The organism is Microcoleus sp. POL10_C6 (assembly GCF_036701585.1).
Lineage (GTDB): Bacteria > Cyanobacteriota > Cyanobacteriia > Cyanobacteriales > Microcoleaceae > Microcoleus.
On record NZ_JAUBRB010000038.1, the window covers coordinates 1 to 44,300 of the forward strand.

The following is a 44,300-nucleotide window of genomic DNA, read 5'->3' on the forward strand; positions in this document are numbered from 1 at the left end:
CGAATTCAAGTTCGAGCGCCCGAATTCAAGTTCGAGCGGCCGAATTCACATTATAAGTAATTACCCGAACCTGATATGACTTAACATTGTCAGAATAGACATGATATGATATTAGTTACGATCGCACAACCGCAATCAAATTAATTTGTAGTGATGACGCTAGTCCTAGTAGTTTTAGGAGGACTTAAGTCCTCACAACAAAGGTGATAACGGTGATTTTTTGCAGGCATGATAGGATGATACTTGAGATAGAGTGGCGCTGTGAGTGAACAAAGGTGCAATTAGATTAAATAAACTCAATGAACGCAACCAATAAAATTAAATTAAGGTACTAGAATTGTGGAAATTAATCAGCTACTCTTCCTATTGATAGATGTTGTGCTATTGGCGATCGCCCTGATCCTTCTAATTCCCGTTGCAGTTCTATTTCTAGAATGCAGTGCAGCTTTCTTCTCCGACTTCGACCCCACAGCGGAAACTAAAGCACCCCGCCCCAAAGTAGCAGTTTTAATTCCCGCTTACAACGAAGCAGCAGGAATTGCCGCCACCATCTCCACCATATTACCGCAGCTAACACCTCAAGACCGCCTGTTAGTGATTGCTGACAACTGTACGGACGCAACGGCAGAAATCGCCCGTAACTCCGGTGCAAGTGCGATCGAGCGCCAAGACACACAACGCAAGGGCAAAGGATACGCACTGGATTTCGGCTTGCAGTCGATCGAATCAGACCCCCCAGAAGTAGTAATCATGGTTGACGCAGACTGCATCTGTCAGCCAGACTCTATAGAAAAATTAGCCCGGGTTGCAGTTGCTGAACAAAGACCGGTGCAAGCAACTTATCTCATGGAACAGCCACCAAATCCTACTCCGAAAGATTCCATTTCTGCTTTAGCATTTCTTGTGAAAAACTTAGTCCGTCCCAGCGGATTAAAAAAGTTAGGATTCCCATCATTACTAACGGGTACTGGCATGGCTTTTCCCTGGTCGATAATTCGATCGGTTTCCCTAGCTAGCAGCAATATTGTTGAAGATATGCAGATGAGTTTGGATTTGGCGATCGCCGGACACCCAACAGTATTCTGCCCGGAAGCCAACGTCACCGGGTGTTTGCCACAGCAGCAGCAAGCAGCTAAAAGTCAAAGAACCAGATGGGAACACGGTCACATACAGACATTGTTAACTCAAACTCCCCGGCTGACAGCAGCTTCAGTCGAGCAAAAACGTTTTGACTTATTGGCGATCGCCCTCGACTTATCCGTCCCACCCCTATCGCTGTTAGTAGCTATCTGGCTAGCTGCTTTTGCCGCCTCCTTACTAGCAGTAACCATCGGAACATCGCTGATTCCTGCGATATTGTTAGCTGTACAAGGACTGCTAATTTTAGTTTCAATTGTCAGCGCCTGGGCCAAATTCGGGCGTGCCGATATTTCCGGTTCAACCCTTTTATCTGTACCTTTTTACATCCTTTGGAAAATCCCTTTGTATCTAGGTTTTATCCTGAAGCGGCAAACTAAATGGGTGCGGACAGAACGCGATGTTTAGTATTTGTAGAGTGAGTCATTCAGATACTTGACGCAACTCTACAATCTCGTTTCTGCAGCATATTTAATAAACTGGTGCGGACAAAACGCCATGTTTAATCGGAACTTCCCCCAGGGGGTAAGTTCCGATTAAGAAACGCCCAAAGTAAAAACACAAAATAAACACAAAAAATCTGAAGCTGGAAAATTCCAACTTCAGACTTTTACTAACTCCCCGGGTAGGATTTGAACCTACGACCAATCGGTTACACTTATCCCAACGTTTCCGAAGGGGGCGGACTATTTCATCATCCCTACAAATCATGTTTGTGATCTGTCGTCGGATGTCAGGCGCTATGAGATTTATTGGTTAGGCTCCTCATCTCTAGTCTCTGCACCTTTCCGGCTACTTGTGGTTTAAACCACGGCCTTTCGCCAGACTTGGCTCAAGATTGCCGCCACCCGAAGTGCTGCGGTTTCCTTGAATTCACCCGATTTTTCAGTACCCGTTACCGGATAGAGCTGCTATGTCACTAGGGCTTTTGGTTGATGCCAAAGGCTTGCATTCATTACAGCCGACCGCTCTGCCACTGAGCTACCGAGGATTGGGAGTTTTTGTTACCCACATTTACTAACAATAGCTGAACTTACTCGATTTGGCAAGGCCTTTGAGAAACTTTTTTTTTATCAGACAGCGAGCGGGTTTCAGCAGCTAATGCAGCCCCATTCTCAACTTGGCGAGGCGCTGCTGGGATTCTGGATCGAGGGAACTGGCGAGAAAGCGACTGGAATTTTGTTTGCGGGATTTGTGTCGCCGCTCGCTGCGGCGGGCGGTGGATTCTACGTCAGCCGCTAGTTGTTCGGCGGACATCCATTCGGCACCGTAGCCGACTACGGTCAATTGCTGCGCTCGATCTGAGGTGGCGACAATCATGCGGCCTTTGCCTTTGACCGATCGCAACTCATAGCGCAAACTAGCACAAGATTTTTCAATATAAGTATCTGCTGTCTGACCGAAGTCAGTGTAGTGCACTGATAAATTTTTAGTAATAATTTCTTTAACGCCGGGAGTATCTCGATAGTGCGCGTCAAACACCAGCCTGGCCTCAAAATCTTGAACGGCGCTGTAGTTAACTAAAACCTCTATTAACTCGCGGCGAGCGGTTTCGAGTTCATCGCGATCGCGCTTCTCTCGGAGTCGAGGCCAAAGTCCAATTATGTTATAGCCGTCTACAAGTAAAACTGCTTGTGATACATAGAGTGACATGGTTCAAGGCTGAAGAGCTCCAGCACGTATAGGACATTATTTGCATTGTTCATCAAAGCTTTTGTTCAATAATATTACCTATTGATGTGTAATTGCTAGGTTACATCGCAATAATTAAACCCCCCAGACCCAGCTTTACCTGAGTTTTGGGGGGTTAGATTAACGGATAAATTTTCCGGATTATTCGGCCGATTCCAACGATACGGGCGATGGCTTACGCCCCGCTTCGCTACGTACAACTGTCGGCAGGGATATTTTCTCAACAGCAGGAGTACAACCGAGCCACTGCACCGACAACTGGGCAAACTGCTGCGGGGGGCCACTCACGCAAAAACGAGTCGGTAGGGCAGTACCAGGATTCTGCAGCCCCAAAAGCTCCAATTCTCTGGCTGCAGCAGCCACCACCCGTACCGCAGGATCGATCAATGTCACCCCAGCAGGCAAAAGCGAGCGAACCACAGGAGCCAACAACGGATAATGAGTGCAGCCGTAAATCAGCGTATCGATGCGCTGCTGAATCAAAGGAGCCAAATATTCCCTAGCCACCTCACAAGTATAAGGATCGTGAATCCGGTTTTGCTCCACCAGCGGCACAAAAGCCGGACAGCTAACCTGCCACACCAGGCAAGAATCGTCCCTCTCCAAAATCGCATTTCGATAAGCATTGCTAGCAGCCGTAGCAGGAGTTGCGATGACCCCGATCCGCTTGCCTTGCTGCACTGCAGCCTGCGCCCCCGGCAGAATTACTCCCAGCACCGGGATATCAAATTCAGCCTGCACCATCTCCATCGCCAAAGCAGAACTGGTGTTGCAAGCCATAATGACCATTTTCACATCCTGTTCCACCAACCAGGCCATAATTTCGCGGACAAACTCCACAATTTCTGACGGCGTGCGAGTGCCGTAAGGCAGCCTCGCCGTATCTCCAAAATAAAGTATCGATTCGTTGGGCAATTGTCGGTACAACTGGGTCAAAACAGTCAAACCGCCCACGCCGCTGTCAAAAATACCGATTCTTTGTTGTCCAGAGTCTGTTGTCATTTGTTAATAGTTAGTTATCTGTTGGCAGTTGTCAGGAAAGCTGTTGTCAGTTGACATGAAAGCAATTGGCAGTTGTCCGATGCCCGATGCCCGATGCCCGATGCCCGATGCCCGATGCCCGATGCCCACTGCCTATTATCTTTGTTGAAGATAAAACACAATGCCGCGAGCGATCGAAGCCGCCATTTGACTGCGGTAAGCTGGGTCAGAAAGCCTAGCAGCATCCTCAGCACCCGTCACAAAACCCACCTCCAGCAAAACAGAAGGCATAGAAGTCTTCCTCAAAACATAAAATCGCGCCTGCCGCACTCGGCGGTCACTCGCCCCCGTCCCCTCCAAAATACTGGCGTGAATCACCCTCGCCAAATCTTGGCCGTTATTGAAATAATAAGTCTCAATCCCACTGATATCGGGCCGACTCATATTAATCGCATTAGCGTGAATGCTGACAAACAAACTAGCATTCACCCGGTCCGCCAAAGAAACTCGGGGTTCCAGGTCGATTTCCCTGTCGTCAGTCCGAGTCATCACCGCCTGGACTCCTTGCTGTTCCAGCAGCCTCGCCACCTGAAGCGAGATATCCAAAACAATCTCCTTTTCCTGAATGCCCTGAATCCCGACTGCCCCCGGATCGCGGCCACCGTGACCAGGATCGATCACTACTACGGCGCGGCGGTTTGAAGCTTGGGGCAACTCATCGGTTCCGAAAGTCCTTCTCGGCAAAGGCTGCTGCTGGCTGGGAGTGCGAGTGAAAGGCTGCTGCGCGCTAGCATTTGATCGCAACTGCAAAGACAGCAACTGCGGGTTTGGTCTCGTCACCCTACCTACCTCTACCCCCGATCGCGGCTGCACCCAAATCACCACAGTCTCCGCATCTTCTTGGCTGGCTGTAAACGATACAGGACTGTTGGCATCGAGCTGAGGAATTTCCCCCGTTAGGACACCAGAAGCGATCCTGATCCAGTAAGATCTCGACCCCTGGTCCCAGCCGCTGGTATAGGAGACTTGGCGGTCAGTTCTCACCACCAGTTGCGTGCCGTTACTGGCCAAATCAATTGACTGAACTCTCGCTAAATTTCCTTGAGCTTGTCTAGCCGGAGGATCTACAGTCAGGCGGCGGGGAACCGAGGGCTGTCGTACTACACTTCCAGGCAATAGCACAACCCCGCCCAAATTGCTCACTGACGCCCGCCACTGAGTATTAGGACTCTTCATCCGCAAAGTCACGCGGGTAACGGGCGGGTCTGTTGGCAGTTGCCGGACTTCAATCTTGTCAACCCCGTGCTGACCGTTCGTTTGAGGCTGTTGGCTGCTTAGGCTTGGAGCTAAACTCGCTCCCTCAATATCGAGGGTGGCAATGTCCCCAGCCCGACTTTGTTGAAAATTAATTTGGGGGCGACCGCCCTCCGTGCGGACTAAAAAACCGTCCGCCGTCACCTGAACGTTCTGAACTACAGTCGCCTCGGCCGACTGGGCTTGGGGTGCTGAAGATTCAACCGATAACCTTTCTCCCCCCGGCTCTGAAATCGGATTTTGAGTTTCTCCCCGCACCGGCGTTGGCAAATCCACTGTCCACTCGCTCGGAGAAATCCCCCGGAATTTTACTTGCTGAGGGTCTATACTAAACCCGTCTCTGATCTCGACCACAATTCTGGTCGTATCGTTGTCAAACTGCCCTACCCGCACCGATTCGATCGCCCCTGAGAGCGGTCTGCTGACCGATGGACGACCCAGACTCGTCCCCGGCAAGTCGATTACCAACCGCATCGGGTTGAAAATCAGTTGAGCCTTGGGTTGTACTCCCCCGTCTGTTGTAATGTAAAGCCGGTTCTCTGAAGCATCAAACCGCCAAGATTGCAGTCTAGCTGCTTCGGCGGCTCCGGCGAGCAAAAATACACTTAAGAAACTCGGTAGTAGCCAGTGGAATTTCACGACAGTTTTTTCCTCGTTTGCGTTACTGCCAAAAGCTGGAAGGGCGCTGCTTGCCCTCAGAGGCTTTCAGCAGTTAGCCGCCAGCAGACCGGGGGCACGGGAGCCCTCAGTTGTTGGCTAAATTGACTTTTTTATGCGTTAACAGGCTCCCAAATGCCAGATACGGGCATTTTTGAACTTTCCCGTATACTTGGGGGCGATCGGTTATAAGCAGACTGAAAGATTGTTGGCACAAGGGAAGGTATTTATTTTTAGGAGCAAGAAACAAGGTGTTTCTTGAAGCTAGAAGATACAAGTTAGAAGGTACAAGTTAGAAGGTAGAATTTTACCGTTCTTCCAGGGAGGGGTTTCATAGCTCTTTAATGTTGGCGAAGCTCGTTACGGCAAGGGTTATAATCCGCTTTACACTTGCGTTTTGTTCTAACTTTTCCTAAACTACCTCAATAACTTAACAACTTACCTCGGTAACAATCCGGATTTCCAAGATTGAGGTAACTTTTCAAGGTCACCAAATGTTAGTCCCTGACAAACTGACATATTCTTTGAAAAAAGCTTTTTTGCTACTTTTTTGCTAAGAGATTGACAGTTAAATACAACTACATATCGCCCCTGCTCTCTTTTTTTCTGGATTTTTTTAATCAGTGGTTTTCGGTGCTGCTTGACACTTAGTGGGGCGATCGTAATCGCGCCCGCCAATTTTACACTATGATAGCTAGTCCATGTTTTCAGCAGTAACGGGAGAGTTTTGTGTGTTACTTGGGTCGGCAATGCTTTGTACTTTCGACTCTTTTTGAGTGAACGATCGACACCCAGAGCATTGGTTGGTTGACCTGAGAAAAAGTTTTGACCGTAGATATAATAGTTATCGCAGTTGTAAAGTTTGTTGGACAGCAAAGACAATCGATCGGCTTCTGGGTAAAACCTGTGATTTGGTTTAATGACTTGCCTTTCGACTAACTGCATAACTTGGATGTGTACTACCAGTTAGAGAAGATACACTATCTTGGTGATTGTGTCAATCTCTGACCGAAAGCATCCAGGATACAAGCCCTCGGATTCATTCCTTCGCAGACTCAGGACCCAGAAATAAAAAACCTGTATCCGATAAAGAAGCCCTCGAATTGATCCGTGGGGTCAATGCTTCAATTCTAAAATCTAAAATCTAAAATCTAAAATCGATTGACCTTCTAAAAAAATGGCAATCAATAACAGTAGATACATGACATCACAGAAAGACGGAGACTTACTTTCCTGCAGGAGTCGTCCACAGCAAACCAGTGGTTTAGGTTAGCTCAAGCCTGTAGATAGCCGCTGGGGAGTCAATCTCGAAGATCAAATCGACTGACTCTCAAGATAGGGAAGTTTTGTACTATAGCAACTGCCCTGACGGTGAGGACGTTCTTAATTTTTGAAACCTAAGCGGTCGATTGCGCCTTCTTGCAGGACTTCTTTTTACCCGCTTTGCTTCGCCCCTAGAGCTTTCAACATCTGCTATACAATACCACCGGTGCGATCGAGTTATAGCAAATTTATTTTTAATCGGGATCGACACCTGCAAGTTATTTTTTTCCCTAGTAATCCACGGCCCCATGTCTACTCAACAGTGCTGAAATTCGCTCTCGCCCCTAGGTGCAAAATTCCGGCTCATCCAGTTCAAAATTGCTTGATTTACTTGTTCCGGGCATTCATCCTGGGGACAGTGGCCCGCATTGTCTAATTCAACTAGCTCTACATAATTGGGGTTGCATTCGACAAATTGGTGGGGTCTGGCGAACCGAGGGGGAATCATCCGGTCTTGTTTGCCCCAAATTAACAGCATCGGGATTGTTAAATTTCGCATCACAATTTTGACACTGGGGCAAAACTGTGAACTGCCTACAGCTTTAAATAAGGCGCAGAAGGCGCGGGCGGCTCCCCGATCGCCCGCTGGCCCTGCTAGAATTTCCACTAATTCGTCGGTAACAGCTTCGGGGTTGGAGTAGGCAAAGCCAACCCAGCGACGGACAAAGGAAGGCTTGCGGGCCAAATAAAACAGAGGCCTGAGTACGATCGGAGAAACAAACAAACTTTCAACCGTTTCGATCGCCGGAAGCAGCCATCCGGGCACCGCCTCGGCTCGCACAGAGGGGTCTGGGAGGCTAATCATCACCGTGCCGGCCACCATGTCCGGGTGAGCCGCGGCTACGGCCAGACAAATTAGTGAGCCGATCGAGTTTCCTGCCAATATTACTGGCTCTCTGATAAAAGTTAGCCAAAAATCATAAACTTGATCAACCCACAGAGACACAGAGTAGTTGACCGGAGCTTTTTGGGAAGCGCCAAATCCTAACAAATCCAAGGCGTAAACCGTTTGGTTTTCGGCGAGTTGGGCGAGATTTTGTCGCCAGTGACCGATCGAAGCTCCAAACCCGTGCAGTAAAATAATCGGCGTTCCCGATGCGCGCGGGGCTATTGGTTTGGCCACAGAATCTTGAAATTCCGGCGCGCCTTGATTTCGTACCCCATCAGGCCGCAAATAAGTGTAGCGAGTTTGCCAACCCCGCCACATCCAGTCTCGTTGAGTTCCCACCCGTTGGTGCCACAGCAGAGAATTTGTCAATTTTGCCTCAACTCGCAACATAAATTTACACTTGCTTATACCTATTCTACAAGGCAAATCAGGCGACTTGGGGGACTTGCCAGACCGGGCGAGATGGGCTAGGAAAAGCGACTTTACCTCATCCTTAAGCTTTTAGCCGGAATTTTTGACGGTTTTGTCATCAATCGGGCAAGGGAGGGGGCGATCGTGTGTGAAGTTAAAATAAAACTAGGCAGAAACTCAGCCAGACTGAGTAGAATAGCAAGTATTGTAAGAATTCATTTACGATCGTCCAAATATTCCCCAAGGCTTTAGCGCAGGGGACACAGGGCGCGGTAGTACGTCCGGTAAGGGTAACACCTTATAAAACAGTTCGATCGTCAATCGTGAAAAATTGACCGATGAAACCTGTAACTATCAAAAAGCTTCGCTATTAAACTACTGCTTGTAAAACCATTCATGCCTGTGATTGAAAGAAGACAAAATCGCAACCTACCCCAGATCAACGAAAATATTCGATACCCCAAAATCCGGGTAATCGATACTGACGGCGCGCAACTAGGGATATTGACGCCTGCAGAAGCGCTGCGCCTGGCAGAAGAAAAAGAACTCGATCTCGTACTTGTCAGCGACAAAGCTGACCCGCCCGTATGCCGGGTAATGGACTATGGGAAGTACAAATTCGAGCAGGAAAAGAAAGCGCGAGAAGCAAAGCGGAAGCAGCACACTGCCGATGTTAAAGAAGTGAAGATGCGCTACAAAATTGAAGAACACGACTACCAAGTGCGCCTCAAACTAGCAGACCGCTTTATCAAATCTGGGGACAAAGTAAAAGCCACGATCATGTTCAGAGGTCGGGAAATCCAACACAGCAACCTAGCAGAGGACTTGCTTAAGCGCATGGCCACAGATTTGCAGGAAATCGCAGAAGTGCAGCAAGCGCCGAAAAAAGAAGGACGCAGTATGATGATGCTGCTGTCGCCGAAAAAAGTATAAATAGATAGTCATTAGTGAGCAGTCATCAGTCATAAACTGGTGACTGATAGCTGATGACTTCTGAAGTTAGTCAGGAATAAGCTACCACACAGGGAAATCAACGCTGCATGGAAAATTTTCAAATCAGCGGTTCGGCGGGAGTAAGACAAGGAGTGCTACGATCGCTCAACCTGCGATCGGAAGAAGTAGAGCGAACCGTACTGATGTTCCTCGTCTACACTCTAACCTCCGTCGGGCTGATCTGGCTGGAACTCAGCACAGTAGGTCTGTTTTTAGACGAGTACGGTGCCGACAAAATGCCTTTTATCTACATAGCCAGCGCCTTTATCGGTTCTGGCTTGGGATTTGTCTACTCGTGGCTGCAAAAAATCCTGCCGCTGAGGCGCACCGTCGTAGTGGTTCTGGGCATGATGTCGGTACCGCTATTTTTGTTTCGATTCGGAATAGGCTACGAAAATACTAAGATAGCTGGCATCAGCATCGCTTTTATTACTATTTTTTTGATGTGGCTGTGGGTGGAAGCTTGCTATGTCCTCAATGACCTTAATACTTCTATCACTTCCAACCAACTGTTTAATATTAGAGAAATCAAGCGCACCTATCCGCTAGTCAGTAGCGGCTATCTAGTAGCTGGAGTAGTCAGCGGATTTTCTCTGCCTGTTTTGCTGTACGTAGTCGGACTCAAAAACGTTACCCTCATATCGGGGCTGATGGTGGCGACAGGCTCGGTGTTGCTCTACTACCTCACGGAAAAATACAGCCAAGCATTCCCGGAAACTGCTCACTGGACGGATGACGACGAAGACGACGACCAAGAAGAATTTACCGCCCGCAAAGTTACAGGCCCACTTCAAAAATACGCCGTACCTCTAGTCAGTTTCTTCATCCTCGCAGAAGTCGTCTACGTGCTGGTAGATTTCCAATTCTACAGCCAGCTAGAATACCAAAACCCGGGGGACGGAGCTAGCTGGATCGCTAGCTTCCTGGGCATTTATGAAGGCATACAAGGCCTGTTTCAAGTGGCGACTCAGTGGTTCGCTTCGAGCCGGTTGGTGGAAAGAATCGGTGTATTCGTGACGGCGATGATTTTGCCGGCGGGCATCGCTATACTAGGGGTGCTGACCATAGGAGCATCTCTGGGCCAGCTAGTATCTGTGTTTATCGGGCTAATATTGCTGAGATTTTTAGACGAACTGCTGCACTACACGCTTTTGGAAACCGTTAGCCCGGTTTTATTTCAACCGATTCCCGACAATATTCGATCGGGCATTCAAACTCTGGTCAACGGTGTGGGCGAACCTTTGTCCTGCGGGGCTACAGGAGTAGGCATCCTGATTATGCTGTGGGTGACAGGCAAGATACTCCCCCAGCAAGACGAAAATGTATTTCACGACCAGCAAAGCTTGATATTTATTGGCGTGATCGTCATATTGGCACTGTTGTGGGTGTTTGTCGTATGGTTGATCCGCTCTCAATACGTGGGTTTGTTGGTCAAAAGTGCGGAGCGGGGGCGCTTGGGCGTTACAGACGTTGACCTCAAAGCTCTCAAGCGCGCAGTGGTGGAAACTCTACAAAAGCCGGGGGGCGAAGATGAAAAGCGCTCTTGCATAGAACTCCTGACGCAAATTGACCCCAAAAATGTCGGAGAAGTTCTGGCTCCCCTCCTCGATTCGCTGTCCCCAGGTTTGCAGCGCCAGAGCTTGGAAACGATGCTGCAACACCCGAACCCCGCATATTTAGAATCAGTCCGCGCACTCTCGCAGCAATCCTTGTCGCCGGAGGTTCTGGCCTTGGCTTTGCGCTACATCTGGCTGACGGAAGCTGAACCGAATATTGAGAGCTTGAGGCCTTACTTGCAGCCGACGGTTGATCCGGTGGTGCGGGGGACGGCGGCTGCTTTAATTATGAGAAGGGGCGATCGCCTGCAAAAGGCAGAGGCTACTAACACGCTGCGGCAAATGCTGACACACAAGCAAGAGCGGGAACGTGTTATGGGGACGCGGGCTCTGGGAGAAGCTGATTATTTGCAAGGACTGCGGCTGCATATCCCCAATCTGTTGCAAGATGAATCTCTGCGAGTGCGCTGCGCTCTGTTAGACGTGATTTCGTCTACTCATTCGGAAGAATATTATCCTTCGCTGCTGCGCGGACTTGGTTACAAATCGACTAGGGAAGCGGCTTTGCAAGCTATAGTCAAACTTCACAACGACGCCATTCCTTTGCTCGTGTATTTGGCTGAGGATATCCACAAGTCGGATTTGGTCAGGTTGCAAGCTTGGACGGCTCTGGGTCAAATTGGGACTCCGGAGGCGATCGACATTTTGGTCAGCAATTTGATGACGGCTTGGGGAACGACGAGGCGCAATATCCTCCGCATCCTGTTGAAAATGCCTTCGGAAGCTGGGATAGAAGGGGTTCTAGACCGCATCGGCCGTAGCGGCTTGGAAACTCTTATCGAACAGGAGTTAATGTTTATCGGTCAAATTTATGCAGGTCTGGTAGATTTGTCTGGGGTAACAAGCTACGGCAATTTCTCAGAGCGAGAGGCTAACAGCGCTCGGAAACCTGGGAACGATACGGCTCAATTGTTGCAGCGGGCTCTGGCGGGGTTGGAAGCTGATGCTAGGGAGCGGTGTTTTTTGCTGATGAAGTTTCTTTATCCGCTGGACACGGTACAAGCCGCTGCTTTCAACATCGCTTCTGGCCAACCTTCTTTGGTTGCTAGGGGATTGGAAATTCTCGATAATACTGTGGATATAGCTAGGAAGCGATCGCTCATCAATTTGTTAGATCAACACTCGGAAAGAGAAAAATTGAGCAACCTCTCGGAATTGATGGTTTACAAACCTCTAGCCCCTAGCGATCGTTTGCGCCGCTTGCTAGAATTGCGCCACTTCCTTTCGGATTGGGCTTTGGCCTGCTGCTTTCACTTGGCGAGGGAAGCGCGCTGGAGTCTTACGGCTCAACAAACTCTCGTCTGTCTGCAACACCCGACGGGTTTTGTCCGCGAAGCAGTGTTAGCCTATTTGAAAATAGCCTCGCCCCGGGCTTTGGTCGAATTGTTGCCCAGGCTGCAAAATGACCCCGATAATTTGGTATCCGCTCAAGTTGAAGAGATGATGGCAGAGTTGGGTGCTGGGGGAAAAAGGTAACATTAGTCAGTTGTCAGTTGGCAGTTGTTATTGTCAGTCAACCGTTAACCGTTAACCGTCAACCGTTTTTATTCCCCTTCTCCTTCCCCTTTTTAAGTTTAAATTAATCACTGCATCTCATTATGTTAACAAGCGTCGAACGCCTATTGTTTGTGAGGGAGGTTCCGATTTTTAAGGAACTGCGGGATGATTTTCTCGTGCGTCTAGCATCGGTAATGGATGAACTTTCGTTTCCTTCCAAGCACAGGATTTTTACGGAAGGACAAGAAGGTCGGTCTCTCTATATTTTGGTATCTGGAACGGTGCGGGTGCATATAGGCGATCGGGATTTGGCACAGTTGAAAGCAGGGGCTTGTTTCGGGGAAATGTCGCTGTTTGATGCAGAACCTCGATCGGCTTCTATTTCTACTCTCGAACAATCCGAGTGTTTGATGCTGACTCAAATGCAGCTATACGATGCGATTGATGAAACGCCGGGAATTGCGGTGAATATTATTCGCTTGCTGTCGCGCCGGATTCGGGAGTTGAATCAAAAGTTGAATGCTAAAGAGGCAATTATGCCTCCTACAGAGACTGTGAGAGTTCCTGAAATGCGATGAAATTGAGGAATTGAGAATTGTGTTTTTAGTCGATCGGTAATTCGGCACAATTTATATTTTGTAAGATGCCAATAGCGCACGATTTCTCTGGCTAGTGTCCGCTATTGGCACCTTACGAATAACCAGGGTAAACGCATCTAAATTAATTTGATAACAAGGTGAATTTGTGCATAACTAAATAGGACTTGCTGAATAATTGATCGCTTTTTGGCGATGGGGAGTGATTGATTATTCAACCAGAGTTAAAGATGAGTTTTTACTGCCTCATTTTGAGTAAAATATAAGCGCAAATTATGTTAAACCCAAAAACAGGCATTGTTTTCCCCGAACCGCATAAAAATCTACAAAAAACCGGGCGCCACCAGGTAGAAAGGTTCATTACTAAAAAAATGATAGCAATAGCTGTACTAGAGGTATTCTCAAGTTTTTTCATTACCAGAGTCAGGCTAAATCTTCGTTTACGCAAGCCCCAAATTTTCCTTCAATTGCCGGACGAATCCTCTCCTCTTCCTTTGCTTGCTTCTTTTTTTCTTTACTCACATTGGCTGGAGATATTTCTAGAGGTGGTTCACTGATTCTAATTCCTTTTTCTTTACACCAAGCTCGGTTTTCTCGCTTTACGATAAATCCGCTCTGCATGAACGGACTTACCGATAATATCCTGTGAAGCTATAATAAGCTTGTACTGATGCTTTCAAGTCTCCTGATTCCTTAAAATTATCCCAGCTCATCCGGTCTAAAAATACATATCCTTCAAATTAAGATTTAATTTAATCGCTGGTATTTATAATTATGAACTTTCTTTAAAGACTAAATTAGATATCGCCTGAGACTTTCGCAAGAGGTCTCATGATACTCTCATCAAAAAAAATGTAACTATAGACAAGCACCAAACCCGAATCTTTATCAGTCATAGCCAATCTCAAATCTCAAATCTCAAATCTCAAATGGCATGACTATCGCCAATAAGGCCGGCCCTTCCAAAAAACTCCCACAGTAACTCCGATTAGTGCAGCTTCCGATAAACTTGCTAATAAAGGAGGGATGGGTAGGAATGACTTTAACACCAAACCCAAGAGCACGCAGAAAACTAAAACCCACAAACTAATTCGGTTGAGCAAAAATTGTTGTTGCCAATACTCTAAAAAGTACACTGCTAAAGCTCCCATTCCCAGTGCACCAACGAAAGGTATCAATGTCCCGAGGGATGGGCCGTAAAGAAGCGTCACGACGTTGCGGATTGGCCGCGATTGCGTGAAACCCCAGGCTAAAAATAACTCCAATCCAACCACGATGCAGTTGACGAGGGCGGCAATTTGCAGCATTTCTCGCCAAGGTAAAAGTTTTAAGCGCCGCAGAAAATTACTCACGATCGGCAGATTAGGTAGGTTGCTTTGATTTTATAACAGTTTTGCCCTGGCGATCGACCTTTGATGACAATTTGTGAAGTAAAATAAAGATATAGAGCAGTCTCTTGACAAATTCACCCAGAGTACCTGCCTATTAGTTGTTGGAACCGTGAAAGGAAAAAAGTTATGGTGGAAAACACTGTCGATTGTGCTGTAGCTTGCGTCAATGGCTGCGTTCTGGGCGACAAGTGCCCGAAGCGGGAATACGCAGAAGCAACGTCCAACTTTATTGAAAATACTTCTCTGGATAAAATGCTAGAAATAGCAGAGGAAGCGGTGAGAAGGAAACGGACGGAACCCCCCAAATGGATAATTCCTGATTTTCCCGAATAGAATTAACATCCACATTAAAAAGCGATCGCCCGTTGCAAAATGGCGATCGCTTTTTGTATTCCCAATGAAATAGCCGATCGTAATCCATATATTTCCTGGGATAGAAGCTTTGAGCTTAAATAGCAATTATGATGCCACTTAATGACACCCATTGGCAATAACTAAAAATAATTCAGCTCAAGTGAAATTCGGACATTTTTAATTTAATTGAGTTCAAAAACAAACAGGAGCAAGTCTCGTGGCACAGCAAAAGGAACGCAAGGCAAAAACAACAATAGATGGTGATAATTTGGGCGAATTGCCTCAAGAAATTACCGAATCTTACGGTACCGGCGTCATCGCTCAACCGGGATTGAGCCAAGACGACATAACAACCCTGCAGGACATCAGTTCGGAATACTCTTCCACCAGTTCCCAAATCGGCAGCGAGGATGGCGATCCTGCTGCGGAACAAGAAAGTGCCACTGGCGAACAATCGGTGGGCGGAACCGCGCCTACTCCCGACCTGGATATTGTTGACGAGCTCGGAGCCGCGGCGGGCATAGAAATGCCAGATGGCGCTATTTTGCACACAACAGATATGCTTGAACATCGAGATGAAAATCGGTGGGAATTAGACCCGAGTTCTGCGGAAGATTATCAGGAACGACCGGATTTTTAGGTCTATGTGGTACAAAAAAAATAGGTAGTATAATAGGAGCGGGTTCACCAGTATCCATACTTCATATCCGAAGTATTTGTAAATCCGCGCCTCCTCACTTTTGCTTTTGCAACACATATCCAACTCCCCGAAAAGTATGCAGTAGGCGTTTTGAGTTACTTGCTTCTAACTTAATCCGTAACGCACGAATATACACTTCAATAATGTTTGACTATCCCATAAAATCGTAACCCCAAACTTTTTCTAAAATTCGGTTACGGGTAACGACTTGACGGGAATTTTGTAGCATAAATTCTAACAAATCAAACTCTTTGGCAGTGAGTTCAATTAGTTGACTGCCTCGATAAACTTCACGGGTTAAACCGTTCAATATTAGGTCTTCAAATTGTAAATTACCCGGGTCATTTGCTTGAGTTTGGCGCCGAGGGGCTTTGACTCTCGCTAGGAGTTCTTCAATACTGAAAGGCTAGTAAAATATAGGCTCAAAGTGATGCAGGGAATTAGTGGCTAACCGGCACTGACTTTACCGCCAGCAGTTTTCATTTCCCTGAGAACAAGGTAATTGTAATTCCTCCCTTGCGTAATTGAGAAAGCTGTACCTCACCCAACTGACAACTGCTATATCTTCTTATTGCTCAACATCTCCGGTGAATTACCCCTCATAAAGTGTGTTTGTAGTCAGGACTTTAGCCCTCTATATGCGGGTGAATAATCACTATTAGTCCTGACTACAAACTTACTGTGCTTAGATCACCGGGTATGATATTATGTATCGCAAAAACCGGGTTGATGAAGCCAACCCTCCTTAACAAAAAGGTGCTGTATGGAATTTAAAGATTTTCTGGCTTTGCTGCATCCTATTTTAGCTGTAGCGATTGTTTTTCCTATGCTTGGTATTGTTCTCAATATGGCGTGGCAAACCATGCAGCGTCGCAAGCAAATTGCGATCGACACCAAGAGCAAAATTCCACCTGTAGTCGGTCCAGAACACGTCAAAGCAGGTCGAATTCTGTCAGGTTCTGTGGTAGGAGTGACGTTGGTGGGTCTAGCCTACCCGATTTTTGAGCATATTTTGAGCAAGGATGTTTGGAGCAAAAACTCGTTTCAGGTCATTTTCATTGTGCTGATGTTTGTTGCAACGATCGCCTCTTTGGTCATGCTATATCGAGCGACACCCGCTTTATGGCGCGGCATATTTGCAACGCTAACAGGTACTGGTTTGGTGATTCTTGGCACTCAAGATGGCGTTTATCGGCGAACCAATGAATGGTATTGGTCTCACTACTACATTGGGATCGCCGCTGCGCTAATTATGGTTTTCTCCCTTGCCATCATTCAAGACATTTACAAAGACCGCTCAAATCGCTGGCGCACTATCCATGTGATATTGAACTCGATCGCTGTGCTGCTCTTTCTGGGACAGGGAATGACCGGAACCAGGGATTTATTAGAAATTCCTTTGAACTGGCAGAAACCCTATATTTATACCTGTGATTTCGCCAATAAGACCTGCCCAAAGTCGTGAGCGATGACCTTATCGATATTCAAGTCTAAAATTAGTAGAAATTAGAGAGGGCGGGACACCCCACAAGGAATTTCATGTATTGTGGAACAGGCATCTTGCCTGTTTTTGAGATTTTATGTATTGTGGAGCAGGCATCTTGCCTGTTCTTGAGACGAGAATGTTGCAATATCTGGGTCACTACCAATCAGTCACCAATCTTAATCATTGCGAGTCAAACCCTGAAGGCTAACTTGCAAAATCGACAAACCCAAAATCAGCAAAAACAAAACCAGCCCGATCGTACAAGCATAGCCAATTTCCAAATCCTTAAAAGCCCGTTCGTAAAGATAATAAACAACAGTCTTAGAACTATTTCGCGGCCCGCCCTGAGTCATAATATAAACTTCTTCAAAAACCTTAGTAGCAGAAATCGCCGAAATCACGGCTACCAAAACTAAATAAGGCTTCATCAGCGGCACAGTAATATCCCAGTGCTTTCCCAAACCATCAGAACCGTCAATAGCAGCCGCCTCATAAAGTTCTGCAGGAATAGCTTGCAGCCCTGCCAAATAAATCACCATGTAATAACCCAATCCTTTCCAGATAGTAACCGCCATGACGCTAAAGATTGCTAACTTCGGATTAGCCAGCCAAGAAACAGGAGGCAAACCCAACAATTCCCCCAACTGATTCAGCAGTCCAGTCTCAGCAAACAGCCACTTCCAAGCAATCCCGGCGACAACCATTGAAATCACCGCCGGCGTGTAGTATGCTGCTCGAAACCAGTTCATCCCCTTAAGTTTTTGGTTGCACAAAATCGCCATTCCCAACGGTAGAACAACCAATACAGGCACAACGCAGGTGAGATACAGCAGCGTATTCGTCAAAGTTTGCCAGAATGTGCGATCGCCCCACAACCTGTTAAAATTCTTCAAACCCACCCACTGCGGCATTTGAGTTAAATCATATTCGTAATTAGTAAAACTCAAATAAAAAGCTTGCACCGCAGGCCACAAAACAGTCAAACTCAAAATAAATAACGCAGGTAGCAAAAACAAATAAGGCGTCAAGGAGCGTCGGGAAAAAGTCACAGACATAGTAATTAGTAATTGGTAACTTTACTCGTTAACAGGCTATGCCTGGGAAGCAGTTATAAAACTCGCATTTGTAGGGTGCTATTCGGCGCACCTGCGCTGAGTCCTTGAAAATATTTCTTGTCCCCCCCTTATTAAGGGGGGTTAGGGGGGAGCTAGACTTTGACCCTACAAATAATAATTATTTAACTCCCGCAAACAAACCCTGCCAGTCTCCGGGAGAACTGCCATTTTCCTCCTCTTTCACCTCAAAAGTAACCTTGCAAGCTTGCGGTTGTTCCAAAGCCTCCACGCACAATTCTGCAATATCTTCCCGACTGACTTTGCCCCTAATATTGTCTCCTTGCTCAAATATTAAAGCTTTGCCTCCCGGTTCTTCAGTTAAAGCGCAAGGTCTGACAATAGTATAAGGTATGCCGCTCGATCGCACACAATCTTCCCCTTTCAACTTCCAAGTCAAAATCCCCCCCAACATATCATTCATCCTGACTGCCGGCGGTTCTTCTTCCAAGTTAATTCCCGGGCGGCCAGGGCGGGTAACTCCTGCCGAACTCACCATCACAAATCGCGGCAAAGTCTGTCCCCCATAAGCTTTAATAGATTCTAACTCCAGTTGAAAAATACCCGGTGTAAATTTCGGGTTGAGCGCGCCGTCATATTCAAACTTGCTCAACATTAACTGAAAAGAAAAAATACTGCTGCCATCAAATTTAGAGCCATCCTTAACAGTTTTCGCGCGGAATACTGGAATTAACTCATCAAAAGGAACGGTGATAGTAATCCAGGTATTGTAAACAGTATCAAACGAATAGCAATAGCCAATTCCATCCCATTTAGCTTCGTTGCGAACAATCAATTTGTAGCGCTTGCCGTCTCCTTTGACGCGCAGGTGGAGGCCGCTAAATCCTGTGAGATTGAGCGGAGGATCAAAGTTGCGGGTACGCACCGAAGCAAAGCCACCCGAGTTGGCAGTAGAAACATTGCCTGTGAATATAGCTGTATTGTCTGTCAGCCGGATCGAACTTTCGCTAGTGCCGCCCATCACGATGTCGTCCAGGGCCCCCCAAGTTTCTTTTAAATCTTGGCTGGGTTTTGTGAAGTCAAAAATTGTTTTGTCGCCTGGTTGAATTAGCTGGCGGCGAACAGCTTGGACTAAATTATTAAGGCCTTTGTATTCGACTATTTCGGGAACATCCACAACTTCCGGCATATAAAATTTGATGCCTTGATAATATTTTTCCCGCGTTGGGGTGTCTCCTTCTATCGGTTGAACTTTAGTGCCGGTACAGCAGATAACTGCTTCCACACCCTCGGTTACTAGCGGTGTTAGCGTCTCTGCCAGAGTGATATCTCCTTCGACTAATTCGACATTATTGCCGAGAATTTCTGTTGCTCTTTTAGCATCTCTGACGAGGCAGCGTACTTTATATCCCCGCTGTTGCAGCCGCTTAACAACTCGTTTCCCGACGCCGCCGGTAGCACCGGCTACCAGTATCAGTTTGGGTTGGTCTTTTTTAGTTTTGCTGCTGCTTCCCAAGAGTTGTTGCAGCCAGCTAATGCTGCCAATGAAGGGAATGACGCCGAAATAAGCCAAGGTTTTGAGAAACCGGCCGGCATCCCATTGGGCGGTCTTTTTTTCAGTCATACTAGCTTCCTCTGAATTGGCTCAAATCTACTTAGCTGCTTTTGTATTTTAATCGAATTTTCGATTTTTGAATTTGGGCGATTCCCTACCATTCGGGATAGCTTCGCTAGCGCGGACTTTGTTTACTTGACAATGGGTGTGGGATGAGTTTGGCTCAAGGGAATCTCAATAATCAACTCGGTTCCCTCTCCGGGGGCAGAAATGCAAGTCAATTTGCCACCGTGTTGTTCTACCGCAATTTCGTGGCTAATCGCCAAACCTATCCCTGCACCTTTGCCTACCTGTTTTGTGGTAAAAAAAGGCTCAAAAATTTTCTGGCGAACTTCTTCTTCCATGCCCCAACCGTTGTCCTTGATCCGAACTGCTACGGCTTTTTCTCCGGGACAAAGTTCAGTCATGATCCGAATTTGTCCGTACTTAACTGGCTCTTCTTTGTCCCCGCCGTGGGACGATAAATTCTTGTTGATAAAGGCCTCTTCGAGAGCATCAACTGCATTTGTCAGCACATTCATAAATACTTGGTTGATTTGAACTGCGTAACACTCAACCAAAGGCAGAGAACCATATTCTTTGATGAGATGAATTGCGGGGCGATCGGGCTTCGGTTTGAGCCGGTTGCTCAAAATCAATAAAGCGCTGTCCAATCCGTCGTGAATGTCAACTGGTTTAATCTCTGCTTCGTCAATTCTAGAGAAGTTTCGCAGCGACTGAACTATCTCGCGGATACGGTTAGCTCCTACTTTCATTGAACCCAGTAACTTCGGTAAGTCTTCAACTATAAACTCTAATTCAACTGCTTCTATTTGTGCTTGAATTTCTGGCGAAGGCGACGGATAGTGCTGCTCGTAAAGCTGCAATAAATTGATCATTTTTTGACTGTATTCATTAGCATAGCTAAGATTGCCGTAGATGAAGTTAATCGGGTTAGTGACTTCATAAGCAACCGCCGCCACCAACTGTCCCAAACTTGACATTCTTTCGCTTTGCACCAATTGAGTTTGCGCCCGCTTCAGCTCGGACATCGCTGTTTTTAAATTAGCAGTTTTTTCCCGTTCTCTGGCGACTGATGCTTCTAGTGCTGTATTTAATTTTTCGAGTTTATCGACTTGGCACAGCACTATATTAATCATTGCTTTTCTCAGTTCCAATGCAGCGTCTATTTCGCATTGTTTCCAAGGCAACGATTTGTACCTGACATTTTCTTTCCACAGCTCGAAGGATTTCCGAGGAGACAGTCGAGGGTTGCCATCTTCATCGGTTTCAACTGGTTTGTTGGGGTTGCCCGCCCAATTCACCGTCTTAATTACTTCCGGGCGAAACCACAAAACGTATATTTTCTGAGTCGGCGATATTGCTATAGCCAAACACCCGCTGGCTGTGTCTTTCAATTCCTCAGCTTCTGGATAGCATTGGGTGAGCGAGTCTGTATAAAAAATTTCTTTATTTAAATGCTTTTGCACCCACTGAGTTAAGTATTTGAGGGATTCTCCGTGAGGTGTGTGCCCTACTTGATAGCAATTGTCTCCAAATACTATTGCGGCTCCCTGCGCGTTGACTGCTTCTAGCAAATTATGCTGACATTTAACTAACACTTGTGACAAGTTGTCGGACGTGGATATGTCTTCAAAAATCTTGGTTTGAATCGATTTTAAGTGTAGTTTGTAGTCGTAGTCTTCGTTGCCTTCTTTTGATTGCAGTTCTAAGGACATTACTTGCCCGATAAATTCGCAGGCGGCGCGCAATTCATAGTTAAGGTGTTTTGGTGTATAGTTGTGGCAAGCAATCAATCCCCACAGTTTTTTGTCTTTGATTAACGAGATTGACATCGAAGCTGCAACGCCCATATTTTGGAGGTATTCTATGTGAATGGGAGAAACGCTTCTCAACACGCTGAAACTCAGGTCTAGGGGCTGGGGGGTAACAGCATTGTTTCCTGAAACAACGGGGACGGGTTGATAATTAATATCTGGGATTAACCTCAGCCAATTTAACGCATACAGTTGTCTGGCTTGTTTGGGAATATCTGAACTAGGGTAGTTTAATCCCAAGAAAGGACTTAGATTTTCTGCTTTGTCTTCAGCGATCACAGCGCCGTTGCCTTCGTGGTCAAATTGATAGAGCATAACTCGATCAAAACCAGATATTTTTCTGACTTCTTCTACAGTTATTTGAGATAATTCTTTGAGAGTTTGGGCGCTTTGAATTTTGCTGACGGTGGCTCTCACTGAATGATAAAAGCTAAAAACAGAAAGATTTTCTGGGTTGGTGGCTAATTCTAATTCGACCATCAATACTTTTTCTACTCGGTGAAGTATGCAGTCAAATTCTAAATATTTACCTGGGTTCTTGACAACAGTGAGTTTAATGGGATTAACGGTTTTTAAGTTTTCATTAAGCAAACAAAGCTTGAGTTTTTTTAATTGAACTCGATTGAATAATAAGCTCAAATTTTTACCGATCGCACTTGCTGCATCAATTCCTAACAAATCTTGCGTATTTTCGCTGACTTGGACTATTTCTAGTTCAGGTTCTCGTACAACAAGTAGCACCCCGTGTGGCTGAATGTGCCCCGATAGGTGAATTGGTTCTCTGTCGCAGTTTGTCAAGTCAACTTCTTCGAGTGCGGGAATTGTGATTTGTTGATCCATTTGCTTTGTCTTCCGCTGTGAAATTTGGAGAGGGTTCTATTGATTTGAGATTTGAGAGCAAATTGGCTTTTCCATAATAATCTCATATTGTTCGATCGCATAATGGCTCGATCCCTTGACGGACACGGAGAATCAATCACCCGATACTCAGCGAATCAAAAATGATTTAGTCGAAAACCAGCCTGCAGTATGTGTTGCTGTTTAAGCCGCCTCAGCGTTCTAGAATTTTTACCGACTTGGCTCTTCTATACTATCCCTTCCCGATGTTAATTATCATAGCAATTGTTGCCATTCTTCAAGTATGTTTAATAATTTCCCAAAACTTTAATATTTGTGGTAAAATTTTGCCTGCTGGAAAAGGGGGAGAGAAATGCGTCTCCAGAGCGACCTACTTACTGAAATATTAAGTTAAGGTAAGGGTGACAAGATCTGAAAGTCAAGTCACGCTAAGCTCTTTAAGTATACCCAACAGGCCCGACAATTAGACTGATGATCGACTTCAATACAGTTACTGAATTTTCTCATACCTACTGCATAGCTATCTGTGCCTTTTTAGTTCCGGCAAACTTGCTGACTACTTTGCATACAGCGATTTTGATAGGACTAAACCGACCTCGAATGCAAATTTGGGCGTCTGTCGCTGTGGCCAGCCTTTGGGCTACAGCAATGATATTTCACGTTTTTACCTGGTTCGCGATCGGGGTAGTAATGCCTCCGACATACATCTTGCTAGTTATGGCAATTACTTGTCTGACAATTAATGTCTGGGCGATCGCTCATCCTGCAAGCATGATGCAATTAATTCGAGTTGCGGTATCAGTTGTTAGGGGATATTTCAGAAGGAAGAAGGATGTAGTTGTCTAAGAGAGACAGATATAGCTATCTAGAACTCAACAAAAAATGGCAGGGGGTAATGTGAAAAAAATCAGGGAAAATATGGGCTTCAGAAGAGTTTGTCGGAAGACAAATCGTGCTTCTGAGGGCTGAGTTTTCAGCGCTTATTCCGGTTCGCGATCGCGACAATCTTCTGCTTCCGGGCCACGGGGATGGATCGTGCAGTTGAGCAGGTAGCCGCCATCGCTTCTGCCGTAATAGTAGCGGCATCCGATGCAAATTGCGGGAGGTTCGATCGCACTTTGGTAAACCGGATAATCCGCAGTCGCCAGCAGCGAAAAGTCCCGCTGCGTCTGAACATTCCCGATAATAGCGCCGGAGAGTTCGACAGCTTGGCGGATGTTTTCGATCCGGGTGTAAGGCGGCAGGTAAATGTCAATACAAAGGCGTAGACCCTGGCTATCCTGATCGTGGCGGGTAATAGTGCCTCCGAGCAAACCGACGCGCGAAGCGATAGTCGAGGAAAATTCGCTCAGGGAGGTGCAGTAACCGGAGAAAACGTGAATATGTTCGTCCGTAGTAGCTCTCACCGTCAGGCGAGTGGGAATTCGCAATCTCAGGTAAGCGTCGAGTTCGTCAAAAACTGGTTCGGCGATTGATAGCATTTGGTTTGCGTCTTCGTGCTTGAGCCCAAAACCCTTAGAAACCTTTGACACAAGGGCTACTAAAATATCAAAAACTTCGCTTAAGAGGGATTGTAGCCTGCTATCAATGGCGATCGGACATTCTCTCAGCAGCTTTAAATAATCCTCCAAACGATGAGCAATGCGCTGAATGCTGCTAAATCCGAGCATAGCTGCTCCCCCTTTAATCGAGTGCGAGGCTCGGATGAGCTGGTGTATTCTTTGGGGATCTGGCACGGTATTTTGCAGATCTTGCAAGCCTGGTTCGATAATTTGGATCTGTTCTGTGGCTTCTTCGATAAAGTAGCCGATGATCCGCTGTAGTTGTTCTGGCAGCATAATTTTATTCTCCTAAAGGCAACCGAGTATTATTAGTCATTACTCAAACCTTTGATAGTCCTGAATCGATATTTCACCGATCAGTTATTGGGATTTTTAAGCCCTAATTTGTTTTATTCTGACTCACGGCAACTGTAGTGGCAATGTCGAAAACTGTTAACTCTTAACTGTTGACAGTAATTTTTTTTGCTCCGACGGTAGCGGTTGCTACCCCCAACAGCAGCACCCCAGCACCTGCGAGTACCGCCGGCCCAGGCACTTCCCCAAACAGCAAATAACCCAACCAACTCGCCCCAACCGGTTCAAACAAGATGGCAAGAGTTACCAGAGTTGGGGAAATCTGCATTACGGCCCAGTTCAAAATGGTGTGGCCGACTAACTGAGGCAAAGCGGCCGTTAACAAAATATAAAAATATACAATGTCGGGGTAATTAGTATAAGTAGTGCCGAAGGCGAAGGGGAGAGGCAGCAGTACGATCGCAGCAACAGTATAGGCGATCGCGATATAGCCACCAATTCCCAGTCCCCGCCGCTGAGCTTCCCGGCCCAGCAGCAAATACAAGCTGACAGCCCAGGAACCAGCCATAGCGAGGAAATCGCCCAGCAGTTGGCTGCTGCCAGCATCCGCTGCGCCCGCACTTCCCACAGCGATCGCCATTCCCCCAGTCAGGGCTATAGTAATGCCAGCGATCGACATTTTGCTGAGTTTTTCCCCGAACCAGAAGCGCGACAACAGCGCTACCCAGACAGGATTAGTGGTGACAAGGGCCGTCGAGGCGGCGATCGAAGTATAAGAAAGTGAGGTAATCCAAAGGGCAAAATGCAGGGCGAGACACAAACCCGCAGCAGCCGCATAGCGCCGAGCTCCCGGTTGCAGGGCGTTCCACTGAATTTTCCGCCAAGCCGGAAGCAGAATTAAAGCAGATAAAGTCAGACGAGAGGCCGCGAGCACCAGACTGAAACCCAAACCGCCCGCCCCTGCTGAAAAGTTAGCCAGCCGAATTAAGATTGAGGAAGTTGAGACGGCTAAAACCCCAATAATTAACACTAGGGCGATCGACCAATTAGGCAGTTGTTTCGGAAGATTCATTTTTTAGGCATTGGGCATTGGGCATTGGGCATTGGGCATTGGGCATTGGGCATTGGGCATCGGGCATCGGGCATCGGGCATTGAGAAAATTTATATAGCAATTTTCACATAATGCTGAACACTTTCTGAAGACTTTCTCTTCCCTTCTCTTCTCCTCTCTTCCTTCGCGTCCTTCGCGTCTTCGTTGTTCGTTAAAAAAAAACCGCTCGCCATTCTTAAAAAATTCCCATATCCAAGAAATATTAATGTATAGTAGGGGCAGGGCGGGTTTATGAAATTGTATATTACGGGCAATTATTGTTTGCGAACCCGCCCTACAAAATTCAACATCAAACAAGTCCGAATCATCTCGTTTCCGGTTGCATCGGTATTATTCAAACAGTTAACAGTCAACAGTTAACAGTCAACAGTCAACACTCATTCCGGTTCAGCCGGAATTGATATTACAATTTATAACTATCTATGGCTCCTACAGTTTTGATTACAGGCGCTTCTCAAGGAAGCGGCAAAGCAACAGCAATTTTATTTGCAAGTAAAGGTTACGATGTAGTGATGGTAGCTCGCCAGCCAGAGAGATTGGCAGCAGCAGTGGCTCAAGTGCAGCGAGAAGGCACTTCCGCTGTAGCTATTCCGGGCGATGTCGGCGACATTCATCAAGTGCGCGCGATCGTCCAAAAAGCCCTAGATACCTGCGGCAACATCGATGTTTTAGTTAACAATGCTGGCATTTGTCTCACGGGGGCGATCGAGCAAACTACCTCCGAAGACTGGCAGCAATTAATGAATACCAATTTTTGGGGATGCGTTAACACAATTCAAGAAATTTTGCCACATTTTTTGCAACGAAAAACAGGGACAATAGTCAATGTTGGTTCCATTGGCGGCAAAATGCCTTTGCCTCAAATGACTGCTTATTGTGCGAGCAAATATGCAGTCACCGGTTTAACAGAAACTTTGCGATTGGAATTAGCGCCTCAAGGTATTCACGTTTGCGCCGTGCATCCGGGCTTGATTAATAGCGATTTTTTAGAAAGAGCTCAATTTCGCGATCGAGACGAACCCGCAGTCGAATTGCGCCGCCAGCAAATGAGCAAAATGCTGAAATCTGAGTGGGCAACTCAGCCAGAAGATATTGCTAAAGCTATCTGGGATGCTGTGAAAAATCAGCGTGCAGAAGTTACCGTCGGCCCTGCTTTTTTGGCATCGGAAGCTTATCGGTTGTTCCCCGGTTTGATGCAGTGGGCAATGGAAAAGGGCAAGTTATAATCCTAAGTGGTAATGGATAATTGGTAATTAGTAAAGTACCCAGGGCGCACCGGAAAAATTATTAGTAACGCGCCTGAGTCCTAGGGGTCCCTCCACTTGAATATATACAACTCAAGAAAGAGAGTGTTAAACCCGGCCCGAACACTATAATGGCAAACAAACCAGGAAACACCACCATGCAAATCAAAGCACTAGCAGCTAAAAAAACAGGGGGATTGCTTGAAGAATACAAATTCGATGTCGAATCTCCAAAAGTACATGAATGTCTGATAAAAGTCTTAACTTGCGGCATTTGTCACTCTGACTTGCACATGATTGACAACGACTGGGGTCAATCAAAATATCCCCTCGTTCCGGGCCACGAAGTTATCGGAGAAGTGGCAGAAATAGGGCCGCAAGTGACTCACTTAAAAGTGGGCGATCGCGTTGGTGTCGGCTGGCAAAGGTCGTCTTGTTTGCAGTGCCGCGACTGCTTGCGCGGTAACGAAAATCTCTGCGATGAAAATCAGGGATTAATTGTTACGGGCCCGGGCGGTTTTGCCGATTATTTGATGGTAGATTCCCGGTTTGCTTTTCCTATTCCCAAAGGCATCGATTCCAAAATAGCGGGGCCGCTGTTGTGCGGCGGAATTACGGTTTACGCCGGTTTGCGGAATGCGGGGATGAGTTCAGGGCAAGAAATTGGCATTCTCGGCATCGGCGGTTTGGGACACATGGCGGTGCAATTTGCGAAAAAATTAGGCAACCGCGTTACAGTTTTTACTACTTCCCAAGATAAGGCAGAATTTGCAGAAAAAATGGGGGCGGACGAAGCTATTGTAGTAGGAAAAGGCGAAATTCCTCAAGCGCCTAGCAGCAAATTAGATATTTTGTTGAGCACTGTTCCTGCTGCTTTAGATTGGGTTCCGTACATTGATTTTCTCGATTCTGACGGGGCGCTTGCTTTTGTGGGAGTTCCCGACGCACCTTTGAGCATTCCCTTGTTTCCGTTGCTGACAAAGCGGCGCCGAATTATGGCTTCGCCGATCGGCGGTCGCGCTATGATTAATGAAATGCTGTCAATTGCAGAGAAGTTTGGGATTGAGCCGATTATCGAAGTTTTTGCGATCGCACAAGCGAATGAAGCAATGCAGAAAGTCCGCGACAATCAAGTGCGCTATCGCGCAGTTTTGACGGTGAGTTAGATAATGCGTAATCGGTAAGGTGCGCCTAGCGCACCCTACTAGAGATATATAAGCAACGACTTAAAGCAAAGAATTAGCATTAATAAAACGACCGTTTAAATCGGCTGGGGTCACATTCAAAACAGTACCCAACAAAGCATTAGTAAAACCAAATCTAATATTAGTAGCTTCTACACGGCCGTTGCCATCGGGATCGAGACTTCGCTGGGAGATGCCACCCTTGGCTAACAAACTCGTTCCACCGGCTATACTTGCAGGATCGATCAGCAGCAGTCTCGGATCGTTCAAGCTATAACTTACCTCTTCCAAGGAGATATTGCTACTGGTAAATGGCACACTAATTCCAATCGAATCGTTAGACTTATCAAAATCCACAATTACCGCGTCAGGAACTTCAATACCAACTACTCTAATTCCCGCTTGATCGACTCGCAAAACAAATACATCGCTACCTGCACCACCTTGGTAAATATCGACATCTCTGTCGCCAATTAAAGTATCATTACCGTCACCGCCCACTAACAAATCAACACCTTGTCCTCCGCGCAGCAAATCATTTCCCGCACCCCCATCAAGGAAATCGCTATTTCTATCTCCTGTCAAGAAATCCTCGCCAAATTCTCCCAAAACATCGTCATCATCTTTGCCACCGTAAATAGAATCACTGCCGACACCACCTAACAGACTGTCTTTACCATCGTTACCGAAAATCCGCTCTGCATCTGACGAGCCCCTGACAGTATCATTGCCGCCCACCATCCAAAGTCCCCCAGGAAAACTAGTAAGTTGTCCTGGTGCAAGTGTAATATTTTCAGGAGAATTGTCTCCTACCAAACGAGGGATGTCTGAATTATCTGGGGTGAGTACCATAATTGTAAACTTTGTGCGATGTGAGCATGGATATTGTGCAATATTCTACAGCTTATTAGGGTGCGCCAGAACACAGTTACTTCCTGACTCGCGATCGAGAAATCGCGGCCACACCCTACTAGACAGCTCGATCGCTCCATCTTGGCACAAGCCTGATGGAAATACCCTAGATTAAAATAAAAGTTAAAATTTGAGCCGATGCCAATTATCTTAGTTGAAGACTTGAGCAAAGTTTATCCGGTAGCGATTAAAGAACCGGGGCTTAAAGGAACAGTGCGACACTTTTTTAGTCGCACTTACCGCAATATCAAAGCAGTTGAGGGCGTTTCTTTCAGTATTGAACCGGGGGAAGTCGTGGGGTTTCTAGGTGCTAACGGTGCGGGCAAAACTACTACGCTGAAAATGCTGACTGGTTTGATTTATCCCTCGGCTGGTACTGTGAGAGTGTGCGATCGTACTCCTTTCCGTCGCGAAGCCGATTTTCTGCAAAAAATAACCTTAGTGATGGGGCAAAAACAGCAGTTAATTTGGGATTTACCCGTGCTTGATTCTCTGGGAATCAATGCCGCTGTCTACGGCATTCCCGATGCAGATTATCGACGGCGAGTCGGAGAATTGACAGAGATGCTGTCACTAGAAGGCAAGCTAAATCAGCCGGTACGAAAGCTTTCTTTAGGCGAACGCATGAAAGCTGAATTGATGGCGGCGCTGCTGCACCAGCCGGAGGTATTATTTTTAGATGAACCGACTTTAGGTTTGGATATAAACGCACAGTTTAGCGTCAGACAATTTCTGCGAGAATATAACGAGCGCTATCAAGCAACGGTGCTGTTGACGAGCCACTACATGGCTGACATTACTGCTTTGTGCAAGCGCGTTTTGTTAATCCATGAAGGGCAATTAGTTTATGATGGCAGTTTGGACGGATTGCTCGACAGGTTTGCACCTTATCGGGAAGTTCAGGTAAAATTAGCTAAACCGCTGGCAAAAGATAGTGCTTTTGCTTACGGAGAGGTAGAATCTATTGAGGGACAATCGGTACGGTTTTTAGTCAAAAGGGAGGAGCTGACGGTGAGTGTGGCGAAGATTTTGGCGGAGTTGGAAGTGATAGATTTGACTGTTACCGATCCGCCAATTGAAGAGGTAATTGGTAGAGTTTTTCGCACTGGAAAAGTGTAATGTTTTTGGCTGGGTTCATTCTCCATAGCAGGCAAGATGCCTGTTGCACTAGAATTATAAAGTAGAACAGGCAAGATGCCCGTTCCACTAGAGATTTAATGTTTTTGTGGAACGGGCTTATAGCCCGTTGCTAACACCTAAAAATTGAACAGGCAAGATGCCTGTTCCACGAGAGTTTCCATGTTTTGTGGAACGGGCTTATAGCCCGTTGCTAACCCCAAAAAACAGGCAATATGCCTGTTCCACTATAAATTCAATGTTTTGTGGAACGGGCTTATAGCCCGTTGCTAACACCTAAAAATTAACTCTAAAATTGATATGAACAGAATTGTGAAAATTGCTAAAACTTTGCTAGTTACCTACTACGCTTATATGCTCGAATACCGGGCGGAATTGTTTTTGTGGGCGCTGTCGGGAGCTTTGCCGTTTATCCTGATGGGTGTTTGGATGCAGGCGGCAGAAACTGGTCAATTTGGGCTGAATTCGCTCGACTTTGCCCGTTATTTTTTAGCAGCTTTCATTGTCAGGCAAACAAATGTAGTTTGGGTGATTTGGGAGTTTGAAAAGGAAGTAGTGCAAGGCAGGCTATCTAATAGATTGTTGCAGCCTCTAGATCCCGTATGGCATCACTTTGCATCTCACGTTTCCGAAAGGTTTGCGAGGCTGCCGTTTGTATTGGGATTAGTGCTGCTGTTTTTTGCACTTTACCCGCAGGCTTTTTGGCTGCCGAGTTTGGGCAGGTTTTTGCTGTTTTTGTTGGTTATCGTCTTGGCTTTTTGCTTGCGGTTCCTGATACAGTATACCTTTGCGCTGTTTGCTTTTTGGCTGGAGAGGGCAAGTGCGATCGAGCAATTCTGGTTTCTAATTTACCTGTTTTTATCGGGACTTATCGCGCCGCTAGAAGTGTTTCCTGCACCCGTGCGCGAAGTAGTTTTGTGGACGCCTTTTCCTTATTTGATTCATTTTCCCGCTTCAATCTTGATCGGATTGCCCGTAGATCTAGGCCGCGGTTTGTTGGTAATGTTGGGTTGGAGTGCGGTGTTTTTTGTGTGGAATCGCTGGCTTTGGCGGCAGGGCTTGAAACAGTATTCAGGCATGGGAGCGTGAATTACCCAGGGCTGATGCTACAGTATTCCTCATATGCGAGAATAGTTATAAATCAAGTGGGCATTCAACTCACTTAATTTGTGCGTTTTCATCCCCTCGCTTCACTCTTACGGTTTCGGGCGCGGGACTTCCCGCTTGTTAGTTAAATAATAATTAAAAATTATAAAAGTTTAGATTCCGTCCTAGTATAATACTAATCCTTTTGTCAAAAAGACTTAGGTGAAGCACCGTATTTACCTCGATCGCACACATCATGCAAAAATGCAATCGCGAGTATTCGACAATTGCATAAACCTCCATTTTTTGTATATATAAGTACAAAAGTTTACAATAAACTCTTATATTAATTAACCCAACGACTGATAAACGGGATAAAAGAGATTCTAATGACAGCCAAAAAAAACCTCATTGTAATCGGCAATGGCATGGTAGGTCACAAGTTCCTGGAGTTAATGGTGAGCTCGGATGCTGCCAAACACTGGAATTTAATTACTTTTTGTGAAGAACCGCGCGTTGCTTACGATCGCGTAAACCTCAGCGGATTTTTCTCTGGCAAAACAGCGGGAGATTTATCTTTAGTTGCACCGGGATTTTACCACACAAATGACATAAAGCTTTACATCGGTGACAAAGCAGTCGCCATTAACCGGGAACAAAAAACAGTCTCTTCAGCCAACGGTTTAGAAGTTCCCTACGACAAAATTGTTCTCGCGACCGGTTCCTATCCATTTGTGCCATCAATTAAAGGCAAAGACGCTACAGGAACTTTTGTTTACCGGACAATTGACGACCTGGAAGCGATGTCCGATTACGCTAAGAATTGCAAAAGTGGTGTAGTAATTGGCGGTGGTTTGTTAGGTCTAGAGTGTGCTAATGCTCTGCAAAATATCGGTCTCAAAACTCACGTTGTTGAGTTTGCCTCGCGGCTGATGCCCGTGCAAGTTGACGATATGGGCGGTGCAATTCTCCGCAGCAAAATAGAAGATTTGGGTGTCTCGGTTCATACCAGCAAATCTACCACAGAAATTGTCAGCGAAGATGGCAAAGTTACTAAAATGCTGTTTGCTGACGGTTCGGAATTGGCAACAGATATGATTGTGTTTTCTGCTGGCATTCGCCCCCGCGACGAAATTGCCAGAAGTTGCGGTATAGAAGTAGGAGAACGCGGTGGCATTGTGATTAATGATAGCTGCCAAACCTCCGATCCTGACATTTATGCGATCGGAGAATGCGCCCTGTATCAAAATCGCATCTACGGCTTAGTTGCGCCTGGGTATACAATGGCAAGCGTAGCAGCAGATATTTTGAGCATTGTAGCGGATGACGGGCAAGATGCCCGTTCCACAAGCACTTTTACAGGTGCGGATATGTCCACTAAACTCAAATTATTGGGGGTGGATGTCGCTAGTTTTGGTGATCCTTTCCCCAAGTCGGGCGATGCTAAAGAAATTGTTGTCACTGACACATTCCAAGGCATTTACAAAAAATTAGTTTTAAATCAAGACGGCAGCCGGATTTTAGGCGGAATTCTCGTGGGAGATGCTTCGGCTTACGGCACTTTGCTGCAATTCATGCAAAATGAAATTGCTCTGCCTCCGCATCCCGAAGATTTGTTAATGCCACCGCGAGAAGGGGGAGCACCGGCCGGCTTTGGAGTAGACAGTTTGCCGGATTCGGCTCAAATTTGTTCTTGCAATAATGTTACCAAAGGGCAGATTTGTGCAGCGATTCGCGATCATAATTTAACCGATGTTGCCAGCGTCAAGAAATGCACTCAAGCTGGTACGGGCTGCGGTGGCTGCGTGCCTTTGGTGACGGATATCTTCAAGTCGGAGATGAAGAAAGCTGGGTTTGCAGTCAAAAATAATCTCTGCGAACATTTTGAATATTCTCGTCAAGAATTGTATCATTTAGTGCGCTCTCAAGAAATTAAAACTTTTGAGGAGTTGATTGAAAGACACGGCAAAGGTAAGGGTTGTGAAATTTGCAAGCCTGCTGTTGGTTCGATGCTGGCTTCTACTTGGAATGACCATATTTTAGAGAAGTCTCACGTCGGTTTGCAAGATACGAACGATTACTTTTTGGCAAACATTCAGCGCGACGGTACTTATTCGGTGGTGCCGCGAATACCGGGGGGAGAAATTACGCCGGATAAGTTGATTGTTTTGGGTGAAGTTGCCAGGGATTTTGGGCTTTATACTAAGATTACTGGGGGGCAACGGATTGATTTGTTTGGAGCTCGCGTGGATCAATTGCCGCATATTTGGCGTCGGTTGATTGATGCGGGATTTGAGTCGGGACACGCTTACGGTAAGGCTCTGCGTACTGTAAAATCTTGTGTTGGTAGCACTTGGTGTCGTTTTGGGGTGCAGGATTCAACGAGTTTGGCGATCGAGGTTGAATTGCGTTATCGTGGTTTGCGATCGCCCCACAAGCTCAAATCTGCTGTCTCTGGTTGCACTCGCGAATGCGCGGAAGCTCAAAGCAAAGATTTTGGGATAATTGCGACAGAGAATGGTTGGAATTTGTACGTGTGCGGCAATGGTGGTATTAAGCCACAACACGCGGTTTTGCTGGCGACGGATATCGATAAGGAAACGCTGATTAAGTATATCGATCGATTCTTGGTTTTCTACATCCGCACCGCCGACAGATTGGAACGCACTGCTACTTGGTTGAACAAGCTTGAGGGCGGGATTGAATACTTGAAACAGGTGATAATTGAGGATTCTCTGGGCATTTGTGCTGAATTAGAAGCGCAGATGGAACATTTAGTGAATACTTATCAATGTGAGTGGAAAACGACGATTGAAGACCCACAAAAGGTGCAGCGGTTCCAGCATTTTGTGAATTCCGATTTGCCCGATCCGAGTATTGTTCGTGTTGCGGAACGGGGACAAACGCGGCCGGCTAACGAACATGAAAAATCTTTGGTTGGAGTTTCGGAATAACCCTTCCCCAGCCCTCCCCTTGCTAAGGGGAGGGAGTAAGATAACCCCTCCCCAGCCCTCCCCTTGCTAAGGGGAGGGAGTAAGATAACCCCTCCCCAGCCCTCCCCTTGCTAAGGGGAGGGAGCAAGATAACCCCTCCCCTTGCTAAGGGGAGGGAGCAAGATTTGATCTTTCAGGCTGTGTCTGGGAATGAATTCCCGGAGGCTAGGCCTGGAAACCTACCTTCCGAGGCCTAGCTAAGGAACGAGATTGAAGTAAACTAACAGGAAAAGAAAATGGTTCAATCATTACAAGTTTCCGATACAGTAACAACTTGGGTAGATGTGTGTTCTCTGGATGCGATCGCCCCTTATACTGGAGTTTGCGCTTTAGTTAAAGGCGAACAAGTGGCGATTTTCCGAGTGGGAAACGGGGATGAAGTTTATGCGCTTAGCAATTACGACCCGTTTAGTAAAGCTTTTGTTTTGTCGCGGGGAATTGTGGGCGATCGCAACGGCACTCTCAAAGTTGCTTCTCCCATTTACAAGCAAAACTTTAGTCTCACTACCGGGCAATGTCTAGATGATGAAACGGTAAAGATTCCTACTTTTGCGGTTCGGGTTGTAGTCGAGCGCGTCCAAGTAGCTGTTAGTTAGATTCAGCGGCTTAATTGTTCGATCGCCATCCGCCACCACCTAACATTCCTGTGGGTGCTGGCGGATTTTGCATTGGGGCCCTCCCGACTCAGTATTTTTCGTCTAAAATAGAGTCGATTGGCTCCATACTCCAGCATCGCTCAAAAAAATCTCAACTAATATCCGAGCTGATGGGAGGATTGTCAATGCAAACAAACTTCAGCGAGCAGGGTATCGGTATGTTGTTAAAAAAACTTGTTTCCGAAAATAATCCCCAGACGGTAGCAGAGTTAATCCATGCCCAACTCAAAATCGGTCAACTGACTTGGGGCGAACTCAACATACAAGTTTTCGGCCAGCACTGGCGGGACGAATCTTTGCACGAAGTCCTCAGAGAAATTGCAGCTAAGCTCGACAAAGAAACAGCGAGCCAAATTATAGAATATCTCACAGAGCAAAACGGTCAACAAGCAAAATTTATTAATTTGTTTTTAGCAGCGCAATGCCTGTTAAAAGTTAAAAATGATGTTAATAAAAAAACCGCCAAAAAACTGTTAAGCGCTTTAAAAAAGTTATCGCAATACGGTACGGGTTTCCTGATTCTTTATCAAAGCGCTCAAGAGTTGCAGGAAACTTATCAAATTCGCAATCGATCGATCGCCGCGATCGCCCAAACTTGGAAAAACGACCCGCAAACCCTTCCCTGGTTGAAAATACTCGCTCACTCCACCGACTGTGGCGAAGTCCGATCCACAGCAGTCGAAGCAATAGCCCGTGGTTGGCCAGACCAGCCAGAAATTTACCTGATGCTCAAAAACCTCGCCAAATCCGATGGAAGCTGGGCAGTGCGATCGACCTGTGTGCGAGAAATGGCTTCTGGTTGGCCCGACACGAACGATACCTTGCCGCTGCTGACTGCCTTGGCTCAGTTTGATCAAAGTCCCGCAGTTCGCACCGCAGCACTCGAACAGTTGGCCTCTAATTGGCCCGATCGCACAGATACCTTGCTGCTGCTGAGAAGCGCCGCCGAATCCGACGAAAATTTGGGAGTACGAGTCTGTGCGTGGCAAGAAATAGCCAGAGGTTGGCACAGCCTTTTAGGCACCGCCTCCCTGCTCAAAAACCTTGCCCAGACAGGAAGTTCTATCCTGCGAACCGTAGCGGTGCGGGAGTTGGCAGCAGGCTGGCCCGCCGCAGCCGACGTTTACCTGCTGCTGAAAACCCTAGCCGAATCCGACAGCAGTAAAGAAGTGCGGACAGCAGCCTTAGAAGAATTGGCCTCGCACTGGCCCGATGAACCAGACATTTACCTGCTGCTGAAGACTAAAGCCGAGTCCGACGCGAGTTCGAGCGTCCGGCGCTCAGCAGTGCAAGCAATTGCCTCTGGCTGGCCTGGGAACCCCGAAACTCTGACTTTTTTGAAAAATATAGCATTGGGCGATCGCGACGCCGACCTGCGAGAAATAGCCCTACAACAGATAGCAGCAGGTTGGCCCGACCACCCAGAAACCCTGCCCCTGCTGCAAAAAATAGCTGATTCCGAGGATTACTGGACTGTGCGGCAAGTAGTAGTGGAGGCTGTCGCCGCACTGGCGTCAGGCAGTCTCGAAGTCTTTGGCTGGTTGCAAAATCTCGCCGGGTCAGACAGACACCTGAACGTCCGAGAAACTGCGGTGGAAGAAATCGCAAAACGCTGGTCTCACCGGGGCGAGACGCTGCCTTTCCTCAAAAGCCGGGTCGAGTTGGAGCATGATTCTCACCTGCTGAGCGTGCTGGTGCGATCGATCGTGCGGGGGTGGCCCGACGCCCCGGAAACCTTGTCTTGGCTGAAAATTCAGCTCGATTCTGGGGAAGCGCTAGTGCGGGAAGCGGCGGTGCTTGAACTCGCTTACAACTGGCCAGACAATCCTGAAACTTGGATGCTGCTGGAGGCTAAAGCAGAGGGCGATGAGAGTCCCGCTGTCAGGCAAATCGCTTTGCAAAACTTAGCGCGCGGGTGGACAAATCAGTCTCAAACTTTCGAGTGGCTCAAAAGTAGAGCTCAAAAAGATGAAGATTCGCAGGTGCGGGCGATCGCCCTGGTAGAGTTAATGCGGGGATGGAAAGACGAGCCGGGAATGTTTGAGTTTTTGCGCGATCGAACTTTGAGCGATCCTGAAAATCAAAACGGTTCTTTTCCTTACAATCCCAGATTTACAGCACTCGAAGCGATTATCGAACATTATCCCGAAAATCCGGGAGTTGTGCCTTTGTTGCGATCGCTTGCAGTTTCCGACGCAGAAGAGCAAGTGCGGGCCTTAGCGGGTCGCCGGCTACGCAGCCAAGACTGGTAAGTAGAAACAATCCTTTAGACACCTCGGAAAATTAATCATGCCTGCTCTTATTTCTGGAGTTTGATGAGGCTCCAACTTTAGACGTTTAGGCATAACTTCTCTTCCTTGCACTCTTAACATTCTTTCAGTATATCATTCCGGCGCAGGCGGAAGAGATATTAACAGTTAACACTAGGACTAACTCAAACGAGTGACACTCAAATGAGTGACACTCGAAAAAGTGACTGTGCATTAACAAATCCCACCAGTTATACCTGAAATATCAAATACCAAAACTTAAATGTTGAGAGGAACCAAATTATGTACACCGAAGAAAGAAGCTTGAACAATGAAACTATGGCTCTCGTCGCCGAAACTACTTCTCAATCAACTCTGGCATTTGCTGAAACCACTGCAGGAAACAAACCCACATTACAAAGGGGTTCAACAGGTCAAGCTGTCAAGGAACTACAACAGCTTCTCTATCATTGGGGTTATTATTCCGGGGCGATTGACGGTATTTTCGGCATCCAAGTTCACAACGGCGTCAAAGGCTATCAACACCGCGTCTTTTTACAAGAAGATGGGATTGTCGGCCCTATCACTTGGCAAGCACTATACTCTGGTGCACCTGTGAATATGCCGGTAGTCATGAAGGGCAGTTCTGGTAATGCTGTTAAAATTGTTCAGAATGTCTTGAAAATGAATGGATACTATTTCGGTTCCATTGACGGATTCTTCGGGGCGATGACAGATGTAGCAGTGCGACAATTGCAACTCAGCAAGGCTTTACCGCAAGATGGAATTGTCGGCTACAAAACTTGGCACGCCCTCAGCAAGTTACGGCACTAATGACGGGTGGGATTCATATAAATTCCGGTTGTACTCAGAAAAGATTGTTGACTGTTGACTGTTGACGAGCGGGTCGAAAAACTGAATGGTTGAGTGCTAACTGTTGACTCGATTTGATTATTCCGATGCAACCGGAAACTATATGATGACGTTGGTGTTGGTATTTTGATGCTGTAGGACTTTGTTTCATTTCAGTTGATAATTTAAGCAATATCTAAAGGAGTACGTGTCATGGGTACTAAATTTAAGAGAAGAATTCTCTCAATTGATGGTGGTGGTATTCGGGGTATTATTCCTGCGATCGTTCTCAACTACATTGAAGAGCGCACAGGAAAACGCATAGCAACCATGTTTGATTTTATTGCAGGCACTTCAACAGGAGGAATTTTAGCACTGGGTTTAACTAAAAAGAACTCCGACTCTAGCATCAATCGTGAGCCAGAATATACCGCCGCCGAACTTGTAAATTTCTATCGTAAATATGGAGGAAAGATTTTTAATCAGAATATTCCACTGGATTTTGATGATCTGCTACAACCCAGGCACAAGCCACAAGGTAGGCAAGAAGTTTTAAAGGATCTTCTAGGTGAAGCTAAGATTGAAGACGCATTACGAGAAATTTTTATCCCGAGCTATGATATTGAACTGAGAGTACCAATTTTTTTTACAAGCAATCCGGACGCAGAGGAGATCAAGAGTTTTGATAGCCGGAAAGTATGTACGGGATTCAAAATGTGGGAAGCAGCAATGGCAACTTCTGCTGCACCGACATTCTTTCCACCCTACAAACTCGACACGGGACATCATACCGATGAGGGATATTACGCTTTGGTAGACGGCGGCATCTTGGCAAATAATCCTGCTTCACTTGCAATAATGGAGGCGATGATTTCTTACAAGAAAAAAACTCGTGAAGAACTACACCGTAAGGATACCCTTGTTGTTTCTTTGGGTACTGGCTCACTAACTAAGAAATATAAGTATAGAGACGCAAAAAATTGGGGACAAATCAAATGGGCACTTCCGTTACTTAACGTTTTTCTAGATGGTCAAAGCGAATCTGTTGCGTATCAGCTCAATCAGCTAATGGTGACTAAGGCCGACCAAGAAAATAACAGAAATTACTATCGTTTTCAACTTCCATTGAGTAGCGATAATGGTCACGATAAAATCGACAACGCAAGTCCCAGTAATATTGATCACCTTGAAGAGCGAGCTGAAAAACTGATTGAACACAGTAAGAAAGATTTGGATGAGTTGTGTAAGCTTTTGAAGGAGGAAACTGAACTATATTCTAATCAACCGGACAGTTAAATCGAGATCCGGCTGGAGGATTTTTAATGGGGGTAAGATTTGGTGTGTATTCATTCCCACCACAGGGCATCCCAAACCGCACCGCTTCCCCCATTACCGAACAGCGATCGCAATCCGAAGCCGTTTTGTCCCACATGAGCAACTGTTCCCGAAAAACTTGGTATTGCTTGCCCCGCTGCACGAGACTTGCAGTTTCCGACGCAGAAGAGCAAGTGCGGGTATTAGCTGCTCTCCGGCTTCCAGTGTTCACAATTAACTGTTAATAATCGCTCAAAAGGGCGATCGCATACCGCACCGCTTCCCCCATCATCGAACCACGAACGCGATCGGACGCCGTTTTCTCCCACGTGAGCAACTGTTCCCGAAAAACTGGGTCTTGCTTCGCCCGCTGCACGATCGCCTGACTGATAACTTTCTTTTGAATCTGCTCTGTTGGGATACCTTGCTGCTTCAAATAATCCAACAGCCGCTGCACGCTTTCGGAGAATTTATCCGGCGTCTGAGACATCAAAATAAACGAAATTTGGCGCACCATTCGCTGGTAGATTTCCTGTCTTCTTAGCAATACTTCCTTTTGGCTCGGCTCCGCATTGTTACTAGGAACAGCCAAGTCGAGCAAACTCAAAATTTCAGCGTCCTTGCCTAAAACCTTTTCCAACATATCTGGATAAAGCTCCAAAATGCGATCGCCCAAAATCTTGCCGTTCACCAAACGGTTCGCACTCAGCCGCAGTAAATTTTGTTCTCCCGCCGACTCAAAAAATTGAACGTTAAATTTGAGTTCGTGGCTTTCCAACTCCACCCGACGCAGCGTAAAAACCAAAGCCTCCCAATTAGGAGATTCATCAAAACACACCTTCACAATAGAACTGTCCTCTTGATGCTGCCGCCCCAATTCCCCCGACTCAAAATTGCGCTCGACCGGAAAGCGAGTTGCTGCCACTTTCGCAGTATAATCAAACTGAGTAAAAACATAGCTGCAGTCAACTCGTGAGAGATCGACATCTTGAACTTGCCAATTTTGAATGCAGCAACCCGTAAGCTGCGCCCCCTCCAAATTCGTCCGAATCAAACGGCACTCAATCAAACAAGCTTCTCTTAAATCCGCCTCAGCCAACATCGCATCCATCAAATAAGCGCCACTCAAATCAGCTTTCCGCAAATCAGCACTTCGCAAATTAGCTTCGCTCAAATCTGCTCGCAGTAAATACACTCCTTGCAGGTTAGCTCGCAGCAAAAGCGCCTTCTTAAAACTCGCTTTCAATAAATAAGAACCCGCCAGATTAGCTCGACTCAAATCAGCGTTATCCAGCACCGCCTCAGTCAAATCCGCCCCCGCCAGCACAGCTCGGTGCAAGTCAGCGCCCGTCAGATTTGCCGATCGCATTTGAGCGCCATTCAAGTCAGCTTCAATCAAATTTACACCGAGTAAAATTGCCGATCGCAAATTCGCTTCCACCAAATGCGCTTCCCGCAAATTAGCACCCGTTAAATTAGCACCAACAAGACTGGCGCGGTTGAAATTCGCCTCCATCAATTCCGCCGCCATCAACTTCGCGCCGTCGAGTTTAGCCCCAGCAAAATTAATCTGGTCAGATTTAACTCTTTGAAGATTAGCACCACCCAAATCCGCTTCCGGGAACGCGGCCCAATTGAGTTCTGCTGCTTCCAAACAAGCAAGGCGCAAATCCGCTTTAGCAAGATTTGCCCCGCTCAAATTTGCCCCGCTCAGATTCGCCCCAGCCAGCCCCGCACTGCGGAGATCCGCGCGGCGCAAACAAGCCCCTATCAACTTGGCATTGCTCAAAAAAGACCAGCTTAAATTAGCACCGGTCAAGTTAGCACCAGTGAGGTCTATTTCTCGCAGGTTAACACCGCTTAAACTAGCGCCGCTGAGGTCAATGTGACCAAAGTTGCGCTCTCCCTGTTGATAGCGCTGTAAAAATTCTTGTGTTTGCATTCCGCTGATTGGGGGGCTGGCAATTTAGCTGTTTTAGGACGCGCGGGTCAATAACTTTAACTCTAAGGTGTGCACGGAACACGATCGGGCTAGGCAGGGGGAAACTACCTCTACTACTTACTGCCCGAACTCACGTCCTCCGGGTGATCCGTACCCCCTGTACTTTTATAGATAGCAGCTCAAAGGATTTGTTACGTAAGTTCTCTTTCTACTACCAGCTTGACAGACTTTTGTAACTTCAAGTAGCCGAGTTGATATCTGATACGCTGCCCCGCCGGAGAGTGTTTTTACCTAAAACGCTGCAATTCTTGCTGCAAGTGTTTTCCCCATTTAGTCGCTAGAGGAATTTCTGTAAAAGGAACTTGCACCGCAGGAGCATCTTTCAACAAAAATTCGAGGGCGATTGGACTTCCCGAATTCGGCGGTGACTCTAAATCAACTGCCTGAGAGTTGACTAACAACCGCAGCGACTGCACGTCTTTTAAAGAAAAAGTTTGCAAATTCACAGGCCCGCTGCGAGTAGGTTTTCCCCAAATTAAACTGTCTTCTTGCTGACCGAGTACAGCATAAATATCGTACTTGGCTTTAGCGAATTGTTCGGCCCAGACGCGATAGGCTTCCAGCTTTTGATACTCGTTCCATCCAGCCCAAGCTAGCCCAATAAAAATTGCCAGCAGCGGCAGCCACATTAAACCTCTTTCCATGCAATACCCTTTTTGAAAATACTCGCTTGTTCAGTTTCTCATCTTCTCTAATGATACAATTAATTGAACTCCTCAAACTTGCTCTGCAATTTAAACTAGAAATTAGAGCGATTTTTGAGCGAGCAACAGCCACTGCCGAAAACTACCAAACGCTCGCGTGGGAGATATCCACAAGTCGCAGCAAGGAAAACTGGCGCTGGCGGTGAAAATTGGGTTATTGTGGTGAACACGCCTTCCCTAAACGGACGATCGGCAATGAAAAAGTTTTTCCTTCTGTGCTTATTTTTAATCGGGCTCGGCTGGGCGATTTCTAATTTCCCAGGACTTGCTACTCAAGGCACTTACGACTCGATTGTGCTGGATTTCCGCGAAGATTTGGGTGCTGCTGAGATTGCGAAAGAAGTAAATGCGATCGCCCAACAGTACCAAGTCGCACCGCAACTCAACAGCGAATTCTCAGCGGCAGACAATGTATATGTAGTTAAGGGCGATCGCACTTTGCTAAACGCCCTGAGAAAATCAAATTTGGCTAAAGATACCGAATACATTGAACCGAACTACGTCTATAGCGCTTTCGAGATTCCCAACGACCCCATGTATACCAAGCAGTGGAATCTCCGCAGTATCAACGTAGAATCTGCCTGGAACGAAACCAAAGGCAGCGGCACAACAGTAGCGATAATTGACACGGGTATTACTCCAGTCGCTGACTTAAAAGAAACCAAATTTGTACCGGGCTACGACTTTGTAAACGATCGCGCCGAAGCCTACGATGACAACGGCCACGGTACTCACGTCGCAGGTACTGTCGCCCAATCAACTAACAACAATTACGGCGTTGCGGGCATCGCCTACGAAGCAGCTTTAATGCCGCTAAAAGTGTTAAGCGGCAGCGGTGGCGGCACGGTTTCCGACATTGCCGAAGCGATCAAATTTGCTGCTGACAACGGTGCAGATGTTATCAACATGAGTCTCGGTGGTGGCGGTGAAAGTCAGTTAATGGAAGAGGCGATCGACTACGCCCACTCTAAAGGCGTTGTCATCATCGCAGCCGCCGGCAACTCCGGCGACAGTTCCGCTTCCTATCCCGCCCGCTATCCCCACGTCATCGGCGTTTCCGCCCTCGGCCCCGACGACGAAAAAGCCTCTTACTCGAATTTCGGCGCAGGGGTTGATATTGCAGCCCCCGGCGGTTCAGAAATGGGCAAGATCCTGCAAAGTACGATCGACCCGGAAACCGGCGCCGAAGTCTTTGAAGGCTACCAAGGCACTAGCATGGCTTCTCCGCACGTTGCCGCCGTTGCAGCCCTTGTCAAGGCCTCCGGCATCACAGAACCAGACGAAATTCGCAGCGTACTCTTGCAGTCCTCGCGAACTGTCACTGAAGATCCGTTAAACCATTTTGGTTCGGGACACCTAGACGCAGCCGCAGCAGTTCAGCTAGCCCAGCGCGGACAAATCAACTTCCGCGATTTCTTCCGCTGGCTGCGCGATAACGGCTATCTCAACCCCCGCTTTTGGATTGACGGCGGTGCAGTCGCCCTGTTGCCTAAAATTGCAATGGTGCTCGGTTCTTACCTGCTGGCTTTCTTTATGCGGAATTATTTTCCGTTCCAGTGGACTTGGGGCTTTTCCGGCGGCTTGATGGCTGGTAGTTCTGGGTTCTTTTTCCTGCGGAACTTGTTTGTATTTGACTTGCCGCAGTGGCCGATGCGGGTGATGGGCAGTTCTATTCCCGAACTCGGCGGTGCAATTAATGGCAGCAGTATGCTGAATCCCTTTTTTGCTAGCGTTTTGATTCCGGGGATTTTGATTGCTTTGCTGTTGGGACATCGAGAGTGGAAGTGGATTGCGATCGCAATTTCGATCGGTTTTGCCAGCAGTTTAGCGGTGAATGCTTTTGTGTCTCCCACAGTCTGGGGATTAGGCACAGGTTTGGTATCACAAACATTTTTGATTGTCAATGCTTTTCTGTGTTTCGGACTGGCGCGTTTAGCAATTAAAACAGAGGTGCGATCGGCATGAGTATTACTGTCAAAGGTGAAATTGAACGCAAAGGATTAGGCTCGGGTACTTGGGCATTGGTTGGCCAAGATGGGGAAACTTACGAACTTAAGGATGCTCCTTCTGAGTTGAAAAAAGCTGGTTTGAAAGTGAGTGTTAAAGGTGAAGTCCGCAAGGATGTGATGACGTTTGCTATGATCGGCCCGGTGCTTGAGGTGCAGTCTTTTGAAGTGTTGTAGGTTGATCGACTAATCCAGCTTTCGACCAAAAAAAACCCCGGCCCAAATTGGCTGGGGTTTATTAATCAGGGTGCATCTTTATTTACTTTCCAGTGGCTAGCACGATGTTCGGGAGAAATTTGATTTTTAACGGCAGATGCACGCAGATTAACGCGGATAATTTTTGATTTATTGAAATTTTGCTGTTTTGGCTGCAATACGAAAAAAAAACCCGGCCAAAATTGGTCGGGAGTTAATTAATCAGGGTGCATCTACTAATTTAGTCTCCGGTTCGAGGTGCACCTGTTCCGGACAGTTTGGGAAAATTTGGGAAAATTCGTGGGTTGCGGTGCGATCGCCAAAAAAAAACCCGGCCAAAATTGGTCGGGAGTTAATTAATCAGGGTGCATCTACTAATTTAGTCTCCGGTTCGAGGT

34 protein-coding genes and 2 pseudogenes are annotated in these 44,300 nt (G+C 46.8%); 20 read left to right on the plus strand and 16 right to left on the minus strand.

The genetic code is table 11. The features are described 5' to 3' along the window. Nucleotides 1–339: 339 nt before the first annotated feature. Complete coding sequence (locus QUA34_RS19990) at nt 340–1,545, plus strand: glycosyltransferase (RefSeq protein WP_333326133.1); 1,206 nt, start codon at nt 340–342, stop codon at nt 1,543–1,545. Between the two features lie 690 nt (nt 1,546–2,235). Here QUA34_RS19990 and QUA34_RS19995 read toward each other — a convergent pair. From QUA34_RS19995 to QUA34_RS20010, 4 genes are all read right to left on the minus strand, one after another. Then, nucleotides 2,236–2,790, minus strand: a complete 555-nt coding sequence (locus tag QUA34_RS19995) for an NYN domain-containing protein (RefSeq protein ID WP_015176151.1) — start codon at nt 2,788–2,790, stop codon at nt 2,236–2,238. Between the two features lie 180 nt (nt 2,791–2,970). Further along, nucleotides 2,971–3,831 carry a glutamate racemase gene (murI, locus tag QUA34_RS20000; protein WP_333389015.1) on the minus strand — a complete coding sequence of 287 codons (861 nt, stop codon included), beginning with the start codon at nt 3,829–3,831 and terminating at the stop codon, nt 2,971–2,973. 135 nt (nt 3,832–3,966) lie between these two features. Beyond that, the gene (locus tag QUA34_RS20005; RefSeq protein WP_333326137.1) at nt 3,967–5,763 is read right to left on the minus strand and encodes an N-acetylmuramoyl-L-alanine amidase; all 1,797 of its coding nucleotides are present in this window, start codon (nt 5,761–5,763) and stop codon (nt 3,967–3,969) included. Between the two features lie 1,597 nt (nt 5,764–7,360). Further along, nucleotides 7,361–8,383, minus strand: coding sequence for an alpha/beta fold hydrolase (locus tag QUA34_RS20010; protein ID WP_333389016.1), 1,023 nt, complete (start codon nt 8,381–8,383; stop codon nt 7,361–7,363). 417 nt (nt 8,384–8,800) lie between these two features. Between QUA34_RS20010 and infC the strand changes: the two genes are divergently transcribed. From infC to QUA34_RS20025, 3 genes are all read left to right on the plus strand, one after another. Further along, nucleotides 8,801–9,337: a translation initiation factor IF-3 gene (infC, locus tag QUA34_RS20015; protein WP_006635262.1), complete on the plus strand. Its 537-nt coding sequence runs from the start codon at nt 8,801–8,803 to the stop codon at nt 9,335–9,337. Between the two features lie 107 nt (nt 9,338–9,444). Continuing rightward, nucleotides 9,445–12,489: a HEAT repeat domain-containing protein gene (locus tag QUA34_RS20020; RefSeq protein ID WP_333389017.1), complete on the plus strand. Its 3,045-nt coding sequence runs from the start codon at nt 9,445–9,447 to the stop codon at nt 12,487–12,489. Nucleotides 12,490–12,611: 122 nt separating this feature from the next. Then, nucleotides 12,612–13,088 carry a Crp/Fnr family transcriptional regulator gene (locus QUA34_RS20025; protein ID WP_015176146.1) on the plus strand — a complete coding sequence of 159 codons (477 nt, stop codon included), beginning with the start codon at nt 12,612–12,614 and terminating at the stop codon, nt 13,086–13,088. 256 nt (nt 13,089–13,344) lie between these two features. Here QUA34_RS20025 and QUA34_RS20030 read toward each other — a convergent pair. Together QUA34_RS20030 and QUA34_RS20035 are read right to left on the minus strand one after the other, a co-directional pair. Beyond that, nucleotides 13,345–13,843, minus strand: a pseudogene (locus QUA34_RS20030) (transposase); the annotation flags it as partial. Between the two features lie 201 nt (nt 13,844–14,044). Then, nucleotides 14,045–14,458 (minus strand): peptide chain release factor 1, encoded by a 414-nt coding sequence (locus QUA34_RS20035; RefSeq protein ID WP_333389018.1) that lies wholly within the window; start codon nt 14,456–14,458, stop codon nt 14,045–14,047. A 165-nt stretch (nt 14,459–14,623) separates the two neighbouring features. On the opposite strand from QUA34_RS20035, the gene QUA34_RS20040 reads away from it, so the two are divergent. Together QUA34_RS20040 and QUA34_RS20045 are read left to right on the plus strand one after the other, a co-directional pair. Then, complete coding sequence (locus QUA34_RS20040) at nt 14,624–14,830, plus strand: hypothetical protein (RefSeq protein WP_190740439.1); 207 nt, start codon at nt 14,624–14,626, stop codon at nt 14,828–14,830. 238 nt (nt 14,831–15,068) lie between these two features. Further along, the gene (locus QUA34_RS20045; protein ID WP_333389019.1) at nt 15,069–15,491 is read left to right on the plus strand and encodes a DUF6335 family protein; all 423 of its coding nucleotides are present in this window, start codon (nt 15,069–15,071) and stop codon (nt 15,489–15,491) included. A 94-nt stretch (nt 15,492–15,585) separates the two neighbouring features. Here QUA34_RS20045 and QUA34_RS20050 read toward each other — a convergent pair. Then, nucleotides 15,586–15,861 (minus strand): annotated as a pseudogene (locus tag QUA34_RS20050) (winged helix-turn-helix domain-containing protein). A gap of 453 nt (nt 15,862–16,314) precedes the next feature. Here QUA34_RS20050 and QUA34_RS20055 point away from each other — a divergent pair. Further along, nucleotides 16,315–17,016: a DUF4079 domain-containing protein gene (locus QUA34_RS20055; protein WP_333326153.1), complete on the plus strand. Its 702-nt coding sequence runs from the start codon at nt 16,315–16,317 to the stop codon at nt 17,014–17,016. Nucleotides 17,017–17,213: 197 nt separating this feature from the next. Here QUA34_RS20055 and QUA34_RS20060 read toward each other — a convergent pair whose 3' ends face one another. The 3 genes from QUA34_RS20060 to QUA34_RS20070 all read right to left on the minus strand — a co-directional run bounded on the left by QUA34_RS20060 (nt 17,214) and on the right by QUA34_RS20070 (nt 22,382). Further along, on the minus strand, nt 17,214–18,092 hold the full coding sequence (locus QUA34_RS20060; protein WP_333068427.1) for a sugar ABC transporter permease: 879 nt from the start codon (nt 18,090–18,092) through the stop codon (nt 17,214–17,216). Between the two features lie 178 nt (nt 18,093–18,270). Further along, nucleotides 18,271–19,734, minus strand: a complete 1,464-nt coding sequence (locus QUA34_RS20065) for a CIA30 family protein (RefSeq protein ID WP_333389020.1) — start codon at nt 19,732–19,734, stop codon at nt 18,271–18,273. 122 nt (nt 19,735–19,856) lie between these two features. Next, nucleotides 19,857–22,382, minus strand: coding sequence for an ATP-binding protein (locus tag QUA34_RS20070; RefSeq protein ID WP_333389021.1), 2,526 nt, complete (start codon nt 22,380–22,382; stop codon nt 19,857–19,859). Nucleotides 22,383–22,871: 489 nt separating this feature from the next. Here QUA34_RS20070 and QUA34_RS20075 point away from each other — a divergent pair, with 489 nt between their 5' ends. Further along, entirely contained in the window at nt 22,872–23,246 is a 375-nt protein-coding gene (locus tag QUA34_RS20075; protein WP_333083474.1) for a hypothetical protein, read from the plus strand. 134 nt (nt 23,247–23,380) lie between these two features. On the opposite strand, the gene QUA34_RS20080 is transcribed toward QUA34_RS20075, so the two are convergent. Then, complete coding sequence (locus QUA34_RS20080) at nt 23,381–24,238, minus strand: Hpt domain-containing protein (RefSeq protein ID WP_333326158.1); 858 nt, start codon at nt 24,236–24,238, stop codon at nt 23,381–23,383. A gap of 163 nt (nt 24,239–24,401) precedes the next feature. Next, nucleotides 24,402–25,328 (minus strand): DMT family transporter, encoded by a 927-nt coding sequence (locus QUA34_RS20085; RefSeq protein WP_333389022.1) that lies wholly within the window; start codon nt 25,326–25,328, stop codon nt 24,402–24,404. A 462-nt stretch (nt 25,329–25,790) separates the two neighbouring features. On the opposite strand from QUA34_RS20085, the gene QUA34_RS20090 reads away from it, so the two are divergent. Together QUA34_RS20090 and QUA34_RS20095 are read left to right on the plus strand one after the other, a co-directional pair. Continuing rightward, complete coding sequence (locus tag QUA34_RS20090; protein WP_333326162.1) at nt 25,791–26,594, plus strand: SDR family oxidoreductase; 804 nt, start codon at nt 25,791–25,793, stop codon at nt 26,592–26,594. Nucleotides 26,595–26,743: 149 nt separating this feature from the next. Then, entirely contained in the window at nt 26,744–27,778 is a 1,035-nt protein-coding gene (locus tag QUA34_RS20095; RefSeq protein ID WP_333389023.1) for an NAD(P)-dependent alcohol dehydrogenase, read from the plus strand. A 60-nt stretch (nt 27,779–27,838) separates the two neighbouring features. Here QUA34_RS20095 and QUA34_RS20100 read toward each other — a convergent pair whose 3' ends face one another. Further along, complete coding sequence (locus QUA34_RS20100; RefSeq protein ID WP_333326167.1) at nt 27,839–28,648, minus strand: calcium-binding protein; 810 nt, start codon at nt 28,646–28,648, stop codon at nt 27,839–27,841. 198 nt (nt 28,649–28,846) lie between these two features. Here QUA34_RS20100 and QUA34_RS20105 point away from each other — a divergent pair, with 198 nt between their 5' ends. The 7 genes from QUA34_RS20105 to QUA34_RS20135 all read left to right on the plus strand — a co-directional run bounded on the left by QUA34_RS20105 (nt 28,847) and on the right by QUA34_RS20135 (nt 38,977). Next, nucleotides 28,847–29,827 carry an ATP-binding cassette domain-containing protein gene (locus tag QUA34_RS20105; RefSeq protein ID WP_333389024.1) on the plus strand — a complete coding sequence of 327 codons (981 nt, stop codon included), beginning with the start codon at nt 28,847–28,849 and terminating at the stop codon, nt 29,825–29,827. A 318-nt stretch (nt 29,828–30,145) separates the two neighbouring features. Further along, nucleotides 30,146–30,934, plus strand: coding sequence for an ABC-2 family transporter protein (locus QUA34_RS20110; protein ID WP_333326171.1), 789 nt, complete (start codon nt 30,146–30,148; stop codon nt 30,932–30,934). Nucleotides 30,935–31,320: 386 nt separating this feature from the next. After that, nucleotides 31,321–33,885, plus strand: a complete 2,565-nt coding sequence (gene nirB, locus QUA34_RS20115; RefSeq protein WP_333389025.1) for a nitrite reductase large subunit NirB — start codon at nt 31,321–31,323, stop codon at nt 33,883–33,885. A gap of 275 nt (nt 33,886–34,160) precedes the next feature. Next, nucleotides 34,161–34,520: a nitrite reductase small subunit NirD gene (gene nirD / locus QUA34_RS20120; protein WP_333389026.1), complete on the plus strand. Its 360-nt coding sequence runs from the start codon at nt 34,161–34,163 to the stop codon at nt 34,518–34,520. A gap of 185 nt (nt 34,521–34,705) precedes the next feature. After that, on the plus strand, nt 34,706–36,832 hold the full coding sequence (locus QUA34_RS20125; protein WP_333389027.1) for a HEAT repeat domain-containing protein: 2,127 nt from the start codon (nt 34,706–34,708) through the stop codon (nt 36,830–36,832). Nucleotides 36,833–37,132: 300 nt separating this feature from the next. After that, a complete protein-coding gene (locus QUA34_RS20130; protein WP_333085942.1) occupies nt 37,133–37,663 on the plus strand; it encodes a peptidoglycan-binding protein in 531 nt (176 codons plus the stop codon). A gap of 231 nt (nt 37,664–37,894) precedes the next feature. Beyond that, complete coding sequence (locus tag QUA34_RS20135) at nt 37,895–38,977, plus strand: patatin-like phospholipase family protein (RefSeq protein WP_333331092.1); 1,083 nt, start codon at nt 37,895–37,897, stop codon at nt 38,975–38,977. Here QUA34_RS20135 and QUA34_RS20140 read toward each other — a convergent pair. The 3 genes from QUA34_RS20140 to QUA34_RS20150 form a co-directional block, all read right to left on the minus strand. Next, complete coding sequence (locus QUA34_RS20140; RefSeq protein WP_333331095.1) at nt 38,958–39,227, minus strand: hypothetical protein; 270 nt, start codon at nt 39,225–39,227, stop codon at nt 38,958–38,960. The genes QUA34_RS20135 and QUA34_RS20140 overlap by 20 nt on opposite strands. A 9-nt stretch (nt 39,228–39,236) precedes the next feature. Further along, the gene (locus QUA34_RS20145) at nt 39,237–40,937 is read right to left on the minus strand and encodes a pentapeptide repeat-containing protein (RefSeq protein WP_333389028.1); all 1,701 of its coding nucleotides are present in this window, start codon (nt 40,935–40,937) and stop codon (nt 39,237–39,239) included. Between the two features lie 287 nt (nt 40,938–41,224). Further along, nucleotides 41,225–41,641 (minus strand): hypothetical protein, encoded by a 417-nt coding sequence (locus QUA34_RS20150; protein ID WP_333389029.1) that lies wholly within the window; start codon nt 41,639–41,641, stop codon nt 41,225–41,227. A gap of 255 nt (nt 41,642–41,896) precedes the next feature. Here QUA34_RS20150 and QUA34_RS20155 point away from each other — a divergent pair, with 255 nt between their 5' ends. The 3 genes from QUA34_RS20155 to QUA34_RS20165 all read left to right on the plus strand — a co-directional run. Beyond that, nucleotides 41,897–43,666 carry a S8 family peptidase gene (locus QUA34_RS20155; protein ID WP_333331104.1) on the plus strand — a complete coding sequence of 590 codons (1,770 nt, stop codon included), beginning with the start codon at nt 41,897–41,899 and terminating at the stop codon, nt 43,664–43,666. After that, on the plus strand, nt 43,663–43,884 hold the full coding sequence (locus QUA34_RS20160) for a hypothetical protein (protein WP_333389030.1): 222 nt from the start codon (nt 43,663–43,665) through the stop codon (nt 43,882–43,884). The genes QUA34_RS20155 and QUA34_RS20160 overlap by 4 nt, the downstream gene beginning before the upstream one ends. A gap of 187 nt (nt 43,885–44,071) precedes the next feature. Further along, a partial coding sequence (locus QUA34_RS20165; protein ID WP_333389031.1) for a hypothetical protein occupies nt 44,072–44,300 on the plus strand: 229 nt, incomplete at its 3' end.

Excerpts from the sequence above, each read along its gene's own strand:
- QUA34_RS20065 (WP_333389020.1), bottom strand. The coding sequence starts at position 19,734 with ATGACTGAAAAAAAGACCGCCCAATGGGATGCCGGCCGGTTTCTCAAA.
- QUA34_RS20145 (WP_333389028.1), bottom strand. The coding sequence starts at position 40,937 with ATGCAAACACAAGAATTTTTACAGCGCTATCAACAGGGAGAGCGCAAC.
- QUA34_RS20110 (WP_333326171.1), top strand. The coding sequence starts at position 30,146 with ATGAACAGAATTGTGAAAATTGCTAAAACTTTGCTAGTTACCTACTAC.
- QUA34_RS20055 (WP_333326153.1), top strand. The coding sequence starts at position 16,315 with ATGGAATTTAAAGATTTTCTGGCTTTGCTGCATCCTATTTTAGCTGTA.
- nirD (WP_333389026.1), top strand. The coding sequence starts at position 34,161 with ATGGTTCAATCATTACAAGTTTCCGATACAGTAACAACTTGGGTAGAT.
- QUA34_RS20150 (WP_333389029.1), bottom strand. The coding sequence starts at position 41,641 with ATGGAAAGAGGTTTAATGTGGCTGCCGCTGCTGGCAATTTTTATTGGG.
- QUA34_RS20100 (WP_333326167.1), bottom strand. The coding sequence starts at position 28,648 with ATGGTACTCACCCCAGATAATTCAGACATCCCTCGTTTGGTAGGAGAC.
- QUA34_RS20135 (WP_333331092.1), top strand. The coding sequence starts at position 37,895 with ATGGGTACTAAATTTAAGAGAAGAATTCTCTCAATTGATGGTGGTGGT.
- QUA34_RS20160 (WP_333389030.1), top strand. The coding sequence starts at position 43,663 with ATGAGTATTACTGTCAAAGGTGAAATTGAACGCAAAGGATTAGGCTCG.
- nirB (WP_333389025.1), top strand. The coding sequence starts at position 31,321 with ATGACAGCCAAAAAAAACCTCATTGTAATCGGCAATGGCATGGTAGGT.
- murI (WP_333389015.1), bottom strand. The coding sequence starts at position 3,831 with ATGACAACAGACTCTGGACAACAAAGAATCGGTATTTTTGACAGCGGC.
- QUA34_RS20080 (WP_333326158.1), bottom strand. The coding sequence starts at position 24,238 with ATGCTGCCAGAACAACTACAGCGGATCATCGGCTACTTTATCGAAGAA.
- QUA34_RS20040 (WP_190740439.1), top strand. The coding sequence starts at position 14,624 with ATGGTGGAAAACACTGTCGATTGTGCTGTAGCTTGCGTCAATGGCTGC.
- QUA34_RS20075 (WP_333083474.1), top strand. The coding sequence starts at position 22,872 with ATGATCGACTTCAATACAGTTACTGAATTTTCTCATACCTACTGCATA.
- QUA34_RS20085 (WP_333389022.1), bottom strand. The coding sequence starts at position 25,328 with ATGAATCTTCCGAAACAACTGCCTAATTGGTCGATCGCCCTAGTGTTA.
- QUA34_RS19995 (WP_015176151.1), bottom strand. The coding sequence starts at position 2,790 with ATGTCACTCTATGTATCACAAGCAGTTTTACTTGTAGACGGCTATAAC.
- QUA34_RS20010 (WP_333389016.1), bottom strand. The coding sequence starts at position 8,383 with ATGTTGCGAGTTGAGGCAAAATTGACAAATTCTCTGCTGTGGCACCAA.
- QUA34_RS20095 (WP_333389023.1), top strand. The coding sequence starts at position 26,744 with ATGGCAAACAAACCAGGAAACACCACCATGCAAATCAAAGCACTAGCA.
- infC (WP_006635262.1), top strand. The coding sequence starts at position 8,801 with ATGCCTGTGATTGAAAGAAGACAAAATCGCAACCTACCCCAGATCAAC.
- QUA34_RS20105 (WP_333389024.1), top strand. The coding sequence starts at position 28,847 with ATGCCAATTATCTTAGTTGAAGACTTGAGCAAAGTTTATCCGGTAGCG.
- QUA34_RS20025 (WP_015176146.1), top strand. The coding sequence starts at position 12,612 with ATGTTAACAAGCGTCGAACGCCTATTGTTTGTGAGGGAGGTTCCGATT.
- QUA34_RS20070 (WP_333389021.1), bottom strand. The coding sequence starts at position 22,382 with ATGGATCAACAAATCACAATTCCCGCACTCGAAGAAGTTGACTTGACA.
- QUA34_RS20090 (WP_333326162.1), top strand. The coding sequence starts at position 25,791 with ATGGCTCCTACAGTTTTGATTACAGGCGCTTCTCAAGGAAGCGGCAAA.
- QUA34_RS20020 (WP_333389017.1), top strand. The coding sequence starts at position 9,445 with ATGGAAAATTTTCAAATCAGCGGTTCGGCGGGAGTAAGACAAGGAGTG.
- QUA34_RS20130 (WP_333085942.1), top strand. The coding sequence starts at position 37,133 with ATGTACACCGAAGAAAGAAGCTTGAACAATGAAACTATGGCTCTCGTC.
- QUA34_RS20125 (WP_333389027.1), top strand. The coding sequence starts at position 34,706 with ATGCAAACAAACTTCAGCGAGCAGGGTATCGGTATGTTGTTAAAAAAA.
- QUA34_RS20155 (WP_333331104.1), top strand. The coding sequence starts at position 41,897 with ATGAAAAAGTTTTTCCTTCTGTGCTTATTTTTAATCGGGCTCGGCTGG.
- QUA34_RS20060 (WP_333068427.1), bottom strand. The coding sequence starts at position 18,092 with ATGTCTGTGACTTTTTCCCGACGCTCCTTGACGCCTTATTTGTTTTTG.